This is a genomic window from Tangfeifania sp. (assembly GCF_055108615.1).
The window spans coordinates 1-57,344 of record NZ_JBSQIC010000004.1 but is presented as its reverse complement, the minus strand read 5'-3'; the positions used below and the strand labels follow the sequence as shown (position 1 = coordinate 57,344).

The 57,344-nt window shown below is 42.8% G+C and carries 59 protein-coding genes and 3 tRNA genes (1 of these 62 running past the window's edge); 34 read left to right on the top strand and 28 right to left on the bottom strand.

Annotated elements, in window-relative coordinates; genetic code table 11:
- The 6 genes in view from recN to ACTCNA_RS01775 are tightly spaced (at most 59 nt apart) and all read right to left on the bottom strand, a layout consistent with a single transcriptional unit that may run on beyond the window.
- Positions 1 to 967, bottom strand: the 5' portion of a protein-coding gene (recN, locus tag ACTCNA_RS01800; RefSeq protein WP_462946179.1) for a DNA repair protein RecN. Its footprint begins 689 nt before the window's first position; the window shows 967 of its 1,656 coding nt (coding positions 1–967); the start codon lies at positions 965 to 967; the stop codon falls past the left edge of the window.
- 11 nt (positions 968 to 978) lie between these two features.
- The gene (porD, locus tag ACTCNA_RS01795) at positions 979 to 1,884 is read right to left on the bottom strand and encodes a type IX secretion system protein PorD (protein ID WP_462946178.1); all 906 of its coding nucleotides are present in this window, start codon (positions 1,882 to 1,884) and stop codon (positions 979 to 981) included.
- 56 nt (positions 1,885 to 1,940) lie between these two features.
- Entirely contained in the window at positions 1,941 to 2,522 is a 582-nt protein-coding gene (locus ACTCNA_RS01790; protein WP_462946216.1) for a phosphopantothenoylcysteine decarboxylase domain-containing protein, read from the bottom strand.
- Between the two features lie 59 nt (positions 2,523 to 2,581).
- Positions 2,582 to 3,142, bottom strand: a complete 561-nt coding sequence (locus ACTCNA_RS01785; RefSeq protein ID WP_462946177.1) for a flavoprotein — start codon at positions 3,140 to 3,142, stop codon at positions 2,582 to 2,584.
- A gap of 12 nt (positions 3,143 to 3,154) precedes the next feature.
- On the bottom strand, positions 3,155 to 3,490 hold the full coding sequence (locus tag ACTCNA_RS01780; protein WP_462946176.1) for a DNA-directed RNA polymerase subunit omega: 336 nt from the start codon (positions 3,488 to 3,490) through the stop codon (positions 3,155 to 3,157).
- A gap of 3 nt (positions 3,491 to 3,493) precedes the next feature.
- Entirely contained in the window at positions 3,494 to 4,303 is an 810-nt protein-coding gene (locus ACTCNA_RS01775; protein ID WP_462946175.1) for an outer membrane protein assembly factor BamD, read from the bottom strand.
- A gap of 259 nt (positions 4,304 to 4,562) precedes the next feature.
- Here ACTCNA_RS01775 and ACTCNA_RS01770 point away from each other — a divergent pair, with 259 nt between their 5' ends.
- Entirely contained in the window at positions 4,563 to 5,816 is a 1,254-nt protein-coding gene (locus ACTCNA_RS01770; RefSeq protein WP_462946174.1) for an aminotransferase class I/II-fold pyridoxal phosphate-dependent enzyme, read from the top strand.
- A 77-nt stretch (positions 5,817 to 5,893) separates the two neighbouring features.
- On the opposite strand, the gene trxB is transcribed toward ACTCNA_RS01770, so the two are convergent.
- Positions 5,894 to 6,895 carry a thioredoxin-disulfide reductase gene (gene trxB, locus ACTCNA_RS01765; protein ID WP_462946173.1) on the bottom strand — a complete coding sequence of 334 codons (1,002 nt, stop codon included), beginning with the start codon at positions 6,893 to 6,895 and terminating at the stop codon, positions 5,894 to 5,896.
- Between the two features lie 372 nt (positions 6,896 to 7,267).
- Between trxB and ACTCNA_RS01760 the strand changes: the two genes are divergently transcribed.
- Positions 7,268 to 7,549: a GIY-YIG nuclease family protein gene (locus ACTCNA_RS01760; RefSeq protein WP_462946172.1), complete on the top strand. Its 282-nt coding sequence runs from the start codon at positions 7,268 to 7,270 to the stop codon at positions 7,547 to 7,549.
- Positions 7,550 to 7,551: 2 nt separating this feature from the next.
- Positions 7,552 to 7,626: transfer RNA gene (locus ACTCNA_RS01755), tRNA-Pro, on the top strand.
- Between the two features lie 656 nt (positions 7,627 to 8,282).
- On the opposite strand, the gene ACTCNA_RS01750 is transcribed toward ACTCNA_RS01755, so the two are convergent.
- The 6 genes from ACTCNA_RS01750 to ACTCNA_RS01725 form a co-directional block, all read right to left on the bottom strand.
- Positions 8,283 to 9,725, bottom strand: a complete 1,443-nt coding sequence (locus ACTCNA_RS01750) for a capsule assembly Wzi family protein (protein WP_462946171.1) — start codon at positions 9,723 to 9,725, stop codon at positions 8,283 to 8,285.
- A 151-nt stretch (positions 9,726 to 9,876) separates the two neighbouring features.
- Positions 9,877 to 10,095 (bottom strand): hypothetical protein, encoded by a 219-nt coding sequence (locus ACTCNA_RS01745; protein ID WP_462946170.1) that lies wholly within the window; start codon positions 10,093 to 10,095, stop codon positions 9,877 to 9,879.
- A 199-nt stretch (positions 10,096 to 10,294) separates the two neighbouring features.
- The gene (locus tag ACTCNA_RS01740) at positions 10,295 to 10,447 is read right to left on the bottom strand and encodes a hypothetical protein (RefSeq protein ID WP_462946169.1); all 153 of its coding nucleotides are present in this window, start codon (positions 10,445 to 10,447) and stop codon (positions 10,295 to 10,297) included.
- A gap of 195 nt (positions 10,448 to 10,642) precedes the next feature.
- Positions 10,643 to 12,064 carry a TolC family protein gene (locus ACTCNA_RS01735; protein WP_462946168.1) on the bottom strand — a complete coding sequence of 474 codons (1,422 nt, stop codon included), beginning with the start codon at positions 12,062 to 12,064 and terminating at the stop codon, positions 10,643 to 10,645.
- Between the two features lie 96 nt (positions 12,065 to 12,160).
- Positions 12,161 to 13,384 (bottom strand): efflux RND transporter periplasmic adaptor subunit, encoded by a 1,224-nt coding sequence (locus tag ACTCNA_RS01730; RefSeq protein WP_462946167.1) that lies wholly within the window; start codon positions 13,382 to 13,384, stop codon positions 12,161 to 12,163.
- 179 nt (positions 13,385 to 13,563) lie between these two features.
- Positions 13,564 to 14,268, bottom strand: coding sequence for a hypothetical protein (locus ACTCNA_RS01725; protein WP_462946166.1), 705 nt, complete (start codon positions 14,266 to 14,268; stop codon positions 13,564 to 13,566).
- 37 nt (positions 14,269 to 14,305) lie between these two features.
- Here ACTCNA_RS01725 and ACTCNA_RS01720 point away from each other — a divergent pair, with 37 nt between their 5' ends.
- Positions 14,306 to 15,007, top strand: a complete 702-nt coding sequence (locus tag ACTCNA_RS01720) for a M48 family metallopeptidase (protein WP_462946165.1) — start codon at positions 14,306 to 14,308, stop codon at positions 15,005 to 15,007.
- Between the two features lie 170 nt (positions 15,008 to 15,177).
- A complete protein-coding gene (locus tag ACTCNA_RS01715; RefSeq protein ID WP_462946164.1) occupies positions 15,178 to 16,512 on the top strand; it encodes a deoxyguanosinetriphosphate triphosphohydrolase in 1,335 nt (444 codons plus the stop codon).
- A 99-nt stretch (positions 16,513 to 16,611) separates the two neighbouring features.
- On the opposite strand, the gene ACTCNA_RS01710 is transcribed toward ACTCNA_RS01715, so the two are convergent.
- From ACTCNA_RS01710 to ACTCNA_RS01690, 5 genes are all read right to left on the bottom strand, one after another.
- Complete coding sequence (locus tag ACTCNA_RS01710; RefSeq protein ID WP_462946163.1) at positions 16,612 to 17,445, bottom strand: CvfB family protein; 834 nt, start codon at positions 17,443 to 17,445, stop codon at positions 16,612 to 16,614.
- A gap of 78 nt (positions 17,446 to 17,523) precedes the next feature.
- Positions 17,524 to 18,456: a glycoside hydrolase family 43 protein gene (locus ACTCNA_RS01705; RefSeq protein WP_462946162.1), complete on the bottom strand. Its 933-nt coding sequence runs from the start codon at positions 18,454 to 18,456 to the stop codon at positions 17,524 to 17,526.
- Positions 18,457 to 18,553: 97 nt separating this feature from the next.
- Positions 18,554 to 18,898 (bottom strand): translation initiation factor, encoded by a 345-nt coding sequence (locus ACTCNA_RS01700; protein WP_462946161.1) that lies wholly within the window; start codon positions 18,896 to 18,898, stop codon positions 18,554 to 18,556.
- A gap of 251 nt (positions 18,899 to 19,149) precedes the next feature.
- On the bottom strand, positions 19,150 to 19,446 hold the full coding sequence (trxA, locus tag ACTCNA_RS01695; RefSeq protein WP_462946160.1) for a thioredoxin: 297 nt from the start codon (positions 19,444 to 19,446) through the stop codon (positions 19,150 to 19,152).
- A complete protein-coding gene (locus tag ACTCNA_RS01690) occupies positions 19,443 to 19,670 on the bottom strand; it encodes a DUF6132 family protein (RefSeq protein WP_462946159.1) in 228 nt (75 codons plus the stop codon). Before ACTCNA_RS01690 ends, trxA begins: the two co-directional genes overlap by 4 nt.
- Before the next feature lie 285 nt (positions 19,671 to 19,955).
- On the opposite strand from ACTCNA_RS01690, the gene ACTCNA_RS01685 reads away from it, so the two are divergent.
- The 4 genes from ACTCNA_RS01685 to ettA all read left to right on the top strand — a co-directional run bounded on the left by ACTCNA_RS01685 (position 19,956) and on the right by ettA (position 23,277).
- On the top strand, positions 19,956 to 20,462 hold the full coding sequence (locus ACTCNA_RS01685; RefSeq protein ID WP_462946158.1) for an O-acetyl-ADP-ribose deacetylase: 507 nt from the start codon (positions 19,956 to 19,958) through the stop codon (positions 20,460 to 20,462).
- A 74-nt stretch (positions 20,463 to 20,536) separates the two neighbouring features.
- Positions 20,537 to 20,926, top strand: a complete 390-nt coding sequence (locus ACTCNA_RS01680) for a response regulator (RefSeq protein WP_462946157.1) — start codon at positions 20,537 to 20,539, stop codon at positions 20,924 to 20,926.
- 105 nt (positions 20,927 to 21,031) lie between these two features.
- A complete protein-coding gene (locus ACTCNA_RS01675; protein WP_462946156.1) occupies positions 21,032 to 21,502 on the top strand; it encodes a hypothetical protein in 471 nt (156 codons plus the stop codon).
- Positions 21,503 to 21,591: 89 nt separating this feature from the next.
- Positions 21,592 to 23,277 carry an energy-dependent translational throttle protein EttA gene (ettA, locus tag ACTCNA_RS01670; protein WP_462946155.1) on the top strand — a complete coding sequence of 562 codons (1,686 nt, stop codon included), beginning with the start codon at positions 21,592 to 21,594 and terminating at the stop codon, positions 23,275 to 23,277.
- A gap of 74 nt (positions 23,278 to 23,351) precedes the next feature.
- On the opposite strand, the gene ACTCNA_RS01665 is transcribed toward ettA, so the two are convergent.
- The 3 genes from ACTCNA_RS01665 to ACTCNA_RS01655 form a co-directional block, all read right to left on the bottom strand.
- A complete protein-coding gene (locus tag ACTCNA_RS01665; RefSeq protein ID WP_462946154.1) occupies positions 23,352 to 24,830 on the bottom strand; it encodes an MFS transporter in 1,479 nt (492 codons plus the stop codon).
- A 142-nt stretch (positions 24,831 to 24,972) separates the two neighbouring features.
- On the bottom strand, positions 24,973 to 26,262 hold the full coding sequence (locus ACTCNA_RS01660; protein ID WP_462946153.1) for a galactokinase: 1,290 nt from the start codon (positions 26,260 to 26,262) through the stop codon (positions 24,973 to 24,975).
- 134 nt (positions 26,263 to 26,396) lie between these two features.
- Positions 26,397 to 27,398: a GntR family transcriptional regulator gene (locus tag ACTCNA_RS01655; protein ID WP_462946152.1), complete on the bottom strand. Its 1,002-nt coding sequence runs from the start codon at positions 27,396 to 27,398 to the stop codon at positions 26,397 to 26,399.
- A 162-nt stretch (positions 27,399 to 27,560) separates the two neighbouring features.
- Here ACTCNA_RS01655 and ACTCNA_RS01650 point away from each other — a divergent pair, with 162 nt between their 5' ends.
- From ACTCNA_RS01650 to galU, 4 genes are all read left to right on the top strand, one after another.
- Complete coding sequence (locus ACTCNA_RS01650; RefSeq protein WP_462946151.1) at positions 27,561 to 28,607, top strand: aldose epimerase family protein; 1,047 nt, start codon at positions 27,561 to 27,563, stop codon at positions 28,605 to 28,607.
- A 355-nt stretch (positions 28,608 to 28,962) separates the two neighbouring features.
- Positions 28,963 to 30,882, top strand: a complete 1,920-nt coding sequence (locus ACTCNA_RS01645) for an AMP-dependent synthetase/ligase (RefSeq protein WP_462946150.1) — start codon at positions 28,963 to 28,965, stop codon at positions 30,880 to 30,882.
- Positions 30,879 to 31,883, top strand: a complete 1,005-nt coding sequence (locus tag ACTCNA_RS01640) for a mevalonate kinase family protein (RefSeq protein WP_462946149.1) — start codon at positions 30,879 to 30,881, stop codon at positions 31,881 to 31,883. The genes ACTCNA_RS01645 and ACTCNA_RS01640 overlap by 4 nt, the downstream gene beginning before the upstream one ends.
- A 2-nt stretch (positions 31,884 to 31,885) precedes the next feature.
- A complete protein-coding gene (gene galU, locus ACTCNA_RS01635; protein ID WP_462946148.1) occupies positions 31,886 to 32,755 on the top strand; it encodes a UTP--glucose-1-phosphate uridylyltransferase GalU in 870 nt (289 codons plus the stop codon).
- Between the two features lie 178 nt (positions 32,756 to 32,933).
- Here the strand turns inward: galU and ACTCNA_RS01630 are convergent.
- Positions 32,934 to 33,007, bottom strand: a tRNA-Ala gene (locus tag ACTCNA_RS01630).
- Positions 33,008 to 33,040: 33 nt separating this feature from the next.
- Here ACTCNA_RS01630 and ACTCNA_RS01625 point away from each other — a divergent pair.
- The 4 genes from ACTCNA_RS01625 (at position 33,041) to hflX (ending at position 36,730) form a co-directional block, all read left to right on the top strand.
- The gene (locus ACTCNA_RS01625; protein ID WP_462946215.1) at positions 33,041 to 33,820 is read left to right on the top strand and encodes a glycosyltransferase family 2 protein; all 780 of its coding nucleotides are present in this window, start codon (positions 33,041 to 33,043) and stop codon (positions 33,818 to 33,820) included.
- Positions 33,821 to 33,864: 44 nt separating this feature from the next.
- Complete coding sequence (locus tag ACTCNA_RS01620) at positions 33,865 to 34,503, top strand: phosphatase PAP2-related protein (protein ID WP_462946147.1); 639 nt, start codon at positions 33,865 to 33,867, stop codon at positions 34,501 to 34,503.
- 220 nt (positions 34,504 to 34,723) lie between these two features.
- Positions 34,724 to 35,413 carry an energy transducer TonB gene (locus ACTCNA_RS01615; RefSeq protein WP_462946146.1) on the top strand — a complete coding sequence of 230 codons (690 nt, stop codon included), beginning with the start codon at positions 34,724 to 34,726 and terminating at the stop codon, positions 35,411 to 35,413.
- Positions 35,414 to 35,524: 111 nt separating this feature from the next.
- The gene (hflX, locus tag ACTCNA_RS01610) at positions 35,525 to 36,730 is read left to right on the top strand and encodes a GTPase HflX (protein WP_462946145.1); all 1,206 of its coding nucleotides are present in this window, start codon (positions 35,525 to 35,527) and stop codon (positions 36,728 to 36,730) included.
- A gap of 41 nt (positions 36,731 to 36,771) precedes the next feature.
- Here hflX and ACTCNA_RS01605 read toward each other — a convergent pair whose 3' ends face one another.
- Together ACTCNA_RS01605 and ACTCNA_RS01600 are read right to left on the bottom strand one after the other, a co-directional pair.
- Positions 36,772 to 38,325, bottom strand: coding sequence for a bifunctional GNAT family N-acetyltransferase/carbon-nitrogen hydrolase family protein (locus tag ACTCNA_RS01605; protein ID WP_462946144.1), 1,554 nt, complete (start codon positions 38,323 to 38,325; stop codon positions 36,772 to 36,774).
- A gap of 104 nt (positions 38,326 to 38,429) precedes the next feature.
- A complete protein-coding gene (locus ACTCNA_RS01600) occupies positions 38,430 to 39,440 on the bottom strand; it encodes an aspartate-semialdehyde dehydrogenase (protein ID WP_462946143.1) in 1,011 nt (336 codons plus the stop codon).
- Between the two features lie 82 nt (positions 39,441 to 39,522).
- Here ACTCNA_RS01600 and ACTCNA_RS01595 point away from each other — a divergent pair, with 82 nt between their 5' ends.
- The 8 genes from ACTCNA_RS01595 (at position 39,523) to ACTCNA_RS01560 (ending at position 44,510) form a co-directional block, all read left to right on the top strand.
- Entirely contained in the window at positions 39,523 to 40,965 is a 1,443-nt protein-coding gene (locus tag ACTCNA_RS01595) for a lamin tail domain-containing protein (RefSeq protein ID WP_462946142.1), read from the top strand.
- Positions 40,966 to 41,204: 239 nt separating this feature from the next.
- Entirely contained in the window at positions 41,205 to 41,537 is a 333-nt protein-coding gene (locus tag ACTCNA_RS01590) for a PadR family transcriptional regulator (protein ID WP_462946141.1), read from the top strand.
- 1 nt (position 41,538) lies between these two features.
- On the top strand, positions 41,539 to 41,673 hold the full coding sequence (locus ACTCNA_RS01585; RefSeq protein ID WP_462946140.1) for a hypothetical protein: 135 nt from the start codon (positions 41,539 to 41,541) through the stop codon (positions 41,671 to 41,673).
- 68 nt (positions 41,674 to 41,741) lie between these two features.
- Positions 41,742 to 42,317 carry a DUF5687 family protein gene (locus ACTCNA_RS01580; protein WP_462946139.1) on the top strand — a complete coding sequence of 192 codons (576 nt, stop codon included), beginning with the start codon at positions 41,742 to 41,744 and terminating at the stop codon, positions 42,315 to 42,317.
- Positions 42,318 to 42,369: 52 nt separating this feature from the next.
- Complete coding sequence (locus ACTCNA_RS01575; protein ID WP_462946138.1) at positions 42,370 to 42,576, top strand: hypothetical protein; 207 nt, start codon at positions 42,370 to 42,372, stop codon at positions 42,574 to 42,576.
- On the top strand, positions 42,530 to 43,573 hold the full coding sequence (locus ACTCNA_RS01570) for a porin family protein (RefSeq protein ID WP_462946137.1): 1,044 nt from the start codon (positions 42,530 to 42,532) through the stop codon (positions 43,571 to 43,573). The genes ACTCNA_RS01575 and ACTCNA_RS01570 overlap by 47 nt, the downstream gene beginning before the upstream one ends.
- Positions 43,573 to 43,983 (top strand): beta propeller repeat protein, encoded by a 411-nt coding sequence (locus tag ACTCNA_RS01565; protein WP_462946136.1) that lies wholly within the window; start codon positions 43,573 to 43,575, stop codon positions 43,981 to 43,983. The genes ACTCNA_RS01570 and ACTCNA_RS01565 overlap by 1 nt, the downstream gene beginning before the upstream one ends.
- Positions 43,984 to 44,039: 56 nt before the next feature.
- The gene (locus ACTCNA_RS01560; RefSeq protein ID WP_462946135.1) at positions 44,040 to 44,510 is read left to right on the top strand and encodes a regulatory protein RecX; all 471 of its coding nucleotides are present in this window, start codon (positions 44,040 to 44,042) and stop codon (positions 44,508 to 44,510) included.
- Between the two features lie 27 nt (positions 44,511 to 44,537).
- Here the strand turns inward: ACTCNA_RS01560 and ACTCNA_RS01555 are convergent, their stop codons facing one another.
- Positions 44,538 to 46,082 carry a Fic family protein gene (locus ACTCNA_RS01555; protein WP_462946134.1) on the bottom strand — a complete coding sequence of 515 codons (1,545 nt, stop codon included), beginning with the start codon at positions 46,080 to 46,082 and terminating at the stop codon, positions 44,538 to 44,540.
- 129 nt (positions 46,083 to 46,211) lie between these two features.
- Complete coding sequence (locus ACTCNA_RS01550) at positions 46,212 to 46,460, bottom strand: PIN domain-containing protein (protein WP_462946214.1); 249 nt, start codon at positions 46,458 to 46,460, stop codon at positions 46,212 to 46,214.
- A 36-nt stretch (positions 46,461 to 46,496) separates the two neighbouring features.
- Here ACTCNA_RS01550 and prfB point away from each other — a divergent pair.
- Both prfB and ppk1 read left to right on the top strand, forming a co-directional pair.
- Positions 46,497 to 47,586, top strand: a protein-coding gene (gene prfB, locus ACTCNA_RS01545; protein ID WP_462946133.1) for a peptide chain release factor 2 whose coding sequence is annotated in 2 segments (ribosomal slippage) — positions 46,497 to 46,559 and positions 46,561 to 47,586 — 1,089 coding nt in all. Because the reading frame shifts where the segments join, the coding sequence is not laid out codon by codon here.
- Positions 47,587 to 47,684: 98 nt separating this feature from the next.
- Positions 47,685 to 50,087 (top strand): polyphosphate kinase 1, encoded by a 2,403-nt coding sequence (gene ppk1, locus ACTCNA_RS01540; protein WP_462946132.1) that lies wholly within the window; start codon positions 47,685 to 47,687, stop codon positions 50,085 to 50,087.
- Here ppk1 and ACTCNA_RS01535 read toward each other — a convergent pair.
- Positions 50,084 to 50,878, bottom strand: coding sequence for a hypothetical protein (locus ACTCNA_RS01535; RefSeq protein ID WP_462946131.1), 795 nt, complete (start codon positions 50,876 to 50,878; stop codon positions 50,084 to 50,086). The two genes, ppk1 and ACTCNA_RS01535, sit on opposite strands and share 4 nt — an antisense overlap.
- A gap of 54 nt (positions 50,879 to 50,932) precedes the next feature.
- Between ACTCNA_RS01535 and ACTCNA_RS01530 the strand changes: the two genes are divergently transcribed.
- The 6 genes from ACTCNA_RS01530 (at position 50,933) to clpX (ending at position 55,751) form a co-directional block, all read left to right on the top strand.
- Positions 50,933 to 51,154, top strand: a complete 222-nt coding sequence (locus tag ACTCNA_RS01530; protein ID WP_462946213.1) for a TrmH family RNA methyltransferase — start codon at positions 50,933 to 50,935, stop codon at positions 51,152 to 51,154.
- 86 nt (positions 51,155 to 51,240) lie between these two features.
- Positions 51,241 to 52,182: a hydrogen peroxide-inducible genes activator gene (locus ACTCNA_RS01525; RefSeq protein ID WP_462946130.1), complete on the top strand. Its 942-nt coding sequence runs from the start codon at positions 51,241 to 51,243 to the stop codon at positions 52,180 to 52,182.
- A gap of 45 nt (positions 52,183 to 52,227) precedes the next feature.
- A tRNA-Leu gene (locus ACTCNA_RS01520) sits at positions 52,228 to 52,312 on the top strand.
- Between the two features lie 79 nt (positions 52,313 to 52,391).
- Positions 52,392 to 53,744, top strand: coding sequence for a trigger factor (gene tig / locus ACTCNA_RS01515; RefSeq protein WP_462946129.1), 1,353 nt, complete (start codon positions 52,392 to 52,394; stop codon positions 53,742 to 53,744).
- A 94-nt stretch (positions 53,745 to 53,838) separates the two neighbouring features.
- A complete protein-coding gene (gene clpP / locus ACTCNA_RS01510) occupies positions 53,839 to 54,519 on the top strand; it encodes an ATP-dependent Clp endopeptidase proteolytic subunit ClpP (RefSeq protein ID WP_462946128.1) in 681 nt (226 codons plus the stop codon).
- Positions 54,519 to 55,751: an ATP-dependent Clp protease ATP-binding subunit ClpX gene (clpX, locus tag ACTCNA_RS01505; protein WP_462946127.1), complete on the top strand. Its 1,233-nt coding sequence runs from the start codon at positions 54,519 to 54,521 to the stop codon at positions 55,749 to 55,751. Before clpP ends, clpX begins: the two co-directional genes overlap by 1 nt.
- Positions 55,752 to 55,763: 12 nt before the next feature.
- Here the strand turns inward: clpX and ACTCNA_RS01500 are convergent, their stop codons facing one another.
- Positions 55,764 to 56,594: a class I SAM-dependent methyltransferase gene (locus ACTCNA_RS01500; protein WP_462946126.1), complete on the bottom strand. Its 831-nt coding sequence runs from the start codon at positions 56,592 to 56,594 to the stop codon at positions 55,764 to 55,766.
- A 293-nt stretch (positions 56,595 to 56,887) separates the two neighbouring features.
- Between ACTCNA_RS01500 and ACTCNA_RS01495 the strand changes: the two genes are divergently transcribed.
- Positions 56,888 to 57,145 (top strand): DNA methyltransferase, encoded by a 258-nt coding sequence (locus tag ACTCNA_RS01495; RefSeq protein WP_462946212.1) that lies wholly within the window; start codon positions 56,888 to 56,890, stop codon positions 57,143 to 57,145.
- The last annotated feature ends 199 nt before the right edge of the window (positions 57,146 to 57,344 follow it).

Here is a 57,344-nt window from a genome sequence, read left to right as displayed (position 1 = left end):
CCAGGAGTTCTTCCACCGTTGCCACGTGATGTTTTTGTTCCAGGCTGTAAATCAGGTTTAACCTGTCGTTCACCTGCTCAATGCGCACCGGGTCGTGTTCAATTTTTCCGGAAAGCATTTCGGCTTCATCCAGAATATCTTTGAGTTCTATCTGACAACTTTCCAGCCGCCTGGCTAGCTCTTCCGATTCATTCATAAAATCCTGGATAGCGGTAATGCGTTTGTAACCATCTTTCAGGTTTTGAATGACCGAAAACTGCTCTCCGTCGAGCAATTGCTGGATTTCAAGAAAAGCAGATTTTATTTCTTCGGCATGGGTAAGTTTTTCCAATTCAGCTTCCAGCTCTTCTTGTTCGTTTTGCTGCAATCCGGCCTCTTTGAGCTGATCAAACTGAAACTGAAAATAATCGAGATCGGCGGCTGCTTTTTCCGATTTTTCAGCCACTTCTTTCAGCTCTTTTTGAAGGTCAATATATTCGGTATAAAGTTTTTTGTATTCACCCAAAATTATTCCTGAACCGGCAACTGTATCTACCAGGTTGAGTTGGAATTTTTGATTTCCCAGTTCCAGGTTTTGGTGTTGCGAATGAATGTCGATAAGCTGCAATCCCAGCTCGCGCATTATTTTCAGGGTAACCGGCGTATCGTTGATGAACGCCCGCGATTTCCCTGAAGGTGTAATTTCGCGCCGCAGGATGGTTGCAGTGTCGTAATCCAGGTCATACTTTTCAAAAAAGGATTCCAGTTTATACTGTCCGATACGGAACGTGCCTTCCACAATGCATTTTTCATCGCTGTTTTTCAGCACCGACAAATCGGCGCGGTTGCCTAAAATCAGCCCGAGCGCTCCCAAAATAATTGATTTCCCGGCACCTGTTTCGCCGGTAACAGAATTTAACCCGGTATGAAATTCAACTTCCAGGCGGGTAATTAGCGCATAATTGTTTACATTCAGTTTGGTCAGCATAACAGACTGGATTAAAATCCTTCGCTTTCGGCAATTTTTTCGTACTTGCTGCCGTTGGACGGATCAACTTCTTCCAGGATTGCCATCACGCGGTTACGCTCATCGGGGAATGATTTCGAAAACACATTGACCAGCTCGTCGGCTTTGGCATCGAAAAACATTTGCAGGATGTAAAGCGAAGGACGACGGCGGAATACCGTTTGAATATCGCGCAACGACTGAGCAATATTGGCCCTTCCCTCTTCAGGTTTTTCGGCCATAATGTCGAGCCCCTGACGGTGGTAAGTGTACATGCACGAACGGAATGCCGAGTAGGATTTATTCAGCACATTTTCTATGAGCCAGTAGCGGTTTCTTTCACTTTCAAAAGCTTTCCAACCCTGCTCACGCGCGTTCTGCGAGTTATTCACAATGGCCTGGGCTTTCTCAAAATAGGGCGTTCCACCTTCGGGCGAAAACGTGTCGTAATCGAATCCGAGAATTACATAGGCGTAAAAAGCCAGAATATTGGTCAGGTTATCGCGATTGGATGTTTCGTTGAATTCTAACGGCTGAAACTCCTGGTATGTACAGCGAAAATCGTTGTCTTTAATATTCAGCACGGTGGTTTCGTAGCTTGAATTGAATACCGGGCGGGTTAACTGAACCTGTATCGAGCCTTTGAACTCATCGGCCGATATCTGTTCGTCGAGGCGGATAAGGATATTGCACCTGATTTTTTCATCGTAGGTAAAAGTATGATTCGTCCATTTCCGGTTGTTCATGAACTCGTAAATATCAGATTGCATGGTACGGAAAAGCTGACGATTGGCTCCCTGAATGCGTTGTGCCGAAACGGTAACGTTGCAGCGAAGTTCCTGTGCATACAACGCTATTGATGAAAACAGGACAACCAATAATAAGATTGTTTTCTTCATAAAAACCTCCTTCAAAACGATAAAAATATAAAAATTTGACGGGAAAAACATACCCGTTAGCGAAGAAGTGAGACCATCATTTCCACAATGTCGGCTGCCACTTCTTTCTTACTCTTTAACTCAAAATGCTGTTGATTATTGTTTTTACCGATGATGGTAATTTTGTTGGTATCGCCCCCGAAACCGGCCCCTTTATCGTTCAATGAATTCAGCACAATGAGATCTAAATTTTTACGCTCCAGTTTCTTTTTTGCATTTTCGAGTTCGTCGTTGGTTTCGAGCGCAAATCCTGCCAGCAGCTGGTTGCTTTTTTTCATTTTTCCCAAAGCCGCTGCGATATCGCGGGTAGGTGTCAATTCAAGGTTCCGGTTTTCATGGCCGCGTTTTGTTTTTACAGTTTCCGGGTTTGCGGGTGTAAAATCGGCCACTGCAGCTGTCATAACAGCCCCGTTGCTTTGCGGAAAATAATGCACACAGGCATCGTACATTTCCTTTGCCGAATTTACCGGAATAACCCGCACTCCTTTTTTGCTTGTAGAAACAGTAACCGGACCCGAAACCAAAATAACCTCAGCGCCTTGTTCAGCAAGCTCTTCGGCAATGGCATATCCCATTTTGCCCGACGAATAATTTCCGATAAACCTTACGGGATCAATATTTTCGAATGTGGGGCCCGCCGAAACAAGAAATGTTTTATTCAGCAGTTTTTTTTTTGGTTGAAATGATCAACCAGCGTTTCCAGGATATTTTCGGGTTCTTCCATGCGGCCTTTTCCTTCGAGGCCACTGGCCAGTTCGCCCTCTCCCGGTTCAATAATGCTGCATCCAAAATCGTTCAGTACAGAAATATTTTTCTGTGTTGACGGATGTTTGAACATGTCGAGATCCATGGCGGGCGCTACAAAAACCGGGCATTTTGCCGAAAGATAAGTAGTCACCAGCATGTTATCTGCAATACCGGATGCCATTTTACCCATGGTTGCGGCGGTGGCCGGTGCAATCAGCAGGACATCGGCCCAAAGTCCCAAATCAACGTGGGAATGCCAGGTGCCATCATCAGTGCCAAAAAATTCGCTGATAACGGGCTTGCCCGAGAGTGCCGATAAAGTTACGGGAGTAATAAATTCTTTGCCGGCGGGTGTAATAACCACCTGAACTTCTGCACCCTCTTTTACCAAAAGCCTCAAAAGGAAAGCTGCTTTGTAGGCAGCTATACTTCCGGTTATTCCCAGTATTATTTTTTTACCTTCGAGCCGCATGGACGCTGTTTGTTAAATTTTTTGCTTGCTTTCGCGCGAAGGGTTACGATGGTAAATCTGTCCTTCTTTCAACTCTTCAAAAGCGATTAATGTAGGCTTTGAAAGACGTTCATAAAATTTTGAAATTTCAATTTGCTCCCGGTTTTCAAAAATTTCTTCCAGGTTATCGGTGTACGATGCAAACTCCTGCAATTTCTGATTTAACTCTTCTTTGAGTTCAGAAGAAATCTGGTTGGCCCGTTTGGCCAGAATCATAACCGTTTCGTAAATGTTCCCGGTTTCTTTTGTTAAAAGGTCCAAATCGCGGGGAACTGTCGTTTGGGCTGCTTTTGTTTTTTTATAATCCATTTCCTAATTAATATTCGTTTGTCCTTCGTTATAATTCAATAAATCTGCTACTTCTTCGTAAAATCCATCGGCTTCTTTCCGGTGTTCGCTTTCAGGAAATTCATCCACAAAAGCGAAATATTCATCGAGTGCATCCGAAAGTCGTTCTTCTTTTTTCTCCTCCACACTGTTCATGGCCAACAGGTATTTCGATTTAAGAAGCATGAATTTCAATTCTTCGCGGTACTGGCTGTAAGGATATTCCTCCAGGCTGTTCCCTATCGCAATAACAGCGGCTTTGTAGTTTTCAAAATCGTAATACAATTTGGCGTTCAGGTATGATTTGTAAACCAGTTTGTTCTGCAATTCGTCGATAAGCCTGTTGGCCTCGTCAACCTTTTCGTTGTACGGGTAAAGGTTTATGTATAGCTGAAGTGCATCGATTGCTTCGCGTGTCACTTCCTGGTCGAGCCGTGGCTTGGGCGATAAAAGATAGGAGGTATATCCTACCATATACTGGGCTTCCTCGGCAAAATCACTTCCGGGAAATTCTTTCAGCAGTGTTTGAAAATAATGTTTGGCCATCAAATAATCCTTCTGGCCCATCATGCTTTTGGCATAGTAGTAGTATATCTGATCAGCCCGGCTGGTCCCGCGGTAGATATTCACAAGTTCCTGAAAAAGTGTACCTGCCCTGGCGTATTCTCCATCTTCGTAATATTCAACAGCCTTCTTGTACTTGAATTCATAGTCAGTACTCTTAAGGATTTTGTTGTAGTCGCTGCACGACGACACAATAACCAAAGCGATAACTGCCAAACTAATATTTCTCACTTTTTTAAACATGGCGCAAAAATAACCTTTTTTTAGATACATAAAACTTCAAAACAATGAAAATTAAAGATTTCCGTCTTTCCGGTTTCTCCGTTAACCGATTCATTAAAAGTATAATACAAATAAACCGTTTTAAAAACTGCGGTGAAAGTAAGTATCCATAACCGATTTAAGGCCACCGCTTAGTAGAATTTAACACATTTGCCGAAGTTTTAAAAAAGTTTACATTTGCACTTTAAAATCTTAAAATTTTTAAACCGTGGATATATTTCAAAAGTTCAGAGAAAACCAGGGGGATTTAGGTAAGCACATGACAAAAACGCATGGCTATTTTACGTTCCCGAAACTTGAAGGCGAAATTAGTGCCCACATGAAATTTAGAGGGAAAGAAGTACTCACCTGGAGTTTAAACAATTATTTGGGCCTGGCCAATCACCCCGATGTTAGAAAGGCAGATGCCGAGGCTGCTGAAAAATACGGGATGGCTTATCCCATGGGAGCCCGTATGATGTCAGGACAAACAACGAAACACGAGCAGCTGGAAAGAGAACTGGCATCTTTTGTAGGAAAAGAAGATGCCTTTCTGCTGAATTACGGTTACCAGGGAATGGTTTCTATTATTGATGCCGTTTGCGGACGAAATGATGTAATTGTTTATGATTCAGAATCGCACGCTTGTATCCTCGACGGAGTAAGGCTTCACATGGGCAAACGTTTTGTTTACCCGCATAACAATATTGATAACCTGCGCAAACAGCTTGAAAGAGCGACAAAACTGGCCACAAAACAAGGCGGGGGGATACTTGTCGTTACCGAAGGTGTATTTGGAATGGCCGGTGACCTGGGGAAACTTGACGAAATTACGGCACTCAAAGAGGAATTCAACTTCAGGCTTTTGGTTGACGATGCCCACGGTTTTGGTGTAATGGGTAAAACCGGTGCCGGCGCGCCTGAATATTTTGGTGTTTCCGATAAAGTGGATCTCCATTTTGGAACATTTGCCAAGTCGATGGCCGGAATTGGCGCTTTTGTTGCCTGCGATACTGATGTGTGTTACTACCTGCGCTACAACATGCGTTCACAAACATTTGCCAAATCGTTGCCCATGGCAATGGTAATGGGCGCATTGAAAAGACTCGACATGCTGCGCTCTATGCCCGAACTAAGGGAAAAATTATGGACTGTTGCCAATGCGCTTCAAAAAGGATTAAAAGAAGCCGGATTCGATTTGGGAAAAACCAACTCTCCGGTAACTCCCGTTTACATGAAAGGTGGAGTGGAAGAAGCTACAAACCTGGTGTATGATCTGCGTGAAAATTATGGCGTTTTCTGCTCGCTGGTTGCTTATCCGGTTATTCCAAAAGGCGAACTGATGTTGCGCTTGATCCCTACATCCATGCATTCGCTTGAAGATGTTAATTTTACCGTAAAAGCTTTTAAAGAAGTACGGAAAAAACTGGAAGATGGTAAATATTCAAAAGACGAATTTGCCAAAGTTGAGGTTGACATGTAAAAAAACAGTATTCAAAATAAGAATCAACAAAAAAGGGAGCTGCCAGCTCCCTTTTTTGTTGATTCAATATTATAAAATTATGCATTTTTTTCTGACAAATACCTCTCGGAATCCATTGCTGCCATGCAACCGGAGCCGGCTGCAGTAACCGCCTGTCGGTAAATTGAATCCTGGACATCGCCGCAGGCAAATACTCCCGGTATATTGGTTTTTGAGGTACCAGGAATGGTTTTAATGTACCCTACCTCATCGGTATCGAGATAATCTTTGAAAATATCTGAATTCGGGTTATGGCCAATGGCAAGGAAAAATCCATCGATTTTAATTTTCACTTCTTCCTCGTTTACTTCGCCTTTGTTTTTCACAAGCGTAGCACCTTCAACTACACCATTATCGCCAAACAGACCTTTTGTCTGGTGTTTCCACAAAATTTCAATATTGGGTGTTTTTTTGACCCGCTCGGCCATCACCCTGGAAGCACGCAACACATCGCGCCGGACAATCATATAAACTTTATTACATAATCCTGCCAGATAAAGTGCTTCTTCGGCTGCAGTATCGCCCCCGCCAACAACGGCAACATCTTTGCCGCGGTAGAAGAAACCATCGCAGGTAGCACAGGCTGACACTCCGCCTCCGGCATATTTTTTCTCATCTTCCAAACCAAGATATTTGGCCGTTGCACCGGTGGCAATAATTAATGATTCAGCTTCAATCAACTTTTTGTCATCAATCCAAACCTTATGCACACCGCCTGAAAGTTCAGCTTTGGTCGCCAGTCCCCACCGTACATCTGCACCAAACCGTTCAGCCTGTTTTTTAAAGTCTTCCATCATAACCGGACCGGTAATCCCTTCAGGATACCCCGGGTAGTTTTCCACTTCAGTAGTGGTAGTAAGCTGTCCGCCGGGTTGAAGTCCTTCGTACATAACCGGGCTCAGGTTGGCACGGGCAGCATAAATTGCCGCTGTATAACCGGCTGGCCCCGAACCAATAATTAAACATTTAACACGCTCTGCTTCGGTTGAGACGGGTGTTTTATTTTCCTCGTTTTCGTTAACATCAAGTGGTTTAAACATAGCTGTAATTTTTTATGGTGCAAAAATAGAAAACATTAGCAACAGACAGCAACAATTTCAATCAATAAAAATGAACTTATGATAGAACGAAACTATAAACCTTTAAAAAAATTTATCCTCCAAACTGTAAAAAAGTTTTGCAGAACAAAAATCAAAGGTTATTTTTGCAAGCACAAAATTTTTCGGTTCCGGTTAAATTAACCGTGAATCCACGAAAACCTAAGTTTTCGGGAGGTGTGGCACCCGCATGAACGATTCATCGGGCAGGCAGTCTGGCCCCGAAAAATAAAAATCTTTGATTTTGTGATTTTTCGTGAGCCCTCGGTTTTCTAAAAATCAAAGATTTAAGAAAACCGGGATTAGCGCACTCGTATGGGGGGCGAGGGGTCGGAAGTTAAAGTATTAATTTTGAAGTTCTTTGTTTACATATTAGAATCAGAATTAGACAGCAGTTTTTATATTGGGCAGACTTCTAATTTAGAAAACAGGTTAAAGAGACATAATGACGGTAGAAATCGTTCAACAAAAACTAAAAGACCGTGGAAAATTGTTTATTTTGAAAAAGTGAATTCTCGCTCAGAAGCAATTAAACTGGAACAGAAAATTAAAAGTCAGAAGAAACGGGAGTTGGTAAGAAAAATTGAAGAAAAATAAATCGGGGTGTGGCGCAGTCTGGTTAGCGCACTCGTCTGGGGGGCGAGGGGTCGGAAGTTCAAATCTTCTCACCCCGACAACTATAAATCAAAGAGTTGCAAAAATAATTTGCAGCTCTTTTTTTATGCTCCTGGCGGATTCCTGCCGTTTAATAAAAAAAGAATTGACGAATTGAGGTAATAGTCACCTGCAAATCAGACAGAAAACCATACAGGTGGTCGTCTGACTGGGCAGAAACAGAAAACCACCCCGTAAAAAGTAAGCTGAGGGCAAGGAAAAATTTCAAAAAAATTTCTGGCACATGGTTTCACCAACTTCGGTCGCACAAAATAAATTATACTTTTTTGAATGCCAACAATAATTCAACCGGAGTTTGCAAAAATTAAATTCACATCAATTCCGGAATTCCGCTTTCATTGGAGAGAGAAAGAGGAATATTCTGTTTATTGGGAAAATTATAAGTTATTTTATGAGAGAAAAAGCGGAATTTTTGGTTTAATGGACAGTCGCTTCGATTAACGTTGGCGTGTAAATTTTTGATATAATTGTTTGTTTTTTATATGGTATCTCAATCCTTGTTGGATTGCACACCGATTGCAAATTCTATCTAACTGAACACAGTTAGCTTTCAAATTATCTCTGTTTTACCTGGAGCCTGAAATCGGCGCGAGCGGTGCTAAACCCCGGGGGTTCGTTTGATTAGCCAATACCCGGGCATAAATGACAGGGTTAGTCAAAACCTTTTTGCAATGCTGAGTTCAATTCCCCCGTTTTTACCGGTAACGTTCCCTGCATCGGCGGCTAAGGCAATTCCCAGTTCAACCGGAAACCGGGGACTGGCATAGTGCATTTCCAGCAGTCCGGAAAGCTGGTTACGGGTTGTGTCGAAAGGTTTCCCGTGCAGGCCCAAATGGCGAATATAGGTGAGGAGCCCCTTCCATTTCAGATGTTCTGAAAAAAGATAGCCTCTGGCCCCCACGTGGTGGGCGAAGAAACGGTTGGAGCCAAGGGCATACCGTTCATCTTCGGGAAGTCCGTCCTCGCCGAGGGTCACCGGGAAAAACAACGGGGAACCCATTACCTGCCGGTGGTAGGTCATACCGCTCTTATAAATACCGTGATTGAAATAGTTGTCCGGTTCCTGCCGTGCCCATTTGCCGGTCGTTTCGTTCCATTCATACAACGAGTCGCGGATACTTTGCTGGCGGGTATTGGTGAATTCATACACCACATCGGTTATCCACTGTTTCCCTTTCGGTTTATTGCTGTTGAAACGCGCATGAATTCCCAGCAGGTTATCGGGCCAGTTGCGCCAGTACATGCCCGATAAATCCTCGAACGGATGGCTCAGGTAAAAGGTGAATTCCGTTTTAGCAAAATGTTTTTGCACTTCCAACTGGTAGGTTCCCAGCTGGTTGCCGGCCTTGTTGAGGCGGTCAGTCAACGGAAACTCTTCGTTCCCCGACGACCCGGTTATATACCGCAGGTATGCTTTCAAATCGCGGGGCAGTTCACCGATTTCCTCGTTACGGGAGGTGCCGCTCCACATTACATGGTGCTCCAGTCCGGCCGTAACCTCCCACGACGGCGCAGGCTGCACCCTAAAATAGAGCGACTTATGATGTATCCGGGCGTTGCCCACGTAACGGTCGTCGTTCAGGAGGCCTTCGTCGTATTCGGCCTTAAAATGGAGGTGGTTATTGGTGAACGGCACCGGTTTCCAGGCTGCGGTTGACAGGCGGACTTTGGGGTACGGACGCGCGTTGCGGCTGCGGGCCAGGTTGCCGTTGGTGGTGGACAGCCCGGCATAACGAAGCGGATCGCGAAAAGCACCGACTGTTAACGCCCAGTTGTTCAGCGAAATGCCGGCAAACAACTGGTTGAGATGGTGGTGAAAGCCGGATTCACCCAATGCCACCACGTAGTTGCCTCCCCAGTTATAAGAAAAAGAAGAGGAGGAGTTGGAGTCGCCATTCTGCCCGATGCTCAGTTCCGAGATATTCCAAAATGAACCGGTGGGAGCAATTTTCCCGTTCCGGTTGGCGGAAAGCCAAAGCGGCATGGCATCACCGGTTGCTGTCAGCGTGCTGTTTTCCACAGTCCCATTCACAGGTGACTGGGCGTTTGCCGCAAAAAAGCTGATGGGCAACGCAATGAAAAGGAAATATTTAATCATTCTAATTTGACACATTTCTTTATGGTTAAAAATTCTATCTGTTTTACCCCGGCCCCAAGGAGTGAAATCCAAAAAAAATCGTTGGAGGTGCGGTAAATCCCGACAGTGTCGCGGGGAGCGATGCCATCGGTTTGGAATCTGCGCTGCAGATTTAGTTACCCCCTCCGACCATTAAAATGGTCTCGTCCCCCTTGCGCGATCCCTTTGCCTTCCAGCCCACAATCCTTACGTCGGCATTTCCCCCTAAAACCTCTCTGTCCATTCCGCCCACATTCCCTATGCCCCGATGAATATCGGGATTCCCACCTTCAACTTTCAGTTTTCCGCCGGCTGGCGGATCCTGAAGGTTGGGTGTCACTGAACAGGACATCTCTCCGATACCCCTTTCGGCATCACCCTTACACTTTCCTTACTCTGCTGCCGTATTCCCCCAACCCCTCTGGTCCACCCACCCACTTGCCTTACACAAACCATCTCTCCTATGGGAGAGAGAAAGTGGAATATTCTGTTTATTGGGGAAATTATAAGTTATTTTTTATTTTATGGGAAAAAAAGCGGATTTTTTGGGTTTATGCCCCCTTTTCCGGCCAACGCACGGGCCTTACCCTGGCATCTCCCCCTTCAGGAGGAGAGAAATTGGTATTCACCTCGTGAATGGCGTTTATGAATGGCGCAATTTTCATAAAATTTGGGCGAGCGCCCACTACAGAAATGATTTTCATAAATTATGTGAATTTTTAGTTTTTTTTCAAAATATAAAATTATTAGCAAGAAAAACCCTCGTATGTTCATTCATGTTGAGGTCTGGTTTGTCGATGTAGTTGAATACCTGGTAGCCGGGGTGGATGTTTTGCAGGTGGTATTTATACATTAAACGGGATAAATTAGTACATTCTCATTTGTAAAAAATTGAAACTTCAGAAAAACAGCCCTCCCACATTTTGGTCTTCAAGCATTTCGTTTCCGTAGGTAATATTGTGTCCTTTTTCAAAATCGAAAAGGGTAAGCACCCTGAGCCGGTAATAGGCCACCCAGTAACTTTGGATGGAACGAATATAATCGCGTTTTGCCTGCTCGCGTTCCTGCAGGGCAATATTCAAATCGGTAATACTGAGTTCTCCGTTCTGGAATTTGCGGAGTGCAATCTGGTACCCGTTCTCTGCCACTTTATCAGCTTCAGTGGCTGTTCTTAACTGGTCTTGCAAAAGGCCGAACTGCTCAACCTGCACAATCACCGAGCGGTCAAATTCTTCAATGTCTTTATTCACGTTGTAAATGGTGAGTTCTCTTTCCGACTCGGCCAGTTTTACAGTTGAAGCCGAGCGTCCCCAGTCGAGAATGGGGATGCTTAACGAAATTCGCAACATCCGGTCGCGTTCGGGTTGGTCGTAAATGCCTGCAAAAGTTTCGGCACTGTTCGATAACCCGAAACTTCCGCGCAGGGTGGTGCTCAGGCCTGTGCTGTTTTTTGCCTCGGCCAGTTCGCGGTCTGCATTAATTAAGCGGCGCTGGTAGAGTGTTGTTTCCTGGCGGTTTTCTCTTGCTTTTTGAACCGCCCTGTCCACGTCAATGTCAAAAAAGCGGATGTTCAGTGGAATTTCCAGATCGATTTCCATTGATTGTTCAAGGCCAACATATCTTTTCAGCTCAAAATCAGTATTTTTCAGATCCATGCTGGCCTGGTTCAGTGCCTTCTGGGCATTTAACACCGAGAGTTCGATTCGCGAAAAATCATTGTCTGAAATTTGCCCCAGCTCCTTTTTCGTTTGTGAAATCCGGAGGTTATCCTGGCTGTTTTTCAAATTGTTTTCGGCCAGCTTATAATTGGTTTGAACCATCAGGTAATTAAAAAAGCGGTAGGTGGTATTCAGGGCAATTTCCTCAATTTGCTGAACGTAACGTTTCTGGGCTTCATCGTAAATCATGGGTTCGGTTTTCCGGTACCATTTCATCCAGTTGTAGGCAAACAGGGGCTGGCTAAAACCGATTACAAAAGGAGTGCCTGAAAATCCGATTTCATTTTTATTTAAGTTTTGGATACCATGAGCCGAAGTACTTGCCCAAATGGTTGTTCCCAACTGCGGAATGGACTGGCTTAGCGAGAGGTTGGCCGAAGCCGCAAGATTGGAAACCTGTTTGAACTCGATACTCCCGTCGGGTTGGGTAATGGGCTGGGTAGTGTGCGTGTAATTGGGCAAATCACCCGACAGTGTTAACTGTGGCCTGAAACGTGTTTTAAAATTCCGGTAGCGCCAAAAGTAGTTAACATTTTGGTTTTGAACGTATTTAGAGGTGGGGGAGTGGGTAAGCGCCAAATCAATTACGTCTTCTAATGTCAAACTATCTCTGGTGTTGTCAACTTGAGCGAAAACCGGGTTTGTGAAAAATATTAAACCCGTTATTATCAGTAAATAAAACGTTCTCATTTCTCGGGTTTACTTTTGAATTTCTATTTCATTCATGTGCCTGAACGCATTCAGGCCTTCGGTTACAACAATATCTCCTTCGTTCAATCCCGACAGAATTTCACAGTATTCGTTGCCAATGATGCCCAAAGTAAATTCTTTCTGAATGGCCTTTCCTCCTTCAATTACAAATTTCTTCTGTTTTTTGCTGTTCTCAAAATCCGGGATTTTTTTAATTCTTAGGGTGTTGTTCTTCAGGCTGTTAATTATTTGGATTTGTACCTGCTGGTTGGCAATAAGTTTTGGATGGCTGCTTTGTTGGAGATGTACATTGAACTGAACTTTATTGTTTTCCACGCGCGGAGTAATATTCCCAACAGTTCCTTTTAGTTGTTCACCGTCAACCATAACAATTACCTGGTTCCCGGTTTTTAGCTGCTTGGCATGTTGTTCTTCAACCGAGCCGCTTACTTTAAATGAAGAAAGATCAGATAAACGCACCAGCAGGTTGTCGGTTCCTACTTTTTCTCCTTCTTGTCCGTTTATGGTAAGAATTATGCCGTCAGAAGGTGCCCTGATGCTCATTTTTTCCAGCAGGTTCTCTTTCTCTTCCAGGGTTTTTTCCTGCATTCCTATTTGTAACAGAAGGCCCTGTTCTTCAGCTTCCAGCTGCTGTAACCGGATGGAATTCTTTTCCACCAAAGTTTTCAGATCTTTTTCAGCCAGTGTAATTTCCTGTTTGGTCTGGTTGAGCCGGGCAGGCGAAATACCGCCCACTTCAAGCAGTTGTTTCTGATCGGCCAGTTGCGATTCCAAATTGGCAATTCTTAACTTTTTAACTTCTTCGTTATATTCTAAATCGAGCCGCGTGCTTTGCGCGTTTAACCTGGTTCGTTTCAGGCTGTTTCTTCTTACTTCCAGCTGGTCTTTAATGTTTTCGATTTGATCTCTTACCGCATCGGTGTTGAGTTGCAGAATAAGATCTCCTTTTTTTACACGGCTTCCGGGCTCTGCCTGAATGGACTGAATTATGCCGGGGCCGGGGCTTAAGACCAAAACTTCATTCTCCGATTCAACAATCCCGGTAGCGTCGGTTGCTGAAATAACCTGACCGCGATCAACAATTTCGGTGGTGAAGCTGCCTGGTTTTACGGTGTTGGGTACAAACAGTCGTGAGTAGTAAGCTATTGCTGCTAATGCAATAAGGGCTAATGCAACAAGCAGGAAAACTTTGATTTTTTTTTGGCTTCCCATTTTAATTTAGTTGGTTTTGGTAAAACATAAAGGTAACAAAAACTGATGGATTATTTATATTACAGACTTGCAATTCGCGAGAGGCAAAAATAGAAAAATCTTCTATATTTCAATACCAACATCAGATGAAATGTTTGGTTGTGCAGGCAATAAAATGTTCAGGGTAAGCAGGAAAGTAATTATCTGATTTTTTCCAGGTATAGTTTTCTTATTTTCAGTAAATAATCAGCATCTATTTTGTTGGAAAGAATGCGTACCAATTCATAGAGTTTACCGTCTTTGTAAAACGAACACGAGGCTGCATCAAATTCGTGGCCGCTCCAGTTGTATTTTACATCCATTGTAACTTTTATAAAAGCATCGTGCGGAAGGTATTTTGGTATTTCAATATACCCAAAATTGTCATCTTTTGATTCGATGTAAACACCTTCGCCCAATTTTTCGAGCATCAAAAACTTTACAATTTTCACTTCAGCTTCCAGTTTCCCTTGCAGTTTTTTATTCATTAAAAAATGAATCCCCTGCTTTTGGTAGGCTTCCTGTATTTTTTCCACCAGGTCGAGCTCGGGAAGGTGGCGGACACGAATAACATTCAGAAACTGCGAACCAATGCGCATGTATCCTTTTCCTGAATCAAACTCCCATTTATACTCTTTTTCGATATTTTGCGTGGCGCGCAGCACTTCTTCCAGCGGGTATTGCCTGTCGAGCACAAGGTAAATGTAAACCGGTTCAGGATTGGTAGGTGTTTCGTGATAATAACCGGGGAACTGGTTTTGAGCTTCAAAAACAAGGCTGCCGGGCAGTACTTTATCTTCAACAGCAACAATGGTAACGTGTTTGGTGAGGTTAGTAAACACTTCTGATTTTTTGTTCTGTTCCATAATATGGTATCTTTGATTTAATTTTTAATAGAAACGAATGCCAAACAAAGTAGTTCACTTTAAAAGCATAGGTCCGGTCACTTTTTTTCGGAACCGAAGGTCAAAAAAACTGAAAATCAGTGTGAAACCTGATAAATCGGTGCTGGTTTCATTTCCTTTTTTTGTGTCAGAAAAAGAGGTACTTTCTTTTCTGGAACAAAATGAGGTATGGATTCGAAAGCAGCAGGAGAACGTTTCTGCTCAGCAAAAAACGTTTAGCGAAGGTTTTTTCATGAAAACAAAAAAGCATTCGGTTTTTTTGAAAAAAGGGCACGAAACAGGTAAAGTTGATGTGCAAAATGACGATGTAATTATTTCCATTCAGGACTTTCAGTCGGAACATGCACGAATGGCCATTGAGCAAATACTAACTCAGGTTTACCGGGTTGAAGCACATCTGATGCTGCCTTCGCGTTTGAAAGAACTGGCACAAAAGAACGGGTTCAGCTACAATAAGGTTACTGTTCGTAATAACAAACGCAACTGGGGAAGCTGTTCGTCGCGCAACAACATCAGCCTCAACCTGCAAATGATGAAACTCCCCGATGAACTCATCGACTACATTTTGCTGCACGAGTTGGTGCATACCGAAATAAAAAACCACAGCGAGAAATTCTGGAAAAAACTCGATCAAGTTACAGATAAGCGGGCGCGTGAACTGGCCCGGCAGGTAAAAAAATATTCGACATATACATTGTGAAATTTCAAAAAACAAATTTCAAATATCAATTAAATTTCAATGTTCAACGTCTCAAATTCCAGATTGTTCCGTGAATATTGTTTCGAAAATTGAATTTTGAGGTTTGATAATTATTTGTTTTTTGGCGATTATTTGGATTTTGTAAATTGTTTTTTGATGATTAAAAAATTATGAACTGGAATCAATTACTTTCAACAAAGCGGTTAGGAATGGAAGAGTGGAAAACTTCTTCGCGACCAGAAGATCGCACGCAGTTTCAGCGCGATTACGACCGCATAATATTTTCGTCGCCTTTCCGCAGGATGCAGAATAAAACGCAGGTTTTTCCGCTGCCCGAACATATTTTTGTGCACAACCGGCTCACGCACAGCCTGGAAGTGGCCAGTGTGGGGCGCTCGCTGGGGAATTTACTTTCAGAAAAAGTGACAGCAGAAAACCCGGAAAATATACTTGCGCCTGAAATTGGCACCATTGTTTCGGCAGCGTGCCTGGCCCACGATTTGGGCAATCCGCCATTTGGCCACTCGGGCGAATCGGCCATTTCCAACTTCTTTCAAAACGGGGCGGGAAAAGAATTTCAACATCAGCTTTCCCCGGGTGAATGGAGCGATTTTATCCGGTTCGACGGGAATGCCAATGCTTTTCGGTTGCTTACCCACCAGTTTGCAGGGAAACGGCCCGGCGGTTTTGCACTCACATATCCCACATTGGCCAGCATCGTAAAATACCCGTTTGAATCGCCGCTGGCCACCAAACAGAAATTCGGCTTTTTTCAGTCGGAAAAAGATCAATTTCAAAAGATTGCCACAGAGCTGCAGGTCCCGGAAAAAGCAGAAGGAGAACTTTCTTTTCAGCGCTATCCGCTGGTTTACCTCGTGGAAGCGGCCGATGATATTTGTTACCAGGTTATGGATTTGGAAGATGCCTTCAAACTGGGAACTCTGAAATATGAGCGTGTAAAAGAGTTATTTCTGAATTTTTATGATCCTGCCGAAGACCAAAATACGTTGCAAAGAATTGAAAATACGTTGCAGAAAGTTGCTGACCAAAACGAGCAAATCAGCTTCCTGCGCGCCGGTGTTATTGGCAAGCTGATTCACGAAAGCATGCGGATTTTTGAAGAAAACTACGACACCATTTTAACCGGAAGTTTTTCGAAAAGCCTGGTGGGTTCGTTGCAAAACCGGCAGGCAGCGGCCATGAAACAGGTAAAGGCGGTTTCTTTTTCAGAAGTGTATGCCCACCGCACCGTGGTTGAAATTGAAATTGCCGGGTATAAAATTATCGGCACCTTGCTGGATGAGTTCGTTGGGGCAGTCATTCATCCGGAGGACAGGTACAACAAAAAAATCCTGTCGTTGCTGCCTGCACAGTATCGTCCGCAAAGCGACAGCCTGTACCACAAAATTCAATCGGCCGTGGATTTCATCTCGGGAATGACCGATGTTTTTGCCCTCGATTTGTACCGGAAAATTAAAGGGATAAGTTTGCCGGGGGTGGTGTAGGAAGTGGCAGTAAGCAAAATCTGCAATTATCATTTTTGAATTAGGCACTTTGTAAATATTATTTATAATTTGAGAATGGAGTTAAAACTATGAAGTTAATCATCCGATCAACTTAATCCCATCCGATTTAAACTCGATAAGTTTTTTCTTATAAAGATTGCCAACTGCCTTTTTGAAATTCTTTTTACTAATTCCCAACAAAGCCTGGATTATTTCAGGAGAAGTTTTGTCATTTAACGCAAGGAAGCCGTTATTCTCCTGCAACGTTTCCAAAAGTTTCTGAGAAATAGGGTCTATTTTTCCGTAACCCGGTTTTTCCAGCAATAAATCTATTTTATCGTCATCCCTGATTTTATTGATAAAACCCTCCAGGTTTTCACCGGGCGAAAGCGGTCTGAAAACCTGATTTTGATACAAAATTCCCCAGTGCTGGTGATTCACAATGGCTTTGTAACCGATTTCCGTTTCTTCGGCAATGAGCAGGTCAACTTTTTCTCCTCGTTCATAATCGGGAGGAACAGTGTCCAGAAACTTATCGATTTTGGCGGATGCTGCAACCCGGTTGGTTTTTTCATCCAAAAAAACATGAACCAGGTATGTTTTGCCTTCCGTCATTTTTGCTTTTTGTTCGCTCATGGGCACCAGCAAATCTTTGGGCAGGCCCCAGTCGAGAAAAGCCCCGAACCGGTTGGTCTCAATCACTTTCAGAAAGGCAAATTCGCCCACCATTGCCAGCGGATTTTCGGTGGTTGCCACCAGCCGGTCTTCCGAATCGGAATAGATGAACACCGTAGCCTGCTGACTGGCTTTTACCTCATCGGTTACAAACTTGCGGGGCATTAAAATTTCACCCAGATTTTCGCCATCGAGGTAAACCCCGTTCTCCGTTTCCCGAACTACGTTCAGGGTATTTATTTTTCCTATTTCTGCCAATGTATTTTTATTTTAATGAATTGATTTCAAGTTTTCCTTTTTTACACTGTCATAGTCTCACTCAAAGTGAGGCTATGACTAAGGAGTTACTTCCAAAAGCTTATCCAGTAAATCTTTCGGCACCTTAAACACCGTTCCGTGCCGGGTTCCTTCCGGGAAGTTTATCTGGCCGGAAATGTCTTCCCAGTTTTCGAGGTCGGACGAGCGCACTGCACCCATATTGTGGTCGATATATTTATCAAAAAACACCACCCAGTGCTCGCCAATTTTCACCGGGGTGGGTCCTTCGGCCCAGTAATCGCCTGTAATGGGCTCCGAAGCTTTGCTGTAGCCTTCGGTAAGTCGGTCGCTGGTGGCCACGCGAATATTTTTCTCGGCCGGGTGCCGTGTTTCGTCTTTCAGGAAAAGAATGTATTTCCCGTCTTCCTTCACCAGCGTGCCGTCAATTACATTAAAACCCGGGTCGTAAAACAGTTGTGTTTCGCTGAAGGTTTCAAAATCTTGTGTGGTTACATAATACATGCGATGATTGTAACTGTCGTCGCCGGTGGATGCACTTTCCGGAAATCTACCTGGAATGGTGGTGGACCAGAAAATGATGTACTGCTCCGATGCCTCATCGTAGAACACCTCCGGTGCCCAGCAGTTGCGGGCCGTGGGTTCGTGCTCCATCACCGGAATGTATTTTTGCTCCGACCAGTTTATTAAATCTTCGGAACTGGCGTACCCAATTCCTTTTTCGTTCCAGCTCACGGTCCACACCATGTGGTATTTACCATCGGGACCGGAAATGATGCACGGGTCGCGCATGAGTTTGTCGTTGCCCACCTGCGGTGTTAAAAACGACTCGTTGTTATTCAGCGGCTCCCAGGTCAGCCCGTCGAAGCTGTAAGCCAGGTGCAAACCATCTTCGCCGTTTCCCTGGAAAAAGGAAAACATGTACACTTCATTTTGCGCGTACCCGGCAATAAAAAACGATAACAGGCCGAGAATCAATACTGCTTTTTTCATGTTATTTCATTGAATTTTAGCTGACAAACGTAAAAATTTCATTGAACTTAAAATTGCGACTGCGACTGATCACTGCGACTGATCACTGCCAACTTCCCTATCCTCCCGACTTTTTCACTTTATACCCTTCCGCTGCCAGCAACTCCATCACACGTTCGCGAAATTCGCCCTGAATCATAATTTCTCCATCTTTTACAGTTCCCCCTACCCCGCATTTTGTTTTCAGCATTTTTCCCAACTCTTTCAAATCTTCTCCACTTCCAACAAAACCGGTTACGAGTGTTACGCTTTTACCTTTCCGCTTTTTGCGATCGATGCTCACTTTCAGGTTTTGTTGCTGCGGCGGCAAGGTTTCCTGCTCCGGTTCACTCTCTTTTTCATAATCGAAATCGGGATTGGTGGAATACACCACGCCCAGTTTTTCTTTCCAGTCGTTTGCCATGTTTTTATCCTTACTGTCCAAGTGAACAAAGTTAGTTTTCTATGCCAATTTTTTGTAACTTTTCCCCTCAAATTAAAAAATGTAAACGAAATGAGAGCATTCATAATTCAACCCAAGATGTTCAGCAAGGAAAGGATATACCGCTTTTCGCTTGGGCAGTTCATAACCATGCCCTTCATCGGGTAAATGGACATTTTTCACCCGGTTTTTCACGCCCATTAAATTATAGATATACTGAATATGCGGGAACTTTACATTTTGCTTTGCAGTATCGTTTTTAGCTTTTCCGGGCAAAAAATACCTTCGTGCGTCCAGATGGGTTCACCCTCTTTAAACACAATGAGCGTAGGCAGCCGATTAACCTTGTAACGGCTGGCGATAAACGGGTTTCTATCCACATTTACCTTTATAATTCGCACATCTTTCAATTCCTGCTTTACTTTCTTTAAAACAGGCGGTATTTCTTTGCAAGGCCCGCACCAGTCGGCATAAAAATCGACCAGGACCGGCTTGCGCGACTTAATGATATGCAAAAAACGTTGGTTCACTTTTCTCCTTCCGATTTCTTTTTTCGTTTCTGAACGAAATCATTAATGAAATCGCCCACCAGATAGCCAACAGCGGCTCCCCACAAAGTGGTCCAGTACCAAACTGATTGAATTGGGCAGGTGCCGCTGGTGCATCCAATAAATTTCCAGTACAAAAATCCGCCCAATGCGCCAACTAGCGCAAAGGCAATTGCCAGTTTCTTATTTTGAATTAATTCTTTCATGATATTTATTTTTAAACAACTTACTTATTTCGAAGTTCTTCCGGTCCAATCAATAATAATTATGGTACTTAGAATAAATTGAAATGATTAAACTATGCTCATTTGGAAAGTCCCGGAATGTAAAGAAAAACTTCATTTACAGGGCAAAGGAAAGAATATATTTTGCATTTGGCTACGACTAATGTCACACACCTTAAAAAGGGCCGGTAAAAAATAGTTGAATTCGTTGGCTGAAGGGTAATGGTTTTTTAATTTTAACTGTTTAAAACCCGAAAAGTTAATATTATGCAACAGGTAAAACTTCACAAAGGAGATATTACAAAATTAAAAGTTGACGCAATTGTAAATGCTGCAAACTCTACATTACTGGGAGGCGGGGGTGTTGACGGGGCCATCCACCGTGCAGCCGGGAAAGAGTTGCTGGAAGAGTGCCGCACGTTGAACGGTTGCGATACCGGCGATGCAAAAATTACAAAAGGCTATAAACTCCCGGCCAAATATGTTATCCACACGGTTGGACCGGTTTGGAAAGACGGCAGTAAAAATGAACCTGAAAAACTGGCCTCCTGCTACCGGCGAAGCCTTGAAGTTGCACTCGGGAACGAGGTAAAAACCATTGCTTTTCCCAATATTAGCACTGGCGTTTACGGCTATCCAAAACATCAGGCAGCGCAAATTGCCATACACGAGGTTTCTGCTTTTCTGATTGAACACCCGGAAATTGAAGAAGTTACATTCTGCGTATTCGATGATGAAAATTTTGACATCTACAAGAAGCTGCTGAAAACCTGAAAAATTAATAAAGGTAATTTCTTTCCTTTATTCAATGAAATTAATACTTTTAGGCATTCAGAAAAATCAAGTTTATGAATGAAAAAAGCCTTTATTCAAACCAACCTGTTTTACTTATAGCTGAAGACGACGAAACCAGTTTCATGTTGCTAAAAGCCTATTTATCAAAAGAAAACTACAAATTATTACGTGCAGCAAATGGGAAACAAACCATTGAACTGCTTGAAGAAAATCCCGATATTTCGCTCATTTTAATGGATTTAAAAATGCCTGTAATGGACGGATATGAAGCAACCCGCATGATCAAAAAATCTCACCCCGATATTCCCATTATCGCGCAAACAGCTTATGCACTTTCGGGCGACAATCAAAAGGCAATTGAAGCCGGTTGTGACGATTATGTGACCAAACCAATTAAAAAAGAAGAATTGCTGAAAAAGATTAATGCCTTTCTTTCCGGTTAGCCAGCAAAGCTGATTTTCTCCGTTATTGCATTCAGTTAATTTTCACAACAGATTTTTACCTTTTTTTCGGAGGAATTTTCACCAGCCCGTAAACGTTTCACCAACATGGACACAGCTTCAGTAAGAATTATTAAAAAAGAACTTAAAACCTTATCCCCGCAACAGCTTCAGGATATTTGCATCCGGCTGGCCAAATACAAAAAGGAGAATAAGGAACTGTTGAGCTACCTGCTGTTTGAGTCGTTCAACGAGCAACATTTTATTCGTGAAGTAAAGGAAGAAATCGACGAGCAATTCACCCACCTGAACCGCAGCAGTTTTTACCTCGCCAAAAAAACACTTAGAAAAGTGTTGCGCACCACACGCAAGTACATTCGTTTTTCGGGCTCAAAACAAACCGAAGTTGAGCTGCTCGTTTATTTCTGCCAAAGATTAAAAGAATCAGGTCTGCAACGGCGCTCCAGCCGTGTAATTCAGAATATGCACGCCCGCCAGGTGGAACGCATCAAAAAAGCCCTTTCGATGATGCACGAAGACCTTCAGCTCGATTACGAGGAGGAAGTGGAGAAACTTTGAAAGTGATTTTCCCAACTTTATTCAACCTAATCGAATCCTTTAATACCCTTTCTTTTTCTACTTTTGCCTTAAATTAAAATTTGATAAAAATGAGTGACGACAAGAAGATAATTTTTTCGATGTATAAGGTAAGCAAGACTTATCCACAGAGCAATAAAACAATCATCAAAGACATTTCGCTGTCCTTTTTTCTGGGGGCAAAAATCGGCATTATCGGCCTGAACGGGTCAGGAAAATCAACCCTCTTGAGAATTATTGCCGGGGAAGATAAAAATTTCAACGGAGAACTTGTTTTTGCCCCCGGCTACTCGGTTGGCCTGCTGGAACAGGAACCTCAGCTCGACGAAAACAAAACGGTAATTGAGGTGGTAAAAGAAGGCGCAAAAGAAGTGGTAGATGTGCTGAATACTTACGAGGAAATCAATCATAAATTCGGGTTGCCCGAAGTCTATGAAAACCCCGATGAAATGGACAGGCTGATGAAAGAGCAGGAAAAACTGCAGGAAAAAATCGACCAGATGGATGCCTGGAACCTTGACAGCCGCCTCGAACGGGCGATGGATGCCCTGCAGTGCCCTCCCGATAATCAGCCGGTAAGTGAACTTTCAGGCGGTGAGCGGCGCCGTGTGGCTTTGTGCCGGTTGTTGCTGCAGGAGCCCGATATTCTGCTGCTCGACGAACCAACCAACCACCTCGATGCAGAAAGTATTCTCTGGCTCGAAATGCACCTGAAGCAATACAAAGGAACGGTTATCTGCATTACGCACGACCGGTATTTCCTCGACAATGTCGCCGGCTGGATACTCGAACTCGACCGCGGCCAAGGCATCCCCTGGAAAGGCAATTACACCTCGTGGCTCGAACAAAAAGCCAAACGCCTGGAGCTGGAGGAAAAAGGCAGCCAGAAACGCAAAAAAACACTGGAACGCGAGCTGGAATGGGTACGCATGGCACCAAAAGCCCGGCACGCCAAATCAAAAGCCCGTTTAAACGCCTACGATAAAATGCTGAACGAAGATGAAAAACAGAAGGAAGAAAAACTGGAAATATTCATTCCAAACGGTCCGCGACTTGGCGACAAAGTAATTGAAATGGAAAACGTTTCCAAAGGATTTGACGACCGGCTTCTTTTCGAAGATTTAAGTTTTAAACTGCCGCGTTCAGGCATTATCGGGGTAATTGGGCCAAACGGTGTGGGTAAAACCACGCTTTTCAAACTCATTATCGAACAACTTCAGCCCGACTCGGGCACCATTGAAATTGGCGATACCGTAAAAATCAGTTACGTGGATCAAACCCATGAAGCCATCGACCCTGAAAAATCGGTGTTTAAAGTCATTTCGGGCGGAACAGAAACAATTACTCTGGGCAACCGCCAGGTAAACGCGCGGGCTTACGTGGCGCGTTTCAATTTTACCGGTGCCGACCAGGAGAAAAAATGCGGCGTGCTTTCCGGTGGCGAGCGCAACCGGCTGCACCTGGCGCTGGCGCTGAAAGCCGAGGGCAATGTGCTGCTGCTCGACGAACCAACCAACGATATTGATGTTAACACCCTGCGGGCACTGGAAGAAGGACTGGATAACTTCGCCGGCTGTGCCGTAGTTATTTCTCACGACCGCTGGTTCCTCGACCGCATCGCCACACACATCCTCTCTTTTGAAGGAGAAGCAAAAGCATACTATTTTGAAGGTTCATTCTCGGAATATGAAGAGAACCGGAAGAAACGATTGGGAGATTCTGTTCCCAAGCGGTTTAAATACAAGAAACTGCAATAAAACCCATATAGAAAGGGCTGCCGGTTGGCAGCCCTTTCTTTTGTAATTCCGAATTAATTCTTTTCTATATCTGATTATTCAGCCATTCCGTCAAGTTTTAAACTATTATCTCTTTTGGTGACTTTACTTCCAACAGCACCATAAAACAACAGGTAAGCCAAACCGGCAACAATTATCCAGTAGCTAACTTCGTAATTGGCAACATCGGCAACCCAGCCCTGTACCAACGGAAGAATTCCACCACCTGCAACCAGTACCATGAAAATACCGGAAGCAGCAGCAAGGTATTTACCCAATCCTTCAACTGCCAGGTTGTAAATACTTCCCCACATAATTGAAGTACACAAACCGACCAGGGCAATGAAGAAGAACTTAATAGGCACCGGCATCATTCCAAATTGAATTGAACCGCCTACAACATTAAAAGTCGGCATAGAAATAATGGTTTTTGCAGGCCAGAATATGGATAACAGCACCAGAACCAAGCCCACAAATGAAGCTGTACTTAACATTTTTTTGCTGGCAATTTTATCTCCGAACGAAGCCCCAAATAAGCGGCCAACAAGCATGAGCAGCCAGTACATGCCGACCACTCCACCTGCAATACCTGCTCCAATTCCCAGACCGGGAGTGTCCCTTCCTTCAACAATTTTCAGGGCACTTTCGTAGGCCATATCACTAATTACCAAATCCCTGTAACTTTTATCTTCAACATTTTGCTCGTCCATCGACTTAAGTTCCTGAAGATAAGCCGCATCGGCTTGTTGCTTTTGATACTCATCAATAATTTCCTGAGATTGTTCCACTGTAGGTGTGGTCATATACAGGTTTGCCATTCCAGGTGTACCAACTTCAACACCAACATATACAAAAATAGCAATGGCTCCCAAAACAAAGTGGCGGAATGTTAACGCTCCGGACATCATGCGTCCCAGTGGTTCTTTTGGTTGATCAGCATGAGGTTCGGGAATTCTGGTAACTAAAAGAATAAAAAATACCAGTGCAAATACTCCTAAAGCGATATAAAGAATAGGAAATACGTCCCTGATATTGGCTTTTGTTGCCTCCCCAATAAGAATACCCACAAAAACAGGAGTAAAAGTGGCCATAACAGAATTGAACGAACCACCAACCTGGATGAGCTGATTTCCTTTGTTACCTTCTCCACCGAGTGTATTCAGCATTGGGTTTACCACAATGTTTAACAAACACATGGAGAAACCGGCAACGAAGGCACCCAGTAAATAAACTCCAAAACTTTCGGCATGACCTGAGAGATACTGTATTCCCACGCCAACAAATCCAACAGCCACTGCAATCAATGCGGTTTTCTTATATCCAACTTTCTGAAGGAGAATACCTCCGGGGATACCGATAACTGCATAGGCAATAAAATTGGCCAGGTTACCAAGCATACCCAGTGAGTTAGAAACATTGAACTGGTTTTTAAGTACAATTCCCATCGGTGCTGCCAAATTGGTAATAAATGAGATCATACCAAACAGCAGGATCATCATAATTATTGGCACTACATAACTTTTGTTTTTGTTCATGATTAAATGAATTTAAATTGATTAAATACTTCTTTTATTTTTTGTGTTATAATTTAATCGAAACAAATTTTTTTGATTTTTTTTAGCTTACAGCAAATGTATTAAAATATTTTTTCCGAAAAAGCTTTCAGAATGAAGCTTTTTACAGATCCAGTTTAACAGACCCCTGATTCCGGATAAACAACTTATGGCAGGATCCTTTTCCGTAAACATGCTCCAGTGCATTTACATATTCACTGAGTTTATCCTGTGGAACAAATGCCTGAATGGTTCCGCCGAACCCGCCACCATGAACACGCCATGCGCCGCTGCCTTTCAGCACCATTTCACTGAGTGCCAGTGCCAGTGAAACTACCTGCTCATGCTTATGCACCACGTCATAAATATTCTGGTTGTACATGTAAGAACTGTATCCCGACTCAACCACCATTTTAAGAAATGCCTGGAAATCATCATTTTCCAGCGCTGCAACCTGGTCAACCACACGCTGGTTATCGCCAAAGAAGTGGTAGGCGCGCAAAATTGCACGGTCGCCTGTTTTTTTCCGAATTTCCGGAATTTTTCCCATAACCTGTTCCCAGGTAACTTCCCGGAGTACACTGGCTCCCAACTCAGCAGCAACTGCCTTCATTTCGGTGGGGAGGGATGCATATTCTTCCTGAGAGGCGGCATCGTCGTGGCCACCGCCAACATCGGTAATTACAAGCGAAAACCCGGTAGAAACAAAATCAAAATCAACCTCTTTTACAACGGGTTTTGCCGGATCTTTAAAATCGATTGTAATTAACCCACCAACCGAGCAAGCCGTTTGATCCATTAATCCGCAGGGTTTGCCAAAATAGTTGTTTTCTGCCCACTGCCCTATAATCGCATTTTCAACAGCCGACATTTTTCCGTTGTTAAAAAGCTCGTTTAAAATGGTCCCCATAAGTACTTCGAATGAAGCAGAAGAGCTGAGCCCCGAACCTTTAGGAACACGGCCTTCAACACAGGCATCGAATCCACCAATTTGGTACCCATTTTCTTTCATGCGGGCGCAAATTCCTTTCACCAGCGAACTGGAGGTGTAAAAATTCGATTTATCAATTTCCAAATCAGAAAGGTCCACTTCAAATGCCGGGTAACCCACTGATTTTACACGTATTTTACCGGTGCCATTGGCAGCGGCAACTGCAATATTGTCGAGGTTAACCGCACCGGCAAGTACTCTTCCAAAATTATGGTCGGTATGGTTTCCGCCAATTTCGGTCCGCCCGGGCGAACTAAACAGTTGAACATCGTCGGCACCGTAAGTTTTTTCAAAATCATTCATCAACGCTGCATAGCGTTCGGCCTGTTCTTTTAAAACAGTTTCATCGGTTCCGTACAATTCCTGAAACAGTGGGTTTTTCCCGCTATCAATTTTTTCAATTAAGCTAGTAATCTTTGTCATATCTGATATTGTTTTAAATTAATACACAATTATATGAATTTTATACAACTGGTAGGTACTAGTAGGTACAAATATATGGTTTAAAAAGTACAGCAATTTCGCAAAAGAAATGTTACATAACAGAAAAAAATTGCTCAAAGGCTGTTTCTTGCAATTAATTTCGATGGATTTCGCACCCTGTCAAGCTGATGGTTCAGCAACATGTTACCCAGTGTTTTCCCCATCGCTTTAAAATCGGTGGAAATAGTTGTAATCCCCCCGGCTACCACCTCTTTCAGTACGGTATCGTTAAACGACACGATACCAAATTTTTCGCCCAGGTTATACTGGTAATTTTTTGCCACTTTTATCAGTTCAACCAGGTCGCGGTCAGAAATCAAAAAATAGGCTTCATATAACCCGGGGCGGGTTCCTTTCAGCGACTTCAGTACCTGAAATTTAAAATTCCTCTCACGACAAAACCGTTCAAAACCTTTCACCCGTTCATCCGGCTCTTTGCCACCCGGGTTTACAAAAATCAGTTTGCGGTACTTTTCAAGTAGCTTGCCACCTTCGTTCAGGGCATCGTAGAAATCCTGCTCAAAATCCTGGTAAATAACCGGGTAGTTTTTAAGTTCTGGTTTCAACCGGTCCAGAATATAAACCTTTTCCTTCGGCAATTTTGAAATCAGGTGACTGATATTGTCAAAAGTACCCGGCATAATTATGTAGGAAGTAAAATGGCCAATACTCTCTAAAATCAGGTGTTTGAAAACCTTGTAATTAAAATGATGGAAAAACACTTCAACGCTTGCTTTTTCCTTCAGGCTTTCAATAAGCGAATTGTAGAGGTCTTCCTTAAAAGCATTAAATTCATCGAACAATACAAAAACTTTTTCCTCGCGGTGAATTTCAGTACTGGCAATGTAGTATCCTTTTCCGGGCTGGCTCAGCAAAACTCCTTTTTCTTTGAGCTCGTTAAAAGCAACCATAACCGTGTCGCGGCTCAAATCAAACTCGGCACAAACCTGGTTAATAGAGGGCATTTTGTCACCTTTTTTTAACCCGTTGGTTTCAATGGAACAAAAAACCGAATCGATTATTTGCCGGTATTTCGGTTTAGCCGATGCAGGATCGATTTTAATTACTTTTTTCAAGAAATCAGGTTTTAGTTTTCAACAAAAATAACAGATTCTTTGAAAGTTTTACATGTTCTTAAACACTACCAGTACCTACCAGTTTACTCAGGTTCTTTTTACATTTTTGTATTTTAGTGCTCGTAAACCCAACATTGAAATATTAACTAAAACAAGAATATCATGAAAGTACAATCGGCTGATTTCGGAAAACTTCCGGAGGGAAAAAGTGTAAAACAGTTCACGCTGAGCAACGACAACAACGTGAAAGTTAAAATAACCAACTACGGTGGTATTGTTACGGGTATTGAAATGCCCGACAAAAACGGTAACATTGAAAATATAGTGTGTGGATTTGAAAACCTGGAAGGTTACCTCAGCGATGAATATTTGAGTGGCTATCCTTATTTTGGTGCATTAATCGGCCGGTTTGGCAACCGCATTGCCAAGGGGCACCTCAAAATTGAAGGCATAGTTTACCAAATGGCCATCAACAACGGTCCCAACCATTTACATGGTGGCAACACCGGTTTCGACAAACGCTTGTGGGAAGCCCAAACAACTGAAAAAGAAGATTCGGTTGAATTAGAACTTTCGTACCTGAGTCCGCACCTCGAAGAAAATTACCCCGGTAATTTAAAGGTAAAATGCGTTTACAACCTGAACAACAAGAACGAATTCACCATTGAATATTTTGCTGAAACCGATCAAACTACGGTGGTGAACCTCACCAACCACACCTATTTTAACCTCACAGGAGGAAAGGAAAATATTCTGAACCACGAGTTGAAACTCACGGCCTGCAAAATGACAGAAATGGTGGAACAGATTCCTACCGGGAAAATCATCCCGGTTGAAGGGACACCGTTCGATTTCACAGAATTCAAAACATTTGCCCGCGATTTAGACCAGCTGCCCACCGGCTACGACGATAATTTTGTGCTCGACAACGAAAATGGCGAACTGAAATACATCGCCTGCCTGAAAGAGGAAAATAGCGGGCGCCAGGTGGAAGTATTCACTACCCAGCCGGGAGTGCAGCTTTACACCGGTTACTGGATTCCGGAATTAACCATTGGCGGAGCTAAAAAATTTGGCAGCTATTCGGGTGTGGCGCTCGAAACACAACACTATCCCGACTCACCTCATCATAATAACTTCCCTTCGACGCTGCTAAAACCAGGAGAAACATACAACGAGAAAACAATCTACAAATTTGAAGCAGGGTAAAATGATAAATACCCAAAATGGGATAAATGCAATTATGTAAGTAGGCAGTAGGCAGTAGGCAATAGTCTATAAATATACAAACAGGGGGATTTCACATCAGCACCAAAGGAATTCCCCTGTTTTAATTTACATCTGCTCCTTTTAAAAACCAGACTTTTTACAAACTTCATTCACCCTGGTAATAACAGAATAAAATAATTCCCATTTTTTTTTACTTTTGGATTACTAAATTTAATCAGAAACCATCTTAAATGAAACGAGCATGGTAAAAATTATCATCCAGGAATATGATTATCCGCCGGCTGGCGGATGCGAGTTCCATATGATACCATAAAAAATCAACAATTATAATCATATGAAAACAATCATCGAGCTTTTTGAAACAACAGTTGCCAATTACCCTGACAATGTTTATCTCTGGGAAAAAACTGATGGAAAATACCAGGGCACAACGTATAAAGAAACACGCAAAATTGTATTGAAACTGGCTGCCGGCCTGATGGCACTGGGTTTCAAAAAAGGCGACAGGGCAGGTCTTGTATCCGATGGACGAAACGACTGGATTATCAGCGAACTGGGAATGCTTTACGCTGGCGGGGTTAACGTTCCGCTTTCCATAAGGCTTCACGAATCAGAACTGATTTTCAGGCTGAAACACAGCGGAAGCAAGTACATTTTTGTTTCAGAACCCCATGCCGAAAAAATTGAAGATATCAGGGAAAGTCTTCCCGACCTTGAAAAAATAATTTTCATTGACGGGAAAGAAAATCCGGGAAAAGATGATGTCAACTACCAGTATCTGATCCAGGAAGGTGAAGAATACCTAAAAACACACAGCAGCGAACTGGAAGAGATATGGAAAAACATACAGCCCAACGATTTGGCCAATATCAGCTACACATCCGGCACCTCAGCCGATCCGAAAGGAATCATGCTTTCGCACCTGAATTATGCAGCTAACGTGGTGCAGTCGAACACCCTGATGGAACTGCAACCCGAATGGCGCACGCTGGCCATTCTCCCGTGGGACCACGCGTTTGCACACACAGCCTGCCTTTACGCGTTCATGTTTAAGGGAGCCAGCATTGCTTCCGTTGAACCAGGTAAAAATGCCCTGCAAACTTTAAAAAATATCCCCAAAAACATAAAAGAGATCCAACCCACGCTGTTAATGAGTGTGCCTGCATTTTCCAAAAAATTCAGGCAAAACATAGAAACTCAAATTCGACAGAAAGGAGAAACGCTCTATAAAGTTTTCCAGTTTGCCTTAAAGGTTGCTTATATATACAACGGGCTGGGATACAACCGCGGCAAAGGATGGAAATTCATTTTAAAACCGCTGCTTTGGGTTTTCGATAAAATCCTCTTCCAAAAAATAAGAGAAGGTTTTGGCGGCCAGCTGAAATTTTTTATTGGCGGCGGTGCCCTGCTCGATATTGAGCTGCAACGCTTTTTCTATGCCGTAGGAATTCCGGTTTGCCAGGGATACGGTTTAACCGAAGCGTCTCCTGTTATTTCGTCAAATGCTTTACATGCCATAAAATTTGGTTCGTCAGGAAAGCTGGTAAAATACATGGAACTGAAAATCCTGGATGACGAAGGCAATGAAATGCCAACCGGGCAAAAAGGCGAGATAGTGGTAAAAGGCGACAATGTGATGCTGGGCTACTGGAAAAATGAGAAAGCCACCGAAGAAACCATAAAAAACGGCTGGCTGCACACCGGCGACATGGGCTACATGGATGAAGACGGATTTTTGTATGTTCTCGGACGCTTCAAAAGCCTGCTGATTGGCAACGACGGCGAAAAATTCAGTCCCGAAGGAATTGAAGAAGCCATTGTGGAACAATCACCCTTTATTCAGCAAATGATGCTTTACAACAATCAAAATGCCTATACCTCAGCCATGCTGGTGCCCGATATCGATGCCATTAACCGCGAACTGGAAAAACGCAACATTAAACCGGGAAGTGGAGAGGGAAACCTCGAATCGGTGCTGATTCTGCAAAACGAAATCAACAAATTCAAAAAAGGTGGAGAACATGAAGATTTGTTCCCCGACCGCTGGCTGCCTGCAACATTTGTTGTGTTGCCCGAAAGTTTTAACCAGGAAAACGGTTTGATGAACACCACCATGAAAATGGTCAGGGGAAAAATATGCGACTATTTTAGCAAAGAACTTGAATTTTTATACTCACCACTGGCCCGCAACATCGAAAATGATGTAAACATAGCGGCCATAAATAAATGGAACTTAAAACGCACTAAAAAATGATTATTGAAACACTTTGCCACCCCCGGGCAGCGGTTATCGGAAACCCGTCAGATGGTTATTTTGGGAAAACCATAGCCTTCCTGTTTTCAAATTTTCAGGCAAAAGTTCAGCTTTACCACACTCCTGAACTCGATATTCAACCGCAGCGCCTCGACAAAACCCGTTTCAGCAGCATGCAGGAGCTCGTTGAAAATGTCAACTCATCGGGTTACTACGGAGGAATCAGGTTGCTGAAAGCCACCATAAAAGTTTTTTACGATTATTGCCGGGAGTGCAACATTCAGCTCGACGAACGGAATTTTACCATCCGTTACGATTCGAACATACCGCTGCGGCTGGGACTCGCCGGTTCGAGTGCCATTATTACAGCCTGCATGAAAGCGCTGATTTCGTTTTATGGAGTCGCAATCCCCAAACCAATTCTGGCTAACCTCGTTCTGAATGTCGAAAACCAGGAGCTGGGCATTGCAGCCGGGTTGCAGGACAGGGTGGCACAAGCCTACGAACAGCCCGTTTACATGGATTTCAACAAAAAAACAATGGAAAAACAGGGATTCGGCAATTACGAAGTACTGGATGCTGAAAATTTTCCGAACATGTACATCGCTTTCCGCAAAAACCTTTCGCAAGGCACCGAGGTGTTGCACAATAACCTGAGGGCGCGTTTTAATATTGGCGAAAAAGCCGTTTTGGAAGCCATGGGGGAATGGGCCGGTTTTACCGAAGATTTTAAAGCCGCGCTAAAAACCCGCGATTACCAAACCATGCACCAGCTCATCAATGCCAACTTCGATTTACGCCACAGCCTCATCCCCATTTCAAAAGGAAATGTGGAGATGGTTGAAACCGCGCGTTCGGTTGGTGCCTCGGCAAAATTTACCGGTTCGGGCGGAGCAATAATCGGCACTTACGAAAACGACGAAATGTTTAAAAAGCTGAAAGAGACACTGGCCAAAAAAGATATTGAAGTCATAAAACCCAACATTGTAAACAAGAATTAGAGATGATAAAAAAAGCAGTAATACCCGCCGCCGGATGGGGAACCCGGTTTTTGCCCATTACCAAATCGCAGCCCAAAGAGATGATCCCGATTGTTGACACACCCGTTATTCAGTACGTGGTGGAAGAAGCCGTGGCCAGCGGAATTACCGACATCCTGATGATTATAGGAAAAGGGAAACGGGCTATTGAAGAACATTTCGACAGGAGTCCTATCCTGGAAGAGTCGCTGGTGGCCAAAAAACAGTTTGAGCTGCTGGAGAAAGTCAAAAAAATATCGCAACTGGCCAATATTCATTTTATCTGGCAGAAAGAGATGAACGGACTGGGCGATGCCATTCGTTATGCCAGCGACCACGTGGGGAATGAACCATTTGCCGTTTTGCTCGGCGATACATTGATTAGCGGCGAGGGAGAACCGATTACCAAACAACTGATGGATGTTTACGAACGGTACAAAAGTTCGGTGGTGGCGCTCGAAGAAGTTCCGCGCAATAAAGTACACCGGTATGGAGTAATCAAAGGAAAAACGCTGGAAAAGAATGTGATGATTGCCGAAGATTTCATCGAAAAGCCATCAGTGGAAGAAGCGCCATCGAACCTGGCCATTGCCAGCCGGTATATTTTTACGCCCGAAATCTTTGGCTACCTGGGAAAAACCAGACCCGGTAAAAACAACGAAATCCAGCTTACCGATGCCATGCGCCAAATGGTAAAACGCTATGCCATGTATGGGCTCCGGTTTAAAGGGAAACGCTACGACATTGGCAACAAACTCGATTTCATAAAAACAAATATTATTTATGGCTTAATGCACGAGGAAATCGGCGATCCGCTCCGCAAATGGCTGAAGGAATTTTCAGGGGATTTATAGATGTCTCCGGGCAGGCTTATACTAAAAACGGGGGGTTAGTCATTTTTTTTAATTCTGTTTTTTTTAGTCCACCTACTTTTTGAAGTGTTCCGTTTTTGGCCTGGTTGACTAATGTTGCCTAAAAGAAAAACGAACACCGTTAAGGCATTCGTTTTCAACTCAATATAAAAATTCTTTGTGGAGCATATCGGAATCGAACCGATGACCTCTTGACTGCCAGTCAAACGCTCTAGCCAACTGAGCTAATGCCCCATTTAAAGCGGTTGCAAAGGTAAAAAAAATCATATATTTGCAAACTATAAAATAACTATAATTCAAATAAAAATCGCTATCAACAGAATAAGTATAATAATCATCGCACTAAATGAGGAAAAATTCATTCCCGGCATTCTGGATTCATTAACCAATCAAACCCAGCAGAACTTCGAAGTAATTGTTATCGACAGCAACAGCCAGGATAATACCGGGAATGTGGCAAACAGCTATTCAAACAAATTTAAAGAATTTACCTGTTTCAGGCTAAAACAAGCTCTGGGGCCTGCCTATGCAAGAAACAAAGGAGCTCAGTTGGCCAAATACGAAACGATAGTATTTTTTGATGCAGACACACAAATTAAAAAAGATTTTATTCAACGGATTTATTCTGAGATTAAGTTAAAAAATATTGATGTTGCCACTTGCCGCATTAAAATGTTTGAAAATAATTTGGCTTTTAAATTAAGTGCTGGCATGCTAAATTTTTTCATGGCAGCGCTTAAACCTGTTTATACCTCGGGATACGGTGCATGTATTATTGCCAGCAAAAAAGTTCATGAAAAAGTAGGAGGATTTGATGAAACAATTGGTGTATGCGAAGATTGTAATTACCTGAAAAAAGCCAGGAGACAATACAAATTTAATTTTAAAATATTGAACCCATTTTTTTATACCTCAGGGAGACGGGCGAAAACTGATGGGAACTTGTTGCTCATAAAATATTTTGGAATACATTTGTACCGCTTATTATCAGGAAAAGAAATATCTAAAAATCAGATTAAATATAATCACGGGGATTTTAATCAGTGAGGATGCATTTTTCATACAGAAAAAATAGCCTTATTATTAATAAATTGACAGAAATAGCAAATGAATTTCTACTTCTGTTTAAAAACAAGTATTTCTATATTGGTGCCATATCATTAATAATCGGAATTGAGCTGAATTATTATTCACAGGAATATTTGTTAAACTATATTCAAAATGGCAGCTCTTTACCCGTTCTTTCCGACCTTATTTTAGACAATATTCCACTTTGGGATGTTGACATTTTATATGATATTTTTTCACTAATTTCATTATTAGTAATTGTAATTTATGTAATCCACAAAAGGGCATATAATAAAATACCCTATTTTTTGCTCCTAAGTGGAATGTTTCAAATTGTAAGAGGTTTTTTTATTGTACTTACCCCTTTTGGAAACCCGGCAGGGTTTGATGGTACCGAAGGCCCATTTAACGGGTTCACTGACATTGAGTTGGGAGTTTATCCCTCAGGTCATACCGGAATTAGTTATCTGTATTTTCTTCTCGTAAAAGACAAATGGTACAAAAATATTCTTTTGATTTGCGTATTAATAATTGTTTTTGCATTATTCCTTTCACGTGGGCATTATACAATAGATATTCTTTCCGGATTATTTTTTGCCTATGCCATCAAATCTTATGGCGACAAACATCTCCTTCATTATGTTGCACCAAAGGAAAAATAAAAAACAGCAAACAGTTCAATTGTGGTAAAGTTTTTGTGGCTTTTTCTTGTTGAAAACAACAAACAAAATATGTATCATGAACAGTGTTCATGGCTGACCGGTTGTCAGCAATTGAAATATGAAAAAATTTGATTTGTAAATGCCAATTATTTTTTATCTTTAACCCCTTCAATTTAGGGTTCTTTCAAAAGGAATTAATAAAATAAAAAACAATAACGCTATGGAAGTAAAAAAATCACCAAAAGCCGATTTAGAGAACAAAAGGAACGTTTTCCTTTGGATCGGCCTTGTTGTTGCGCTGGGCGTAGTACTCGCTGCTTTCGAGTACAAAACCACCCCCAAAGCAACCGAATCGCTGGGTGAAGTTCAAATGCAGGAAGTTGAGGAAGAAATTATTCCTATCACCCGCGAACAGGAAGTAAAGCCGCCGCCGCCACCACCACCGCCAAAAGTAGTTGAAGTGCTCAACATTGTTGACGATGACGTGGAAATTGAAGATGAACTGGAAATTCAAGACACTGAAGCAGATGATGAAACCATCATCGACGTAGCTCCCGTAATTGAAACGGAAGAAGAAGAAGAGGAAGAAGAAGCAAAAGTGTTCTTCATTGTTGAAGACATGCCTGAATTCCCGGGAGGGGAATTGGCCCTGAGGCAATACATTGCCAACGCCATTAACTACCCGGTTATTGCACAGGAAAACGGAATCCAGGGAAAAGTGTATGTAACCTTTGTGGTGAACAAAGACGGCAGTGTAACCGATGCCCGCATTGCAAGAGGTGTTGACCCGTCGCTCGACAAAGAAGCACTGCGTGTTATAAACTCGCTTCCAAAATGGAAACCCGGGAAACAGCGCGGAAAACCGGTACGCGTTTCTTATACAGTCCCGATAAACTTTGTATTACAATAAAAGTAAGAAACATATTATTGCACTCCTGGTCCCCGCGGGGCCGGGAGTTTTTTATGGTTATAACTGAACTTTTTCGGTGATAACCATATTATACTTTCAGAAATATACTATATGATTGAAACCACTCCTGAAACAGAAAAAGCTGTTATTGTCGGACTGATTTATAGAGATCAGGACGAAAAACAAGCCACAGAATACCTCGACGAACTGGAATTTTTGGCCGATACCGCCGGTGCCGAGGTGGTGAAAAGATTCACCCAAAAACTCGACATGCCCAATGTGGCCACTTTTGTTGGCCCCGGCAAGCTGGAAGAAATTGGTAACTACATAAAAGTAGTGGAGGCCGATACGATAATTTTCGACGATGAGCTGACTCCCACCCAACTGCGGAACGTAGAACGAAAGCTGAGCTGCAAAGTACTCGACCGCACCAACCTCATTCTCGATATTTTTGCCCGCCGCGCCAAAACAGCCCATGCCAAAACACAGGTTGAACTGGCGCAATACCAGTACCTTTTGCCCAGGTTAACACGCATGTGGACCCACCTTGAGCGCCAGCGCGGTGGAATTGGGTTACGCGGCCCCGGGGAAACCCAGATTGAAACCGACCGCCGGATTATCCTCGATAAAATTTCGCGACTGAAAGAACAACTTAAAAAAATTGACAAGCAAAAAGCCACCCAGCGTAAAAATCGAGGGAAACTTGTTCGCGTAGCACTGGTAGGTTACACCAATGTCGGTAAATCAACCATTATGAATATGATGGCAAAATCGGATGTATTTGCCGAAAACAAACTTTTTGCCACACTCGACACTACCGTGAGGAAAGTTGTAATTGTTAACCTCCCGTTTTTAATGGCCGATACCGTTGGATTTATCCGCAAACTGCCGCATGATTTGGTGGAGTCGTTCAAATCTACCCTCGACGAAGTACGCGAAGCTGACATTTTGGTACATGTGGTGGATATTTCGCATCCGGGATTTGAGGAGCAAATAGATACGGTAAACAGTACACTGGAAGAGATCGAATCAGGAGAAAAACCTGTTATTTATGCATTCAATAAAATTGATGCCTACGAACATATTCATAAAGATGAAGATGACCTGACTCCAAAAACAAAGGAAAACTTCACGCTGGAGGAATGGAAAAATTCGTGGATGGCAAAAAACAATACGCCTGCCATTTTCATTTCGGCAAAAGAGAAACAAAACATCGAAGAATTCAAAAAAATTATTTACGATGAAGTGAAACAAATTCACTCGCAACGCTTTCCGTTTAACGATTACCTTTACGATATAACCTGGGAAGAAGAATAACCTGCACGAAAACTTTCCTGACAGGTGTGCTTTGCAGTACACTATATCTTCTTCGTATTTACCGGTATTTTATCGGTATTGAGGCAAACCGAGTACAAATCGGTGCGCCGGTCTTTCAAATTACGGACTGCACCAAAGTTGTGGAGCTCTTTCAGTAAATCCAAATCCACATCGGCAACCAAAATCATCTCAGTATTTGGCGTTGCTTCGGCTTTTATCCCGGTAGTTGGGAACGAAAAATCACAGGGTGTAAATACCACCGACTGTGCAAACTGAATATCCATATTTTCCACCTTGGGCAGGTTACCCACCGATCCTGCAATAGCTACATAACATTCGTTTTCAATGGCACGCGAGCGGGCACAGTACCTCACTCTTGAATAGCCGTTTTGCGTATCGGTAAGAAAGGGTACAAAAAGAATGCTCATCCCCTGCTGTGCCAAAATCCTCGACAGTTCGGGGAATTCCACGTCGTAACAAATCAGTACACCAACCGGTCCGCAGTCGGTTTCAAAAACTTCCACCAAATCACCGCCCGAAAGTCCCCACGTTTTAATTTCATCGGGCGTAACATGTACTTTTGTGTAGGTTTCGTAGGTTCCGTTCCGGCGGCACAAGAACCCGGTATTGAAAAGCTTGTCGTCTTTTACCAGCGGAAAGCTTCCGGTTACGATATTAATGTTGTAAGTAATGGCCAGGTTGATAAACCGCTCCAGAATTTCATCCGTATAATCGGCCAGTTTCCGGATGGCTTCGGCATAACCAAGATGATTGTAATCGGCCATCAGCGGGGCATTAAAATACTCCGGGAAAAGAACAAAATCGCCGTTGTAACTGGCCACTGCATCCACAAAATATTCTACCTGTGTAAATAGTTCATCAATGTTATTGTAAAGCCGCATTTGCCACTGAATAAGTCCCAGCCGCACTACGGATTTATATGCGCTGGCCTTGTCCGAAACTTTCTGGTAATAAATATTATCCCATTGCAGCAGCACGGCATATTCCTCCGATTCCTTATCGCCTGATATATAACCCTTCAGGACTTTTTTTACGTGAAAATCGTTGGAAAGCTGAAAGTTGAGTACCGGATCGTTGATTTCCTGGTACTTTACCTTTTGGATGTACTCTTTTGGCGACAGCTCAGCAGAATACTTGTAGTAGTTGGGAATTCGCCCGCCAAAAACAATTGCCTTCAGGTTAAGTTGCTCGCACAGTTCTTTTCGTGCATCGTATAACCTGCGCCCAAGCCGCATTCCACGGTATTCGGGCCGGATAAAAACATCTATCCCGTATAAAGTGTTTCCTTTCGGGTTGTGCGTATTAAAGCTGTAATTTCCAATAATTTCTTCGTATGTATGATCGTCGCCAAACAACTCATATTTTACAATAATGGATAACGCTGAGCCCACAACAACGTCATCAACTACAACAGCAAGCTGGCCTTCAGGAAAAATTTTTACCAGTTCCCTGATGTCTTTCTTCTCCCAGTAGTCATCCTGCCAGTTGGGATAGGCATCCAGCAACGATTTGTGCATTTCTTCATAATCGTCGATATTCAGCTGCCGCACTTCAACTTTACCAATATTATCCATGATTTGAGTGTTGTTTTTTATTTGTGTAAAAATAAAAAAGAAGCTGTCGGGAAAGTACTTTTCTGACAACTTCTTTTTTAAAAAATATTTCAATGAAGTTCTGTCTAACTCACTTCACCTTCTTTTATAAGCCATTCAGCTATTTGAACGGCGTTTAATGCTGCTCCTTTTTTAATCTGATCGCCCACACACCAGAAAGTAATATTATTCGGGTCGGCAATATCTTTACGGATGCGGCCCACATAAACATCATCTTTACCAGCCGCAAATAACGGCATCGGGTATTCATTTTTTGCGGGATTGTCGATAACCGAAATGCCTTCGGCTTTTTCAAAAGCGTCTTTCACCTGCTCAACCGAAAGCGGTTGTTCTGTTTCTACCCAAATCGCCTCGGAGTGCGCACGGGCAACCGGAATTCGCACACAGGTAGCACTCACTTCAGCCTGGGTGTGCATAATTTTTTTGGTTTCCCAGTTCATTTTCATTTCTTCTTTGGTGTAGTCGTTATCGAGGAAAACATCGATATGGGGAATAAGATTCATAGCCAACTGGTACTGGAATTTGTTGGCTGTGGTTTCTTTTCCTTCGGCCACATCTTTCACCTGTTGTTCCAGTTCGGCAATTCCCTGGGCTCCGGCTCCGCTCGCTGCCTGGTAGGTTGCCACGCGAACCCGTTTTATTTTCGACAAATCTTCAATGGGTTTCAGTGACACAACCATTTGTATGGTTGAGCAATTGGGATTGGCAATAATATTGCGCGGCCGGTTTTTCGAATCTTCTGCATTCACCTCGGGAACCACCAGCGGCACGTCATCGTCATAACGAAAAGCGCTTGAGTTGTCAATCATGATGGTTCCATGTTTGGTAATTGTTTCGGCATACTCTTTGGATGTGCTTCCACCGGCCGATGTGAGGGCAATATCAATCCCTTTAAAATCGTCATTATGTTTTAATTCTTTCACGGTCAGTTTCTTTCCCCTGAACTCGTACTGTTTCCCGGCACTTCTCGATGAACCGAACAATACCAGCTCATCCAGCGGGAAATTCCGTTCATCCAAAACACGGAGAAATTCTTGTCCTACTGCTCCACTCACTCCTACAATTGCAACTTTCATTACGTAAACTTTTTAATTAAACTTGGTTTTCAGTTAAAATTAATTCCCGTAAAATTACTATTTTGCAATGAATTGAAACAAAATGGCCCGTACTATTCTGAAAATCTTAACAATCAGTTTTATGTGCTGTGGAAATTCGCTGGCAGCACAGGAAATCTGGCGCGAAAGTTTTTCCGAACCTGGAAAAGGGATTTGGGGAAGCGGAGAAGAGAATATTGTATCCGATTTTTCGGGCATTACAACCTGGAACCTTGAATTTGATGAAAGCGAACTGACCCTGATTGATGAGGAAGATTATGCCCAAACGGTTTCTACTTCCGGCGGAAGGTTCGAAGTGCGCGACATACATGGTGAAGTGGTGTGGCGCTCGGAATGGATTGATATCTCGGGTTTTGAAAAGGTGGACGTTGAACTCACCGCTTCGGAAACGGGCAGTGGTGCCAACACCGAAACCAAATACCTGAAAACTTTTTACCGGTTGGATGAAGGTGAAGAAATTCCCTTTTCAGAAAACAGCGCAAATGCCGGAAACTGGGGCTCTGTTCAGGCTGTCAGCAAAGGCCTGGAAGGCAATTCACTGCAAATTGTTTGCTACCTTTCCAACCATTATGCTAATGATAAAGTGATTTTGGATGAAGTGGTGGTTGCTGCCGAAGAAAAATACTACCCGCCGGCTGAACCGGGCGAGATCATTTTAAATGAGATCTTGTTTAACCCGTTTCCCGATGGCGAAGATTATGTGGAGATTTTCAACATTTCGAACCGTGAAATTCCTCTCGGAAAACTTTTCCTGGCATCGCGCGACAAAAACCTTCAGTTGGAACAGATTTACGATTTGTCAGGGAAAATTTATTTGATTCCGCCCAAAAGTTACGTGGCCATTACAGAAGATACGAGCGGCGTTTTTCCCTTTTTTCAAATTGAATGCAACGAATGTTTTCAGCAGGTTGCGCGCATTCCGTCATTCAACAACGACGACGATTACGTGGTTTTGCTGAATGAAAACCTCGAAATTATGGATGAATTGTATTATACCGAAAGAATGCATACGCCGTTTTTGGCCGATGAGGAAGGCGTTTCGCTGGAGCGGGTTTCCTTTTCTGACCCCACCAACGCTCCGGGCAACTGGCATTCCGCTTCTTCGGATGCGGGGTATGGCACACCGGGTTATGAAAATTCACAGACTGGCATCGAATTGACCGGAAAACCAAAAGTGACTTTTGAGCCGGAAGCATTTTCGCCCAACCTCGACGGGTTCAACGACGAATACATTATTCAATATGAAATGGCTACCCCCGGCTACGTGGCCAATATCAGTGTTTTTGATGCAGCCGGACGGTTTGTGCAGCATTTGGCGAAAAACGAAATTCTGGGAACCAGCGGCGAATTCGTCTGGAACGGTGAAGATGAAACCGGAAGCCGCCAACCACTGGGCGTTTACGTGGTAATGGTAGAAATTTTTAATGCCGAAGGGGAAGTACACCGTTTTAAAGATGGCGTGGTGCTGACAGATATTTTAGAGTGATACTTCTGTTTCTAAAAAAAATTATGACAGGACATTATTTTATTAACCCCAGCGGGTTTATATGTTTATAGAAAATTTATGAGTGAATGATATACGACCCCTCGGAGTCGAACCTTGCCGCTCATCAACTTTTTTCACAAACATTTGATATCTCCGGAATCAAAAAAAATGTAACCGTTTAAATCAAAATAATTTTTGCATAAGAGTCTTATGTATATGTATTTTTGTACTTTTACCTCATGCAAAGTAATCAACTCTATAAAGGAAGCCTTTCCACAATTGTGCTCAAGTTATTGAAAAACAACGGAAAAATGTACGGGTACCAGATTACCCGCGAAGTAGAAAAAATAACTGCCGGCGAAATGATGATTACCGAAGGCGCACTTTACCCAACTTTACACAAGCTGGAAGCCAAAGGTTTGCTGAGTGTTGAAATGAAAATGGTAAACAACCGCCGGCGAAAATATTATTTCCTTACCGAAAAGGGAAAAAAAGAAACAGCGAGCCTTTTAAAAGAGATGAAAACGTTTATCCAGCACATGGATTTGCTGTTAAACCCAAAACTAACCTGAAATGAATCGTACGATTACAACCGAAGAAACGAAAAAGCTGTTTGAGTGTGGAATCGTAATTTACGGTCAGTCTGTTTTTATTCCTCAAAAAATTAAACAACACTTTTTTGAAACATTCCCTGAATTTGTCGTGTAATTATTTGCCAAAAACTGAACCAATAAAAAATCTTAGTACTCAAATCAAAACAGCTTTTACTCAAAAAAATGAAACGAAATTTTGCCTTTTTTTCCTGGCGGGAGTTTACCCGTTCGGCCTCCTTCGGGAAAAACATGGCCGCCAAAGGGGTGCTCATTTTTCTGGCCATCTATTTTTCAGTATCCTTTCTTTTTCTTGGTTTCAGTCTGAGCATGTTTCTGGCTGAAAAGTTTCCGGGCCAGTCGGTTGTTTCCGCATTTAATTCCATGATTTTGATTTACGCCGGAGCCGATTTGGTTTTGCGCATTTTTATTCAAAATCTGCCTACGTTTGGGGTTCAGCCGTTTTTGGTGCTTCCGGTTAAAAAACGCCGCATTGCCCGCTACATGCTCAACAAATCGGCATTTCGTTTTTTCAACATCCTGCCTTTTATGTTTACTAAAAAATATGCAGCAAGCGGTGAAAAAGCGCTGCTCATTTCCAGCCACGACCTCGACCATGTGGCCGATGTGTGTACCCGCATCGTTATTCTTGAAAAGGGCGAAGTGGTAAAAGACGTACCTAAAACCGAAACCACACTGGCCGAACTGGAAGAATTTTTTACTGGCGTGAAAGAGGAAAAACCGTTTTATGATGATTTATGAAGCAAAAGCAACCTTTTGTTCAATCTTTGCATCTTGATTAAAAACGAAAAAAATGCGCTTTCAATTTGTCCTTTCAATTATTCTGCTTTCCGGATTTCATTTGTTTTCTGCTGCACAGGAACTTACATTCGGACCGGTCAGCGGAATTAACTTTTCCAATTTGCAGGGTGAAATGACCTACAATACCTGGAGTGCCAAACCCGGCCCGGTGAGTGGCATTTTTGCCAAAGCTACACTGGGCAACTTGGCTGACACTTAGAACCGGTGCTGAATTCACCAGCTTTTATTACCAGGAAAGATGGAACTACACAAATTATTACACCGATCCGGTTCCGTGGGATATTTCTTATAGCAGCAGTTCTTTTATGCCGGGCGGTTGCATTATAGGGCCTTCTTCACCAACCAAATGGGAATATCATTTCCTGCGGGTGCCGCTTATGCTGGAATGGAAAACCCCGGGGAGGCTCAGTTTTGGGTTTGGTGCAGGGGCACACTATTCTTTCCTGATAAACGATGAATTTACAGGAAAAGATAAAGAGCTTCATTCAGAAGAGTTTCGCGAAGCAAATTTCCCGCACGGAACCGATTGGAGCTGGTTATTATCGGCATCATTGAATTATGCTGTAAACAGCCGTTGGAATATTTTTCTCGAAGGCCGTACAACTTATGGGAAAGAGGTTTCTCTGGAAAGCGTAGATGGCAAAAATGGTTCTACTGAGCTGCTTTTGGGCGTGGGATTTTCTCCGTTCTCAAAACCGATGAAAGAACAGGAAGGCCCTGCGCCCGGTCGCCGGATTGAGATTTTACCTCATGCGGGCATTTCCTTTTCCAAATCAGCAGACCCGGACAAAAAAAGCGATTATGCTGTATTGCCGGGCTTAAATTCGGGTGTTTTTGTGAAATTTCGGGTTGACACTGCTTTTTCACTTGTTTCCGGGGCATGGGTGGAGCGAAAAGGTTACCGTATTGATAAACCCGGCCAGTCAAGAGTTTATTATGGTTACACGCAAAACGCCGAACAGACTGTCAGTTTCCAGTCGGATGTTTCGCTCGATTACCTGACCATTCCACTTCTGGGGGAACTTGCTTTCGGAAACCGGTTTTCCACACATTTTCAATTTGGGTTCTACTACTCGTTGTTGCAAAATGCAAAGGCAACCGGCGAAGAGACATGCGAATACAACTTTGGAAACGGTTACCAGGTTCAACGGGAATATTTCAGTCAGAATGTGGAAGGCTGGTTTAAAAAAGTGTAATGCAAACTTTTGATGATGGAATTACCTGGAAAAGTTTAGACAATCCACAGTATCCTTCAACTTTATATGTTACTGATAAAAATGAAATAATTTTACAGGGACAGGAAGGTGGTTTTACTTTATACAAATCAGTTGATTCAGGGAAAACGTATAAAAAAGTACTTAGCCCTTCTGTAGCTTATGGCACAACTTCGTGGAATTGTTACGATAAATTTAAAAATTTTTATTATGTGCTGGCGCCAGGAGGCGGTGTTTGGAAAACAAAAGATTTTGAGGAATTTACAGAACTGTTCACATTTTCAAAGCAGCGTAATTTGTTTATCGACCATCAGGGAAATGTGTATGCCAGCGGGTTCAACTATTCAAATGCCCCGGACGATCCCACGTTTATTTTGCCTGCTGCAAATTAATTACGAAAGTTATTTACTTTTTGTAACTTGGGGTCGGATTAATCAATACTTTTCCCATGGAAACCGAAGAAAAAACCGCACAGGAAATATTTGAGAAAATGGCCGCCTATTGCAGCCGCTCCGAGCAGTGTTCAACCGATATTCACAAAAAAATTACGACTGCCGGGCTGAGCAGTGACGAGGCAGATGAAATCATCGAAAAACTAAAAGCCGAAAAGTTTATTGATGATGTGCGGTACGTGCGTTCTTATGTTTCCGATAAATTCAAATTTAACAAGTGGGGAAAGGTGAAAATTCGCCACTACCTGAAAATGAAAAGGCTTTCGGATGAATTAATCCAGGCCGGGCTGGATGAAATTGACACGGACAAATACCGCGAAATCCTCCTGAAAACCATGAAGGGGAAAGCCCGCAAGGTGAAGAAGAAAAACAAATTTGAAAAAATGGGGCAGATTATCCGGTTTGCCCAGAACCGCGGCTTCGAACCCGAAATAATTCACAGGTATTTGAATGAGGTGATGGAATGATGCGCAACTCATTTCCTAAAAAAAGGATTATCTTTTAAAAATTTCAGCATATTGTTCCTCAATAAACAGGATTTCGTCTTCTGACAACTCGTCAAAAAACTTTTGCCTCTTTCTTTTAGAAAGCCTGCCACTGTTTTGATCCAGATATTTTATAAGCAAATCAACCTTTGAGTTCGGCAAATTGATAAATGCATTAATGGAATTTGTCAGCCGGTCGTATTTTTCAAGATAGTCAATTTCTGCCGGAATTATTTTATTGATGGTTTCTTCAACACATTCGTATAAAAATTCTGCCTGAGTTGTTAAATCAAAATAGCGGTAAAGATCGGCAGTTTGGTTTAAAATGCGGATATTGTGATCTGGAGTTGGTTCCCATTCAATTAAATCAATTCTCTGTAACGAAAAATCTTCCAATACCTCCTGATAATCACTGATTCGGTTCAGAATTGCCGCTGATACAGGGAATATCATTTCTCTTTTAACAAACCCCATCCAGGTTAAAACATGATGGATAAGATACCTGTGAATTCTTCCGTTTCCATCAGACAAAGGATGGATAAAGACAAAACCAAAGGCAATGGTAGCGGCTGTTAACACAGGATCATATTTACTGTTCTGAAGGAGATTATTTGTTTTAAGCCAACCATTCATGAGGGAATCCAGATCTTCAGCTTTTGCGGAAATGTGATCCGGAATTGGTGAAAAAGTTTCGCGGTCATGTTCTCCGATAAAGCCTTCTTCCTTTCTGAATCCCATACGTTTAAGCTTTTTTGAGCCGATTACAATATGTTGTAAGCGTTCAATTTCTGCCAGCGTTAAAGCTTTTTTCCCTGCCTGACCTATTGCTTTTCCCCAATTGCGGGCCCTCAGGTTCGGTGGAATTTCACCTTCTATGGCAAATGAGGCTTTTGAATCCTTCAGCAACAGAAAGGCTGCAGTTCTGCGAATAATATCTTTGTCACGGTCACTTAACCCTTTATGAATTGCCTCATCTATCCTGGAATTTATAAATTTTTCCAGTTTTTCTGTCTTCCTGATTAGGGGACAGAATTCAGGCGTTCCGGGCAGGTTGTTTTTTACCCGGTGCCTGCCCGAATTGGTAGCAGGTCCTGTGTATTGCAGTTCTGGATTTAAAACTTCCACATAAGTGCCCTTTTTCAGATCAGGTATGTTTAGTTTGATATTAAACAGCCATTCATAAAGAAACCAGATTTTTCTGGAATACTGACCTGTTGGCATCTCCATTACGGCTTCTTCAATGATATTTTTTCCTAAAAGCTGGAAAGTTGTTTTTAAAATCAGCAAATCTATGCCCTCATATTTAAGCGCAAAAACAACATGGCTCAAAACATCATTCTTTGGTTTATGTCTTTTTGTAAACACCTGCCATTCAGCAGTATTGTATCTTTGATGTTTTTCTGTAACCATAGCAAGTTGCCTGGGGATTGGCAGGAGTTTAGCGGTTTGTTGTTCAATGAATCGGAGTAATAAGGCGTAACCGGCCAAAAAACCCGCCTCGGGAAGCGGTCTGTCGTGAAAAATAGTTACTTTTTGTGAAAAATGATTTTCCATTGGGCTTTTATGTGAAATTCAGTTACAAATATAGCATGAAAAAAGGTTTATTTTTATGAAAATCAATTATTTTTATGGCAAAGACATGAAAAATGCTTATGAAATGTATCACTCAAAAGTAGCCAGAAATTACATGGGTGTCTGAACAACGAGATTACTTGCAGAATAGTCTTTCGTATTACGGGTTACGATGGTGGTTAATTTTCCTTCCCCTGCACAAAAATTTTGCAAACCGTCTTCAAAATCCCTGAAATCAGAATAGAGTGATTTTTTTACTGTTGATTTTCCAACCGGCAGGATTTCAATTAATTCAAGCAGGGCAATCAGTTGCATTTTAGCCTTTTCGGCAGATTCCAGTTTGCTTACTACATAATTAATTGCTTACCTTTGTAAACCTTAAAAATTTAGAAAAAAATGATTTTAAAAGACCAGGTAAAAGACCTCCTGGAGCGCCGGGATGCGCTGAGGAGGCATCTTTGACTACGATGCTAAATTACTGCAGTTAAAAGAAGAAGAACTCAAAACACAGGATCCTGAATTTTGGTCGAACCCGAAAGAAGCCGAAGCCCAGATGAAAAACATCAAATCGATAAAAGACTGGACAAAAGGCTTCGACGCGGTAAACCAGGCAGTTGAAGACTTTGAGGTGCTTTATGATTTTTTCGAAGAAGACGAAGCATCAGAAGAAGAAGTGGACAAAGCTTACAATTCAGCCGTCCTGAAAGTAGAAGCACTCGAAACCAAAAACATGCTGCGCAACGAAGAGGACAAACTCAGTGCTGTGCTGAAAATCAATGCCGGTGCCGGAGGAACCGAAAGCAACGACTGGGCCGAAATGCTCTTCCGCATGTACACCCGCTGGTGCGAAAACAACAACTACAAAGTTAAGATCGACAATATGCAGCCCGGCGACGAAGCCGGAATTAAAAGCTGCACCATAGAAGTAGAAGGCGAATATGCCTACGGTTATTTGAAAAGTGAAAACGGGGTTCACCGCCTGGTGAGGCTTTCACCTTTTAATGCTCAAAACAAGCGAATGACCTCTTTTACATCAGTTTACGTGGCTCCGCTAATCGACGACAGCATTGAAATTGAGATCAACCCGGCTGACATTACCTGGGATACTTTTCGCAGTGGTGGGGCCGGCGGCCAGAATGTGAACAAAGTAGAAACCGGCGTACGTTTGCACCACGAACCAACGGGCATTGTAATTGAAAACACCGAAAGCCGCTCGCAAACAGGAAACAAGGAAAATGCACTGCGCCTGTTGAAATCGCAACTCTACGAAATGGAACTCCGGAAGCGCCAGGAAAAAACCATGGAAATCGAGTCGCAGAAAAAGAAAATTGAGTGGGGTTCGCAAATCCGGTCGTACGTGCTGCAACCCTACAAAATGGTGAAAGACCTGCGCACCAACTACGAAACCGGAAATGTGGATGCTGTGCTCGACGGCGAACTCGACGGCCTGATAAAGGCTTACCTCATGGAATTTGGCGGGCAGTAATTGCCTGAAATATTTGCCGGTCAGCTTTCTTTTCCTATTTTTAAGAAGGATTCAACAAGAGCAATAATTATTCGTTTACTTCTTAAAAGTAATTTGGTATGTATTCAAATGAAAACTTCATAAACAGGGAAATCAGCTGGCTTTCGTTCAACGAGCGGGTTCTGCAGGAAGCCGAAGACCCGCAGACACCCTTGTTCGAACGCATCCGGTTTATCGGGATTTTTTCCAATAACCTCGATGAGTTTTTCCGTGTGCGCGTGGCTACAGTGCGCCGCATGGTTGACATTGGCAAAGACGAAGAAAACCTGCTCGGAGACCTCACCCCCCGCGAACTACACGATAAAATTCAAGAGATAGTATTGGAGCAGCAGTATAAAGTGCAGTCCATTTTCAGGGACATTCTCGACGAACTGAACAAAAACAATATTTTCATTTTAGATGAGAAAGAACTGAACCTCTCGCAGGGAATATTTGTGAAAAAATATTTTTATGAAAAAGTATTGCCCAACCTGGTGCCCATCATGTTGAGCAAAAAAAACAAATTCCCTTACCTGCGCGATCGCTCGGTTTACCTCGCCGTAAAACTCTCGAAAAAGAACGATCCATCAGATTTTGCCTATTCGCTAATCAGGATTCCCGGCATTTCTGTCCCCCGGTTTTTAGTGCTCCCCAAAGAGCGCAAAAAAACTTATCTGATGATGCTCGACGATGTCATCCGCTACTGTTTCGACGATCTGTTTTTCTATTTCGATTACGATGCGTATGAAGCCTACACCGTAAAAATTACCCGCGATGCCGAGTTGGATATTGACGACGACATTTCCAAAAGTTTCATTGAAAAAATGAGCAGCAGCGTGAAAAAACGCAAAAAAGGAAAACCCGTGCGTTTACTCTATGACAGGAATATTCCGAAAGATTTGCTGGATTTCATCCTGAAAAAAATGAAACTGACCAACCAGGAAAATTCCGTTCCGGGAGGCAGGTACCACAATCATAAAGATTTTATGAATTTCCCTGAAGTAGGGGAAAAGAAACATTACTACCCAAAACTGCCACCATTCAGAAACAGGCAACTGCCGCCACATACCAGTATTTTGCGTGTTCTCCGCCAAAAAGATGTAATGCTCCACTTCCCTTATCAAACATTCAATCACTTTATCGACTTTTTGCGCGAGGCGGCCATCGATCCACAGGTAAAAGAAATTGGCCTGACCGTTTACCGCGTAGCCGAAGGTTCGAAAGTGATGAACGCACTGCTCAATGCGATTCGAAATGGGAAAGTGGTGACGGTGGTGGTTGAACTTCAGGCACGATTCGACGAAGAAAACAACATCTACTGGTCCAATAAACTGCAGGAAGAAGGAGCCAACGTTATCAACGGAGTGCCGGGTGTAAAAGTACACTGCAAGCTTGCGTGGATAAAAAGAGATGAAGAAGGCAATACACGCAATTATGCCTACATTGGTACAGGCAACTTTCACGAAGGAACGGCCAATGTGTATGCCGACGACGGGCTGCTCACTGCTGATCCGCGTCTGGCTGACGAGGTGGAGCAGGTGTTCGATTTTTTCAAGCACAACTACAAGCATTTCAACTACAAATATTTGGTAGTTAGCCCGTTTTACATGCGCGATCATTTCATTCAGAATATCGAGCGGGAAATTGAACTGACCAAACAAGGAAAAGATGCCTGGATGATACTGAAAATGAACAGCCTCATCGATCCGGGAATGATGAAAAAAATTTACAAAGCTGCCGAAGCCGGAGTGAAAATAGAGTTGATTGTCAGGGGCATTTTCGGACTTCAGCTGGATAAAGAAAAATTCAGGGAAAATATTTATGCCATAAGTATTGTGGATAAATACCTCGAGCATTCACGTATTTTCCTTTTTGGAAACGATGGCGATGAAAAAATGTACATCTCTTCGGCCGACTGGATGACACGCAACCTGAACCGCCGGATTGAGGTGGCCTGCCCCATTTACGACGAAGAAATAAAATCGGAGTTGAAAGAGATGCTTAAAATTCAGCTGAGAGACAATACCAAAGCCCGCATTCTCGACCCTCAACTTCAAAATAAGTATAATAACCGGAGCCAGGATTCAAAATACCGGGCCCAGGAAGACTACTACAATTACATAAAAAAGAAACACCATTTTATCATGAAGCTTTATCATAATCCACGTTGTGCAAAAAGCCGTGCCGGGTTGAAATACCTGGAAGAAAAAGGCTATGATGTAGAAATTAAAAAATACCTGACCGAAGGCATTTCCGAAAATGAACTGCGCGAACTGGTTGAAAAAACCGGCAAAAAACCGTTCGATTTTGTGCGTACCCAGGAAAAAATTTTCAAAGAAAAATACAAGGGAAAAGAATATTTGGATAATGAATGGCTGAAAATACTGGCCGAAAACCCACGGCTGCTAAAACGCCCCATAGTGGTAAATGGCGATAAGGCGGTACTTGCCGACCCGCCGCAGGCTGTGGAAGAAATCATTTAATTCACATCGAGTTTATTTCCCAGTGTTTTTATTTCCTGCTGCAATTTGGTGCGCTTTTTTAAAGCTTTTGAAAGCTCCAGCGCATCTTTAACGGCTTGCTTGTCGTAACTTTCAAGAATAATGTAATAGTATTCATCGCCCAGGAAAACGGCTTTCAGGCGGCGGTCGGTATTGTTCGCAATAAATTCCATAACGCCGTTGTCCTTCCCGTTGCGGTAGGACACTTTTTCCCACACTGCATCCATAAATTCGCTGCGGTGGTTATCCACGCTCCCAATGGGAATTTCTTCGGTTTTGGCATCATCTCCCTGATCGTAAACACGCAGGGCCGTGTGGTTCAGCCAGTTTTCACCGTGATAATTACTGCTCAAATATATTTCGCCGCGCTCATCGAGGTGCACTTTTATGTAGGAGCGATCCCACGCCCGCTCAAAATCCTGACGCTTATGAATGTACTGGGTGTAGCGGTCGAATTCTGTCTTCTCCTTTTTGAATGGTTTTTCCAGCTCTTCAATATTCACATTCAATGAATCGAGTTGTGCTTCTTTGCGGTGAAGCAAATCGAACTGCACTTCAGTCCTCAGGTTTTTTGCTGCGTTAACCGCATAAGCCGCTTTGGGGTACAATTGCGGGATGCTGTCGAGGTGGCGCAGTGCAGCAGTGGTGTCATTTTTTTGCAGAAGCGATTGTGCCTGTTGCATTTTCTGCCTGGCTTTGTCTTCGTCGGAAGGGCCGCACGCCACCATGAAAATGGCAACAAAAAATAAAATTGTATAATCTGAAATCCTCATTTTTTCGTTGTTTTGCACAAAATTACTATTTTATCCTGATAACAAAACCTTGTAATACTGGAAACCTGTTCCGGCTCTGAAAATATTTTCAAAGCAAAACTCCCTGAAAAGATAATCATACTGAACGGCAACGAATCGCACGGATTGCCAACCGAAATCATTCAAAAAAGCAAAAAGAAAATTTTCATCCCCATGCCGGGAGGTTGCAAATCAATGAATGTTTCACATGCTCTGGCCGTAGCTTCTTTCGAATGGTACCGCCAGCGTATTACCTGAACTCATTTGCCCAATTTGAAATAATCCGGATTTTATTTTCCGCAGAAACAGATAATTTCTACTTTTAGCGTCAAAACAACTACACCATGATTACGCTAACCCAGTTGGAATATATTGTAGCGGTAGATACTTATCGCCATTTTGGCAAAGCTGCCGAGTCGTGTTTCATTACCCAGCCCACACTTTCCATGCAAATAAAAAAACTGGAGGAGGAACTTGAAATCTTCATTTTCGACCGCAGCAAACAACCGCTGATTCCAACCGATGTGGGCCAGCGAATAATTGATCAGGCACGGGTTATACTGAAACAATCAGAAGAAATTTACAACATCGTAAAAGAGCATAAAAACCAGGTTTCCGGGCTGCTGCGCATTGGAATAATTCCAACACTCGCCCCTTACCTGCTGCCGGTTTTCATTGGCAGGTACAAAAAAAATTATCCCAACATTTTTATTAAAGTGGTGGAGCAAACCACCGATAATATTGTTGACCTGCTGAACCGCGACCTGATTGATGTGGGAATTCTGGTCACCCCGCTGAAAGAGGGAAAAATAATTGAAAAGCCGATATTTTACGAGGAAATGCTAATTTATACCAATCCCAGCCATAAGCTCCACAGGCAAAAACAAATTACCATAAAAGACATTGCCACCCCGGAAATATGGCTGCTTAGCGATGGGCACTGTTTTCGCGACCAGGTAGTCAACCTCTGCTCCTTCCTCGGAACTGTTGACAGTGAATTGCCCTTCCATTTCGAAGCCGGCTCGCTGGAAACCCTCATGAATATTGTTGACCGCGAAGGCGGGATTACCCTCATTCCCGAACTGGCCAAATTCAGCATGCACGAAACTCGATTGGCCAATGTTCGCTCGTTTACAAATTTTCATCCATTGCGCGAGGTAAGCCTGGTCTATTCCCGCCATTTTGCCAAACATAAACTCATTAACCTGCTCTGGCGCGAAATAAAAGAAGACATTCCCAAAGAGCTTCAGGACGACTCCAGGGGCACTGTGGTTGAGTGGAAGTAATTTTCCACATTCAAAAAAAATATTTACCTTTGCGCCCTGTTTTTCGCGGACGTGGCGGAATTGGTAGACGCGCCAGACTTAGGATCTGGTGCCTTTCGGCGTGGGGGTTCGAGTCCCTTCGTCCGCACCAGCACCGCCGGCTTTCCTTTTTAAAAACGATTGCCGGCAGTGATTTATGTATTTACAGGAATTAATATTTAATAGTCAATATGAACATTACCAGGGAAAATACCGACAATGTTAATGCAGTTTTAAAAGTGCTGATTGAAAAACCGGATTACGAGAAACCGGTTGAAGACAAACTTAAAGAGTACCGGCAAAAAGCCGACATGCCAGGTTTCAGGCCCGGGAAAGCACCAATGGGGCTCATTAAAAAAAGATTTGGAAAATCTGTGCTCCTCGACGAAGTGAACAACCTGCTGTCGCAAAAACTCACCAGTTATTTGATGGAAGAAAAACTCCAGATACTGGGCGAACCGCTTGCCAACGAAGATCAGCAAAAAGCCATTGACTGGGATAATGATGAAAACTTCGAATTTGTTTTCGACATCGCCCTGGCTCCCGAAATTGAGGTTCCGTTAGATGAAAAAGACAAAATCAACTACTATAAAATCAAGGTTTCCGACGACATGGTCAATGAACAGATTGACATGATTAAATCGCAAATGGGCCAAAACAAGGAAACCGATGCAGTAAAAGAAGATGGATTGGTACGCGGCGATTTTGTTGAACTCGACGAGGAAGGCAATGAAAAAGAAGACGGCATAAAACCGGAAGGCGTTTTACTTTCCATCGACCTGATTAAAGACGAAGAAATTAAAAAAGAATTCACCGGTAAAAAGCAAGGCGATACCCTGATTTTCGATCCGGTAAAAGCCTACGACAATCGCCACGAAGTTGGTCACATGCTTAACATAAGCCACGAACAAGCCGAAGAACTTAACAGTATTTTTAAATTCACAATAAAAGAACCTCTTGAATTTGAAAAAGCTGAATTAAACGAGGAGCTCTACAAGAAAATATACGGCGAAGACACCAACATAAAAACGGAGGAAGATCTCCGCAACCGCCTGAAAGATGAACTGGCTTCAAACCTCGTTCACTCTTCAGAACAACGCTTTGCCATGGATGTGCGCGACACGCTGGTTGACAAAGTAAACCCCGAACTGCCGGAAGCTTTTCTGAAACGCTGGCTGCGGGTGGCCAACAAAGACGTTACCGAAGAGCAAATTGAAAATGATTTCGACGGGTTTTTGAAAGACCTGAAGTGGCAGCTGATTAAAGACTTCATTATTAAAGAAAATGAATTGAAAGTGGAGGAAGAAGAAGCGTTTAATTTTGCCAAACAGGTTGCCCAGGCGCAATACGCCCAGTACGGCATCCCAAATGTTCCCGAAGAGCAGCTCGAATCGTTTGCCAAAATGATCCTTGAAAAACAGGAAGAAAAGGAACGCCTTTACAACAAACTGCTTGAAGATAAAGTAGTGGGTGTTGTAAAAGACAAAGTTTCGTTAAATGAAAAAGAGGTAACACAGGAAGAGTTTACTGAGTTATCTAAATAAAATTTACTGCACGTATCAGCAAACAACTTTTTTGTAACTTTGTAGTTTAGAGAAATTAAATTGGAAAGTTACTTTTATTATAAGAGAGAATAACATGGACAAACACAACGAATTTAGAAAATACGCAACAAAACACGAAGGCATCAGCAGTTTAACGCTCGACCGTTTCAGCTCAGCCTACGGGAATTACATTTCGCCCACCATTATTGAAGAGCGGCAACTAAACGTGGCTTCAATGGATGTGTTTTCACGGTTAATGATGGATCGCATTATTTTCCTCGGTGTTCCGATTGACGATACAGTGGCCAACATTATTCAGGCACAGTTGCTGTTCCTGGAATCAACCGATCCGTCGAAAGACATTCAGATATATTTCAACACCCCCGGCGGTCATGTACATGCCGGACTGGGAATTTACGACACCATGCAGTACATTTCGGCCGACATAGCCACAATTTGCACCGGAATGGCAGCCTCCATGGGAGCAGTTTTGCTCACCGCCGGTGCCAAAGGGAAACGTTCGGCACTGCGCCATTCGAGGGTGATGATTCACCAGCCAATGGGCGGCGCACAAGGCCAGGCTTCCGACATTGAAATTACTGCACGTGAGATTCTGAAAATTAAAAAAGAACTTTATGCCATCATTGCCGAGCATTCAGGAAAATCCATCAAACAGGTTGAAAAAGATGCCGACCGCGATTACTGGATGACCTCTGAAGAGGCAGTGAAATATGGTATGATCGACGAAATTCTGGAAAGAGAAAAGAAAATATAATGGCAACAAAAAAAGAAATGGATAAGTGTTCATTTTGTGGCCGCGAAAAAAAGGAAGTTAACCTTTTAATTGCCGGAATTGACGGGCACATCTGCGACCGGTGTGCCGAGCAGGCGTATTCCATCATTCAGGAAGAAATAAAACAAGACAGTTCTTTCACACTCGATGGTGTACAGCTTTTAAAACCACGCCAAATCAAGGAATTCCTCGACCAGTATGTTATCGGTCAGGATGAAGCAAAAAAAATTATTTCGGTAGCGGTTTACAACCACTACAAACGGCTCACCCAGCCTGTTGATGAAGATGAAACCGAGATTGAAAAATCGAACATCATTTTGGTGGGTGAAACCGGGACAGGAAAAACACTGCTGGCGCGTACAATTGCCAAAATGCTGCACGTGCCGTTTACCATTGTAGATGCCACTGTTTTAACCGAGGCCGGCTACGTGGGCGAAGATATTGAAAGCATTTTAACACGTTTGCTGCAAGCCGCCGACTACAACACCGAAGCGGCAGAACGAGGAATTGTTTTTGTGGATGAGATTGATAAAATCGCCCGCAAAAGCGATAACCCGTCAATTACCCGCGATGTTTCCGGCGAAGGCGTTCAGCAGGGATTGCTGAAACTTTTGGAAGGTTCGGTTATTAACGTGCCGCCACAGGGCGGACGCAAGCACCCGGAACAAAAACTCATTCCGGTTGACACCAAAAACATCCTGTTTATCTGCGGCGGGGCATTCGATGGTATCGAACGTAAAATTGCCAACCGGCTGAACACAAAAGTTATTGGCTACAGCGCCGCAAAAGAAGTTGACCGCATCGAACGCGAAAACCTGCTTCAGTACATCGCTCCGCAGGATTTAAAATCGTTCGGGCTGATTCCCGAAATCATTGGCCGTTTGCCGGTGCTGGTCCACCTCGATCCGCTCAACAAGGAAGTACTCCGGAATATCCTCACCGAACCCAAAAATTCGGTTATCAAACAGTACAAAAAGCTGTTCCAGATTGACAACATTGAACTGGAATTCGAAGAGGAAGCACTGCAGTACATTGTTGAAAAGGCGGTTGAGTTTAAACTGGGTGCTCGCGGATTACGTTCAATTTGCGAAAGCATTATGAACGATGCCATGTATGAAATGCCTTCGGAAAAAACCGACAAACTTAGCATCACCAAAGAATATGCTAAAAACAAAATGGATCGGTCGAGTATTCGCAGGCTTAAAGCAAGTTAATTATCAGCTTAATCATTCTAACCATGCTGTCCAGTCTTCAACATTTTTATTTTTCCCCTCATGAATTTGAACCACCCCTTCAATTTTGTCGCCTTTCACTTCCCCGCTAAACACAAATTTTTTCTGATTTGAATTGTCGGCAGCGGTAAAACTGATTCTTTCTCCCGACAGCAAATTTTCTTGCACATCATAAGTTGATGAGATGGAAGTTAAATCGATTTTTATTTCCTGAAATTTATGACCGACATTCATTTTGAATTTCTCGCCATTTATATTCCAACGCCAGGTTCCTTCAACTTTTGCCGGAACAATCCATAATAGTGCAGCATGATTTTCCATCCGCCCAATTTGTTTATCTGGTTTCCAATCATCCATTCCAAAATCATGAGAAACAATACGTGTTCCCGGTTCAAGTTCTTCGAGGAATTTTGGTCGCAATTTCAAATTTATGGAGGGGAAGAGGTACATCGCAATCACGGTAGCCTGGCTAAAATCGGTATCGTAAATATTCTCTTCCACAAACACCACTTTATCAGCAACTCCAGCTTTTTCAGCATTTTCACGTGCTTCTTTTACTCGTTCAGGATCCAAATCTACTCCGTGTCCCAAAGCACCACGTTTAGCTGCTGCAATATTTATCCGTCCGTCGCCGCATCCCAAATCAATCACGTAATCGCCGGGGCCAACATTTGCCAAATCAAGCATTCTTTCAACTACAAAATCGGGCGTTGGAACATAAGCTACATCCAGGCTCTGGGCAGGTGCGGAGGAAAAGAAAAACAACAAAGTAATCACGCTAAAAAAAGCGGTAAATTCCAATTTTTGAAAAATCATATTGTTCATAATCCGATAGTTAGTAAAAGCAAATTTAATAACTTGATATTATGCTCTGCATTTTTTCACTGGAAAAATTAGAAATTATAGCTTAACTACAAATACCGCAAACTCCTTTTTTTTTGAAATGGGTTTATGTATCCAAGTCGTACCTTCATCCAAACTTTCCGCATCTTTATAAACCAAAACAATTATGCTGCCATCAGAATTTCTTAAAATATTGATTTCAAACCTGAGCGAAACCTCCTGACTGAGTGTATGGTTCCAAGAAATAAAACAAAAGCTATCACCAGTGTTTTCATCTGCAAAAACATCATAAAGACGATATGGATTTTGTTTTTTCTTCTTTTAAAAATTATCATGATTTAGATTATATTTCCATTTGGTTCTATAAAGCCGCTGGTTATATTAGAGGAATAAACTCGAAATGTGCTTTTGTTTCTACAAATTCAATTTGCCAGGGATTACAGGTTGGATTATTATGGCCGAATATTTTTAAAAAAGGCATTGAAATTTGTTTTGCACATTTACCTTTTGTTACCACTCAGCAGCGAAATTAACAATAAATTGTGTATAATTTTTTGACAATAACAGACAGCCAATAAATATTAAGCAGTTTCTTTGAAATATCAAAAAGACAATAACCATATCGAGAAAGGGATACGATAACCTTAAGCAAGAGAACGCTGAGTTGAAGCAACAATTACCGGAGGCGCTATCATTGATAAAGGATTTGCAAAAACAAGAAGTTGTTATTCC

Bases quoted from the DNA above. Each gene is read 5' to 3' on its own strand.
- ACTCNA_RS01785 (WP_462946177.1), bottom strand. From the start codon at position 3,142: ATGCGGCTCGAAGGTAAAAAAATAATACTGGGAATAACCGGAAGTATA.
- trxB (WP_462946173.1), bottom strand. From the start codon at position 6,895: ATGTTTAAACCACTTGATGTTAACGAAAACGAGGAAAATAAAACACCC.
- galU (WP_462946148.1), top strand. From the start codon at position 31,886: ATGATAAAAAAAGCAGTAATACCCGCCGCCGGATGGGGAACCCGGTTT.
- ACTCNA_RS01760 (WP_462946172.1), top strand. From the start codon at position 7,268: ATGGGGGGCGAGGGGTCGGAAGTTAAAGTATTAATTTTGAAGTTCTTT.
- clpX (WP_462946127.1), top strand. From the start codon at position 54,519: ATGGCAACAAAAAAAGAAATGGATAAGTGTTCATTTTGTGGCCGCGAA.
- hflX (WP_462946145.1), top strand. From the start codon at position 35,525: ATGATTGAAACCACTCCTGAAACAGAAAAAGCTGTTATTGTCGGACTG.
- ACTCNA_RS01705 (WP_462946162.1), bottom strand. From the start codon at position 18,456: ATGAAAAAAGCAGTATTGATTCTCGGCCTGTTATCGTTTTTTATTGCC.
- ACTCNA_RS01730 (WP_462946167.1), bottom strand. From the start codon at position 13,384: ATGGGAAGCCAAAAAAAAATCAAAGTTTTCCTGCTTGTTGCATTAGCC.
- ACTCNA_RS01675 (WP_462946156.1), top strand. From the start codon at position 21,032: ATGGACACAGCTTCAGTAAGAATTATTAAAAAAGAACTTAAAACCTTA.
- ACTCNA_RS01780 (WP_462946176.1), bottom strand. From the start codon at position 3,490: ATGGATTATAAAAAAACAAAAGCAGCCCAAACGACAGTTCCCCGCGAT.
- ACTCNA_RS01700 (WP_462946161.1), bottom strand. From the start codon at position 18,898: ATGGCAAACGACTGGAAAGAAAAACTGGGCGTGGTGTATTCCACCAAT.
- ACTCNA_RS01560 (WP_462946135.1), top strand. From the start codon at position 44,040: ATGGAAACCGAAGAAAAAACCGCACAGGAAATATTTGAGAAAATGGCC.
- ACTCNA_RS01565 (WP_462946136.1), top strand. From the start codon at position 43,573: ATGCAAACTTTTGATGATGGAATTACCTGGAAAAGTTTAGACAATCCA.
- ACTCNA_RS01720 (WP_462946165.1), top strand. From the start codon at position 14,306: ATGCCAAACAAAGTAGTTCACTTTAAAAGCATAGGTCCGGTCACTTTT.
- ppk1 (WP_462946132.1), top strand. From the start codon at position 47,685: ATGTATTCAAATGAAAACTTCATAAACAGGGAAATCAGCTGGCTTTCG.
- ACTCNA_RS01660 (WP_462946153.1), bottom strand. From the start codon at position 26,262: ATGACAAAGATTACTAGCTTAATTGAAAAAATTGATAGCGGGAAAAAC.
- ACTCNA_RS01725 (WP_462946166.1), bottom strand. From the start codon at position 14,268: ATGGAACAGAACAAAAAATCAGAAGTGTTTACTAACCTCACCAAACAC.
- ACTCNA_RS01685 (WP_462946158.1), top strand. From the start codon at position 19,956: ATGCAACAGGTAAAACTTCACAAAGGAGATATTACAAAATTAAAAGTT.
- ACTCNA_RS01595 (WP_462946142.1), top strand. From the start codon at position 39,523: ATGGCCCGTACTATTCTGAAAATCTTAACAATCAGTTTTATGTGCTGT.
- ACTCNA_RS01750 (WP_462946171.1), bottom strand. From the start codon at position 9,725: ATGATTAAATATTTCCTTTTCATTGCGTTGCCCATCAGCTTTTTTGCG.
- ACTCNA_RS01640 (WP_462946149.1), top strand. From the start codon at position 30,879: ATGATTATTGAAACACTTTGCCACCCCCGGGCAGCGGTTATCGGAAAC.
- ACTCNA_RS01575 (WP_462946138.1), top strand. From the start codon at position 42,370: ATGCGCTTTCAATTTGTCCTTTCAATTATTCTGCTTTCCGGATTTCAT.
- tig (WP_462946129.1), top strand. From the start codon at position 52,392: ATGAACATTACCAGGGAAAATACCGACAATGTTAATGCAGTTTTAAAA.
- ACTCNA_RS01535 (WP_462946131.1), bottom strand. From the start codon at position 50,878: ATGAGGATTTCAGATTATACAATTTTATTTTTTGTTGCCATTTTCATG.
- ACTCNA_RS01605 (WP_462946144.1), bottom strand. From the start codon at position 38,325: ATGGATAATATTGGTAAAGTTGAAGTGCGGCAGCTGAATATCGACGAT.
- ettA (WP_462946155.1), top strand. From the start codon at position 21,592: ATGAGTGACGACAAGAAGATAATTTTTTCGATGTATAAGGTAAGCAAG.
- ACTCNA_RS01555 (WP_462946134.1), bottom strand. From the start codon at position 46,082: ATGGAAAATCATTTTTCACAAAAAGTAACTATTTTTCACGACAGACCG.
- ACTCNA_RS01650 (WP_462946151.1), top strand. From the start codon at position 27,561: ATGAAAGTACAATCGGCTGATTTCGGAAAACTTCCGGAGGGAAAAAGT.
- ACTCNA_RS01715 (WP_462946164.1), top strand. From the start codon at position 15,178: ATGAACTGGAATCAATTACTTTCAACAAAGCGGTTAGGAATGGAAGAG.
- clpP (WP_462946128.1), top strand. From the start codon at position 53,839: ATGGACAAACACAACGAATTTAGAAAATACGCAACAAAACACGAAGGC.
- porD (WP_462946178.1), bottom strand. From the start codon at position 1,884: ATGAAGAAAACAATCTTATTATTGGTTGTCCTGTTTTCATCAATAGCG.
- ACTCNA_RS01600 (WP_462946143.1), bottom strand. From the start codon at position 39,440: ATGAAAGTTGCAATTGTAGGAGTGAGTGGAGCAGTAGGACAAGAATTT.
- ACTCNA_RS01590 (WP_462946141.1), top strand. From the start codon at position 41,205: ATGCAAAGTAATCAACTCTATAAAGGAAGCCTTTCCACAATTGTGCTC.
- ACTCNA_RS01615 (WP_462946146.1), top strand. From the start codon at position 34,724: ATGGAAGTAAAAAAATCACCAAAAGCCGATTTAGAGAACAAAAGGAAC.
- ACTCNA_RS01745 (WP_462946170.1), bottom strand. From the start codon at position 10,095: ATGTCCTGTTCAGTGACACCCAACCTTCAGGATCCGCCAGCCGGCGGA.
- ACTCNA_RS01740 (WP_462946169.1), bottom strand. From the start codon at position 10,447: ATGAAAATCATTTCTGTAGTGGGCGCTCGCCCAAATTTTATGAAAATT.
- ACTCNA_RS01585 (WP_462946140.1), top strand. From the start codon at position 41,539: ATGAATCGTACGATTACAACCGAAGAAACGAAAAAGCTGTTTGAGTGT.
- ACTCNA_RS01525 (WP_462946130.1), top strand. From the start codon at position 51,241: ATGATTACGCTAACCCAGTTGGAATATATTGTAGCGGTAGATACTTAT.
- ACTCNA_RS01580 (WP_462946139.1), top strand. From the start codon at position 41,742: ATGAAACGAAATTTTGCCTTTTTTTCCTGGCGGGAGTTTACCCGTTCG.
- ACTCNA_RS01690 (WP_462946159.1), bottom strand. From the start codon at position 19,670: ATGAAAGAATTAATTCAAAATAAGAAACTGGCAATTGCCTTTGCGCTA.
- ACTCNA_RS01645 (WP_462946150.1), top strand. From the start codon at position 28,963: ATGAAAACAATCATCGAGCTTTTTGAAACAACAGTTGCCAATTACCCT.
- ACTCNA_RS01680 (WP_462946157.1), top strand. From the start codon at position 20,537: ATGAATGAAAAAAGCCTTTATTCAAACCAACCTGTTTTACTTATAGCT.
- ACTCNA_RS01665 (WP_462946154.1), bottom strand. From the start codon at position 24,830: ATGAACAAAAACAAAAGTTATGTAGTGCCAATAATTATGATGATCCTG.
- ACTCNA_RS01500 (WP_462946126.1), bottom strand. From the start codon at position 56,594: ATGAACAATATGATTTTTCAAAAATTGGAATTTACCGCTTTTTTTAGC.